The sequence below is a fragment of the Actinosynnema sp. NPDC023794 genome, from assembly GCF_040639675.1.
Taxonomy (GTDB): Bacteria; Actinomycetota; Actinomycetes; order Mycobacteriales; family Pseudonocardiaceae; genus Actinosynnema; species Actinosynnema luteola.
Map to the genome: position 1 here is coordinate 1 of NZ_JBFAFR010000047.1, position 42,590 is coordinate 42,590.

Here is a 42,590-nt window from a genome sequence, read left to right on the forward strand (position 1 = left end):
AGGACCCCAAGCCCTTCATCTGGACCAAGGACGCGGACGAGATCCTCGACCGCCTCGCCTCATATCTTGATCGAATTCCTGGCGCAGGACACTAGGCGCCCAGCTCCATGATCCGGGCCGCCACCTCGGCCGGCGCCTCCAGCGGCAGCATGTGGCCCGCGTCCTCCACCACCACGGACTCGCCGCCGACCGCCGCGGCCAGCGCCTTGGCGTTGGACTCGGGCACCAACCGGTCCTCATCGCCCACGATGGCGATCACCGGGCGTTCGCCCGCGACGGACAGCGCGGCCTCGCGGTCGTACCGGTCGACCGCCGGTCGGAACAACGCGATGGTCTCCGGCCAGTGCGACCACACCATCTCCGCGGTCAGGTCGACGTCCTCCTTGCGGGGCTCGTCGCCGAACAACCACCAGCGCAACCCGGCCGTCTTCGCGGGCTCGATCTTCTCCCGCACCGCCCTCACCAGCGGCCCGAACGCGCGTTCCAGCTCGCGCACCAGCTTGCCGAGCGCCTTGGGCCAGGCCAGCGACGTCTCCGCCAGCCCCGTGGCGGCGGTCGAGACGAACACCACGCCCGCCACCCGCTGCCGGTAGAGGCGGGGACGGCGCTCGGCCATCGCCATCGCGGCCATGCCGCCCATCGAGTGGCCCGCCACGACGACCCGCCCGTCGGGTACCAGCCACTCGATCAACTCGCCCAGGTCGTCGCCGAGCTGCTCGATCGTCGCGGTCTCCTTGTCGGCGGGCGAGGAGGCGCCGTGGCCGCGGTGGTCGTAGGCGATCACCCGCACGGACTCCGGCAGCGCCGCCACCACCCGGTGCCAACTGCGGTGGTCCAGCGCGTAGCCGTGGGCGAGCACCACGGTCAGCTCGGCGTCGGGCGGGCCGCTGCGTGCCACGTTCAGCTCCGTGCCGTCCTCCAGCCGCAACCGTTCGGTCGCCATGGCCGCTGCCCCTTCCGTCGTCGGACGTCGACTTGACCAACGAGTAACAAGGGCGGACGTCACGCGCGCCCGGCCGCTACGACCAGTCGGGCTGCCGGAGCAGCGCCAACCGCCGGTCGAGGAGGGCGGCGAAGTCGTGCGGGCGCCCGACGACCAGTTCGACGTCGTGCACGGCCGCGGTGCGGACCACGACCACCTCGCCACCCGGCGCGTCCCGCGCGTCGGCCACCCAGACGTCGGTGATCTCGCGCAACGGCAGCTCGCCGCCGGAGACGTCCGGGGTGGACGGTCCGGTGAGCACGTGCCAGCGCAGCAGCTCGCCGTCGAAGTTGGCGTGCGCGAGCACGGGGTGCCCGGTGGCGTTGCGGACCTGCCGCGACGCGCTGCGCACGCCCAGCGTCGTGCCGGCGATCGCGCCGCCGGACGCGTCCATCAGCACCGCCTTCGCCTTCGTCACCAGCGCGCCCGCGACCGCCGTCGCCGCGACGGTCGGCAACGCGAGCAGCGCGTTCCCGATGACGAACCCGATCCCGAGCGCCTGCGCCGCGCCCGCGTACAGGACCAGCCCGGCCCACCACCCCGGCCGGTGCACGTAGACCCGGCGGACCAGGAACCACACCGGCGTCACGACGCCGATCACCAGCAGGACCCAGCCCGGCACGACCAGGCCCGACCACGGCGCCACGAGTGCGACGACCAGGCTCACCGCCGGCGGCGCGAGGAAACCGAGCAGCACCAACGCCCGGGCGCGCGACCACCGCCGCTCGAACTCCGCGCGCACCGACTCGTGCACGCCGAACGGCAACCGCACCCCGAACCACCTCCCGACATCAGCGTAACGTCACCGTTTCCGACCCTTTCGGCACGCACGGTGATGATCGCCGGACGGTCACACCGCCGCGGACCGCGGTGCGGCGTTCGGCGCGCCCCGCCGGCCGCGTTCGGCCACGAGACGGATGCTGCCCCACCGGCTGCGCACGCGCGCGGGCCGGTGCGGGGCCGACGCGCCTCGCCGCAACGAGGCCGTCCGGCGCTGGGCCGTCGAACACAGGCCGCCCACCGCTAGGCGGAGCTCGGGGTCCGCCGAGCCGTGGCCGACCGCAGCGCCTCGCGCAGGAGCGTCGCGGCCGACGGGATCTCGGTGTCGCCGATGTTGCCGTACCCGAGGACGAGGGCGCGTCCCGGCGACTCCTCCGTGCGGTAGTCGTCCAGGTCCGCCAGGCGCAGACCGGCGGACGCCGCGGCTTGGACGGTGCGCCGGGTGTCGGTGTCGTCCGGCAGGTGCAGGAGGATGTGCAGCCCCGCGGCGGTGCCGGCGGGACGGCCCTCCGGCACTTCGGCGGCGAGGGTCTTGAGCAGCAGGTCGCGGCGGGAGCGGAAGCGGCGGCGGGCCGCGCGGAGGTGGGCGTCGTACCAGCCCCGGTCGATGAAGGTGGACAGCGCCAGCTGGTCGAGGACCGGTGGCGCGACGGCCACCGGGTTCGCGGTCCGCAGCGCCGGGATCGTGGTGGCGGGCGCGACCAGCCAGCCGAGGCCGAGGGCCGGTGAGAGGGTCTTGCTGACCGTGCCGAGGAGGAAGACCCGGCCGGGTTCCATGCCCTGCATGACGGCGACCGGGTGGTGGTCGTAGCGGAACTCGGCGTCGTAGTCGTCCTCGATGACGTACCCGTCGACCTCACGGGCCCATCGCACGAGGCCCGCCCGGCGCGCCGGTGACAGCACCGCGCCGGTCGGGAACTGGTGCGCCGCGCCGACCACGACCGCCCGTGCCGGTGTGCGGGTCAGGTCGTCCACCCGGAGGCCGTCGTGGTCCACCGGCACGTGGTGCACGCGCAGGCCGGCGCTGGTCGCGGCGGCACGCAGGCGCGGCCAACCCGGGTGTTCGACCGCCACGTCCCTGATCCCCTCGGCGTGCAGCGCGCGGCACGTGCGGACCAAGCCGTCGGTGACGCCGGCGCACACGAACACGGACGCGGCGTCGGCGTCCGCGGCGCGGGAACGCCGCAGGTAGTCCGCGAGCGTGGTGCGCAGCGCCGCGTGCCCGGCCGGGTCGGGGATGTCCAGGTCGTAGTGGACGGCCGAGCCGATGACCGCCCGGACCGCGTCGGCCCACCGACGGCGCGGGAACGCCCTCAGGTCCGGCAGACCGGGCGCCAGGTCGTACCGGATCACCGGCCGGGCCGGTGCGCCCTGAGTGCGGGGGCGCGAGGGCTCCGTCACGGGTGACCACGAGACACGCGTCGCCGAACCCACCCGCGCGGTGAGGTAGCCCTCCGCGACGAGTTGCCCGTACGCCTCCGTCACGACCCAGCGGGAGCAGCCGAGGTCCTCCGCCAGCGCCCGGCTCGGCGGCACGGCGGCGCCCTCCGCCAGCCGGCCGTCCCGGATCGCGGCACGCAGCGCGTGCGCCAAGCGGTCGTGCAGGCGGCCACGTCCACCGACCTCCAGGAGCGTCGCCCACGCGAAATTGGTCTGGGAAACCGTCACGGGATTGGAGAGTAATGCCGAGCCGAATCCACCTACCGTGGTGGTCATGGTTGAGAAGTTGGCTCTTGGGGCCATGTTGTTCGGCACGGCCACCGACGAGCGGCGGTCGTTCGAGATCCTGGACCGCTTCGTGGACGCCGGTGGCGTCTGGATCGACACCGCGAACTGCTACGCGTTCTGGGCGGACCCCAGTGGGTTCGGCGGGCAGAGCGAGGCGTTGCTCGGACGTTGGCTGGCGCGCCGCCCCGGCGTCCGCGACCGCGTCCGGATCAGCACCAAGGTGGGCTGCGAGCCGACCGAGGCGGGCCGGTTCCCGGAGACGGCCGAGGGACTGTCGGCCGGTGTCGTCAAGAACGGGATCGAGGCCAGCCTCCGCCGGCTCGGCACGGACCACGTCGAGCTGTACTGGGCGCACAAGCCCGATCCGGTGACACCGTTGGAGGAGACGGTCGCCGCGTTCGACGAGCTGGTGTCCGCCGGCGCGGTCGGCCGCCTCGGCTGCTCCAACTACCCCGTCTGGCAGGTCGAACGGGCGCGCCGGATCGCCCAGGCCACCGGTCGGGCCGGCTACACCGCCGTGCAGCAGCACCACACGTACCTGCGACCGCGCCCCGGGACGCAGCCAACCGTGGTGCACCGGTTCGGCGCGGTCAGCGACGAGGTGATCCACTACCTCGAACACCACCCGGACATGGCGCTGTGGTCGTACACACCGCTGCTGAGCGGCAGTTACACGCGAACCGACAAGCCGCTGCCCGCCGAGTACGACCACCCCGGCACCACGAACCGCCTCGCCGTCCTCGACGAGGTCGCCGCCGAAACCGGCACGAACCGCAACCAGGTCGTGCTGGCGTGGCTGACCGGCGGCGGCACGGACATCACGCCGATCGTCGGCGTCAGCACGGTCGAGCAGCTCGACGACGCGTTCGCCGGTGTGTCCCTGGAACTGACCGCCGACCAGCGCCAACGCCTCGACGCGGCCGCGTGAGGGCGGGGTTCACCGGAGGGGGTCCGGTGAACCCCGCCGTCGGTCACGCCCCCGGGGGCGGCCCGCGCGAGTCTCCTGCACGGTCAGCGGACGCACGGTCAGCGTGTGGTCGTAGGTGGTGTCCGGGCGGACCTGGCTGCGTTGCCGCACCGGGTTCGGCGTGTCGTGGTCCCGCGGCCGGTGGTAGTCGACGCACTGCTCGTCCACGGTGGACGAGTGGACGCCGATCGGCGTGCCGTCCCTGCGGTCGACGTAGCTCTCCGCCTCGCGGCCGTGCCAGGCGAACCGGCCGTAGCTGTCGGGCAGCGGCGAGCGGGACGCTGACGCGCGGCAGGTACGGCAGGGGTGCGCGTGGCGCCCTGCGGGGTGACGTCGCGCGGCACGCGGGGCGGGTCGTCCGGCCGGCTCGCGGCGGCGATGTCGCGGAAGATCGGGTGGTCGAGGCCGTCGGTCTGCCAGGGGTGCGGCACCGAGACCTCGCGCCGGCCGGACGTGTCGTAGCCGGCCTCGGCGACCATGCCGGGGTTCTCCAGGTAGGACGAGTGCACCCCGGGAAAGCGCTCACCGAACGACGACGCGCGCCTGCACTGCCGGGAAAGCGCTTACACCGTCATGTCGGATCGCCCCGCCCGCCTGGCGCCCATCTGGGTGTTAGCGCTAACGGAAAGCCCCGCCTGAACGCACTGCCGCACAGTCGACTGCACCACGTTTGTTTCTGTCGGAAATCAAGCCTACCGCAACGGTGCGCTCCTCGACACCTGCTGTTAGCGCTCTCAATCACGAGCGCGACTCACTCGTCTACAATGGACATCAGAAGGAACCCGGAGCGACTCCGACGTACTATGATCCACCGATGGTCACCATCGCCGACGTCGCCCGGGCGGCGGGAGTCTCGCCCAGCACCGTGTCGTACGTGCTGTCCGGCAAGCGCTCGATCTCGGAGACCACCCGGCGCCGCGTGCACCACAGCATCCGCGCGCTCGGCTACCGGCCGAACGCGGGCGCGCGGGCGCTGGCCAGCAGCCGCACGAACGTGCTCGCCCTCGTCGTGCCGCTGCGCACCGACCTGAACGTCCCCGTGCTGATGCAGTTCGTCGCGGCCACGGTCACCGAGGCCCGCTCCCACGACCACGACGTGCTGCTGCTGACCGCCGACGAGGGCGCGGAAGGTCTGCACCGGGTGGTGGCCTCCTCGCTCGCCGACGCGATCATCGTGATGGACGTCGAAGCGGCCGAGCCCCGCGTCCCGGTGCTGCGCGAGCTGGGCAGGCCCGCGGTGCTGATCGGCGTGCCGGCCGACCCGCAGGCGCTGACCTGCGTCGACCTCGACTTCACCGCCGCCGCGTCGGAGTGCGTGCACCACCTCGCCGACCTCGGTCACCGCGACATCGCGCTCATCGGCCCCTCCCCCGCCGTCTACCAGCGCGGCACGAGCTACGCCGGCCGGTTCCTGAGCGGGTTCCGGCGGACCGCCGCGAGTCTGGGCGTCGAGGCCGCCACGCTGGCCTGCGTGCCCACCTACGACGGCCTCCGGGAGTGCCTGGACGGCCTGCTGGACGACCACCGCCCGGTCACCGGCCTGGTGGTGCACAACGAGGCCATCCTCGGCCCGCTGCTGTCGGAGCTGGCGCGACGAGGCCTGAGCGTCCCGCGCGACATCTCGGTGCTGGCGGTCTGCCCGCCGGACGTGGCGCAGGCGCAGGCCGTGCCGCTGTCCTCGGTCGACCTCCCGGCCGTCGACCTCGGGCGGCTGGCCGTCGAACTGGCGATGCGCCAGCTCGACGGCCCCGCCGAACCCGAGGTGCGGCTGCTGCCGCCCCGGCTAACGACTCGGGGCAGCACCGGTCCGGTGGTTCCCTAGGGTCACCAGGCTCACCTTCCCGGGGTCACCCTGCGCCGCCGCGGTCGCGATCACGGCGAAGGTGAGCGTGTTGTGGTCGCGCAGCACGCCGTTCGGGAGCACGAACTCCCGTTGTGGGCCGACGTCGTTGAGGCACTGGCCCATGTTCCAGCCGTTGACGAAGATCAGCACCCGGTAACCGCGCGCGGTGGCGTCCTCGAACCGCAGGCCGAGCGAGACGTCGTGCCCGCGCGGCAGGTCCAGCTCGAAGTCGGTGCGGTACCAGGACACGCCGGGCGTCAGCGTTCCCGGTGGCCGCTGCCAGCCGCCGGAACCGGGCAGGTGCCAGCCGGCGCGCTCGCCGTGCAGGCCGCCGGTGTTCATCGGTCCGCGTTCGCCGTCCGTCGGCCGCGAACCCCGGATCTGCCACGAGATCGGCGCGGTCGAGCCCTCGACCACCACCCCGAACAAGCCGCGCGGCTGCTTGTGGCGGACGTCGTCGGCGGTCCAGTCGTCGTTGTGGCCCATGTTCCCGACCAGCACCGTCAACGTCGCCTGCCGCCCGGCGGCCAGCAGCCCCTCGGGCACGGCGAAGTCACCGCGCCCGGGATCGGGGTTCACCGGTTCGGAGTCGGCCTGGACGCCGCCGGCGGCCGAGCCGAGGTAGCGCCCGTCGAGCCACACCTGGTAGATGCCGCGCCTGCCGGTGATGGCGTTGACGGAGATGGTCTTCTCGGCGCCGGTGGCGGTGAACCGGCCGCGGTACCAGACGTGGCCGTTGTGGTGGCCGTACTCGTCGGCGTACAGCACCGGGAGCGTCTTGGGCTTGATCGGGCTCGCCGTGGTGGTCTTGTCCGCCGTCGTCCAGCCGGACTCGCCCTGGCCGGGCGCTTCCGGGCGGTACCGCCAGTCGGTCAGCTCGGGCAGGCTCACCTGCTCCGGGCCGGGCAGCGAGCCGAGCAGGGAACCGCTCGACGTCCGGCGCACGGGCACCGGACGTCCTCCGACGGAGAGGTGACGTGCCGGGGCGAACACCTCGACCTCGCCTCCGCGGTCGGTGTCGGCGCGCAGCGCGAGCCGGCCGCCCTTGATCTCGGCGGAGCGGACCAGCGACGTGCCGCGGACCAGGACGGGCCCGGCCGCGGTGTCCTGCCGCCAGAACTGCGCGGCGGTCTCGTCGGTGCCGAGCATCAGCAGCACCGGCTGCCGCCCGCCGCCGGTGACGAGCACGCGGGCCAGGCCGGTGTGGGTGTAGTCCAGCCGCAGGTCGCCGTCGGCGTAGGAGCTGCGGACCTGGCCGTCGAGCACCTCGACGGTCGGCTCCGAGTCGTAGCGCAGGACGGTGGAGCCTTGTTCGCCGTCACGGCCGTAGAGCACCGCGACGTCGCGACCGGAGACGTCCACGTGGGTGAGGATCTCGGAGCTCGACCACACCAACCGCTGGCCGCCGAGGTCGTACCCGGCGACGAGGATCTTGGCGTCGCGGCCGTTCACCCGCACCGGCACCCGGTAGCGGCCGTCCGGGGTGGACCAGTCCAGGGTCGTGGACACGTCGGCGGCCCCGGCGAGTCCGGCCTGTCGCACCAGCACGAACTGCGTGCCGGTGTCGGGGTTCGCCCTGGCCCGGGCCAGCACGGCCGGGTCGGCGGGCACGGGGGCCGCGGTCTCGTCGGTCTTGGTCAGCGGCGCGACCGTGGTCATGAAGTAGCCCTGCCGCTTGAACTCGTCGTACTTGGCGGTGAGCTGACGCGACTCGGTGATCGCGGAGCCGTAGTCGTAGGAGGTGTAGACGTCGTTCGGCTGCGGCAGCCAACCCCACGACGTGCCGCCGAACGTCATGTAGTAGCCGTACATGGTGGCACCGCTGGAGATGGCGTTGTTCTTGTAGAACACCTTCATGTAACTCGGGCCGGTCAGCTCGCGGCACTTGTCGTACCCGGCGTCGTTCAGGTCGATCGCGCCTGCCTGGTACTCGGCCGCGTACACCGGCGCGTCGTCGCGCAGCCTGCGCGTGACGCCGTCGCCCCACGGGCCCCAGGAGTCGGGCTTGTGGCACTCGAACGACTGCGGGTAGTCGTCGACGCCGGGGATCTGCACCGCGCCCTGGCCGGACGACCAGTTCGCCAGGTTCCCGCCGCAGCAGTTGTTGTGCACGATCGGCACGTCGACGCCGGCGGCGCGGGCCTGCCGCTGGAGGTCCTCCATGTAGGCCGGGTCGACGTTGACCGCGTACTCGTTCTCCACGTTGTAGGCGATCACCGAACCGCCGCGCGACACCTGGTGCCGGGCGATGATCGGATTGATGTGGCCCAGCCACTCCCGGTACGCGGCCGTGTAGCCGGGGTCGCTGGACCGGGCCCGGCCCTCCACCGCCTTCAACCACGCGGGGAAGCCGCCGCCGCTGGTCTCGGCGTTGATGTACGGCCCGGGGCGGGCCACCACGTACAGGCCGAGCTCGTCGGCCATCCGCAGCAACCGGTCCACGTCGCGCACGCCGGTGAAGTCGTAGACGCCCGGCGACGGCGAGTGGTAGCCCCAGTGGAAGTACAGCGACACGCCGGTGAACCCGGCGGCCCGGACCTTCTCCAGCACGTCGCGCCACAGCTCGGGGCTGGGCAGCCGGAAGTAGTGGAACTCGCCCGACCACAGCATGACCCGCTCGCCGTCCACGGTGAGCGAGTACCGGTCGTACGCGACCTCGTGCCGCTTCTCGGCGGGCGCGCTGGCCGCGACCACCGGCGTGGTCACGGCCAGCGAACCCGCTAACAGGAGCAGGACCGCTAACAGCCGCCTCATCGGATCCCCCGCAGGGCCAGGGCGCCGTCCTCGGCGGTGACGAGCACACCGTCGGGGTGCGAGCCCACCGCGCCACCGTCGACGCCGTCGACCGCTTCGGCGCCGACCAGCAGCAGCCGCCAAGTCGACGGCGCGCCCTCGGCCTCGACCCGGATCTCGTCGCCCTGGCGGTGCGTGCGGAACGTCGTGTCGCCGACCACCGTCACGTGATCGCCGTCGGACAGCTGGTAGACCCGCAGCGTGACGCCCTCGGCGTAGTCGTAGTCCGGCCGGTCGTCGACCGCGCCGACCGGCAGGATCGTGTTCGGCCGCACGAGCACCGGCGCGGTGAGGAAGTCGCAGCGGTCGCGGACCCAGCGCGGGCCCCGCACGGTCTCACCGGTCAACAGGTGGGTCCAAGCGCCCTCGGGGACGTAGTACGACACGTCGCCCTCGTCCGAGAACACCGGCGCGACCAGCAAATCGTCGCCGAGCATGTACTGCCGTTCGAGGTGCGCGCAGCCCGGGTCGTCCGGGAACTCCACCACCATCGCCCGCATCATCGGCACGCCTTCGGCGGTGGCCTGCCGCGCCGCGCCGTCCAGGTACGGCATCAGTCGCAGCTTCAGCTTGGTGAAGTGCCGCAGCACGTCGACGGACTCCTCGTCGAACAGCCACGGCACGCGGTAGGACGCGCTGCCGTGCAGCCGGCTGTGCGAGGACAGCAGGCCGAACGCGATCCACCGCTTGAACAGCGCCGCCGACGGCGTGCCCTCGAACCCGCCGATGTCGTGGCTCCAGTAACCGAAACCGGACAGGCCGAGCGACAGCCCGCCGCGCAGGCTCTCCGCCATCGACTCGTACGTGGCCTCGCAGTCGCCGCCCCAGTGCACCGGGAACTGCTGCGAGCCGGCCGTGGCGGACCGGGCGAACACCACCGCCTCACCCTCGCCGCGCCGCTTGCGCAGCACGTCGAACACCGTCTGGTTGTAGAGGTGGGTGTAGTAGTTGTGCATCCGCTCCGGGTCGGAGCCGTCGTGGTAGACCACGTCGGTCGGCACGCGCTCGCCGAAGTCGGTCTTGAAGCAGTCGACCCCCTGTGCCAGCAGGGCGTCCAGCTTCGCCGAGTACCAGGCGCGGGCGGCCGGGTTGGTGAAGTCGACCAACGCCATGCCCGGCTGCCACAGGTCCCACTGCCACACGTCGCCGTTCCGCTTGCGCAGCAGGTAGCCGTTCGCCTTGCCCTCGGCGAACAGCGGCGACCGCTGCGCGATGTACGGGTTGATCCACACCGAGATCCGCAGGCCCTTGGCGCGCAGGCGGTCGAGCATGCCGACCGGGTCGGGGAACGTGCGCGGGTCCCACTCGAAGTCGCACCAGTGGAACTCGCGCATCCAGAAGCAGTCGAAGTGGAACACGCTCAACGGCAGGTCGCGCTCCAGCATGCCGTCGATGAACCCCGACACGGTCTGCTCGTCGTAGTCCGTGGTGAACGACGTCGACAGCCACAGGCCGAACGACCACGCGGGTGGCAACGCGGGCCGCCCGGTGAGCGCGGTGTACTTGCGCAGGATCTCGCGCGGCGTCGGACCGTAGATCAGGAAGTACTCCAGCGACTGGCCCTCGACGCTGAACTGGACCTTCGACACCGCCTCCGAGCCCACCTCGAACGACACGTGCCCGGGGTGGTTGACGAAGATCCCGTAACCGGCGTTCGTGAGGTAGAACGGGACGTTCTTGTACGCCTGCTCGCTGCTCGTGCCGCCGTCGGCGTTCCAGATGTCGACCGTCTGGCCGTTCTTGACCAGCGGGCCGAACCGCTCCCCCAGCCCGTAGACGGTGTCGCCGACGCCCATGACCAGCTGCTCGCGGACGTGGTGCGTGCCGTCCACCGTCATGAAGCCGATGCCCTTGGCGCCGCTGCTGGTCAGCGGACGGCCGTCGGCGGTGAAGTCGACCTGCCACTGCTCGCCCCGGTGCACCCGCACCGACAGCGCGCCGGCGGTCATCACCACCCCGGCGTCGTCGTCCACCACCTTCGCCTCGTGCGTGCCGTCGGAGGCCAGCGCGAACGCCGGCTCCTTGGGCGCCTCACCGGAGAAGTGCGTGATCTGCACGCCGATCACGTCGGCCATCGGCGAGGTGAGGCCCAGCGCGACCACGGGACCCTTGAGCATGTCGCCGCGGTGCCGGATCGGACGGGTCGACGCGTGCACGACGACCTCGCCGTTCCCCACGGCGACGTCGTGAACCTCGACCGGATAGGCGGCCTCGACCCCTGGCCGAAGCAGCCAGTACCCGTCGCTGAACTTCACTTCACTGCTCCTGCCGTGATGCCGCGGGTCAACGCGCGTTGGAAGATGAGGAAGAAGACGATGGCCGGGATGACGCCGAGCAGCGCCGAGGCGCTGGTCATGGTGGCGTCCATCATCCGCTGGCCCTGCAGCACGCCCAACGCGACCGGCACGGTCTGGTTCTCGTTGGAGATCAGCAGCACCAGCGGGAGGAAGAACTCGTTCCAGGTCCAGATGAAGAAGAACACGAACAGCACGCCGAGCGTGGGCCGGCTGATCGGCACCACGATCCGCACCAACGTCTGCCACTTGTTCGCGCCGTCGATGCGGGCGGCCTCCAGCAGCTCGCGCGGGAAGCCGCCGAGCGTCGAGGTGAGCAGGTAGGTGCCGAACGCGGCCTGGATCACCGTGAAGATGATGATCACGGCGAGCTTGGTGTCGTACAGGCCGGTCTCGTTGGCCAGGAAGTACAGCGGGTACGCCAGCGCCTCCTGCGGCAGGGTGTTCGCGATGAGGAACACCACCAGGATCCACAGCCGGCCCTTCACGCGGCCGATGCCCAGCGCGTAGGCGTTGAACACCGACACGACGACCGCGAGCACGGCGACCGATCCGCTGATGACCACGCTGTTGAGCAGCTTCTCGCCGAAGTCGACCCGTTCCCAGAAGGCGATGATGCCGTCCAGCGACACGCCGCTCGGCAGGTCCAGCGGACCGCCGGTGGAGTACTCGGCCGGCGTCTTCACCGCGTTGAGCGCGACGATGGCGAACGGCACCAGCATCACCGCGGCCAGCAGGATCATCGACCACAGCACCGCGTGCCGCCTCATCGCTCACCCCGGTTCTGCACGCGCAGGAACACCGTCGTGAGGACCAGGATCAGCACGGTGAGGACGGTGGCGATGGCCGCGCCGTAGCCGACCTGGGTCTTCTCGAAGAAGTTCTGGAACGAGTAGTAGGACGGCACGTTGGTCGAGCCGCCCGGCCCGCCCCTGGTCAGCACGTAGATCGGGGCGAACACCTTCAACGCGGCGATCGTGCAGGTCAGGAGCACGACGAAGATCTCCGGGCGGATCTGCGGCACGGTGACGTGGAAGAACCGGCCCCACCACGACGCGCCGTCCAGCTCCGCGGCCTCGTGCAACGACGGGTCGACCCGCTGCATCCCGGCCATGAAGATCACCACCGGGTAGCCGACCTGGATCCACAGCATCACGGCCATCACCGACCACAGCGCGAAGTCCGGGTCGCCGAGCCAGTTCTGCGCCAGCGAGTCCAGGCCGACGGCGCGCAGCACCTCGTTCAGCGCGCCGTCCTGCGGCGCCAGGATCCAGCTCCACACGATCCCGGCCACCGCGATCGGCAGCACCTGCGGCAGGTAGACGCACGCCCGCAGGATGCTGGCGTGCTTCGACCCGAAGTGCTTGCCGATGAAGTCGAACAGGGCGGCGGCGATGACGAGTCCCGCCAGGGTCGGCAGGATCGCCATCGCCACCACCAGGCCGACGTTGTGCCGGAACGACGCCCAGAACGTGCCGTCCGACATCAGCCGGGTGTAGTTGTCCAGCCCGATCCACTCGGGCGTGCCCGCGCCGGACCACTCGGTGAAGCTGATGCCGATGTTCATCCCGAACGGCACCAGGATCACCGCGAGCAGCAGCAGTCCGCCGGGGATGAGGAAGAGCAGGTACGACCCGCGGTCGCGGATCGACGTGGGTACCAGGCTCATTTGCCGACGCTCGCCGTGTTCTCCTTGTAGTAGTCCGCCATCTCGGTCAGCACCTCGTGCGGTCCGAGCTGCCCGGTGATCAGCTTCTGCACCGACGAGACCTGGGCGTCGTAGAAGCCGGGCGCGGGCCAGTCCGGGTAGAACGCCAGCCCGTCGTCGGCGGAGATCGCCTTGAAGTCCTCGTTGAGCTGCTGGGTCTTCGGGTCGGTGGCGGGGGTCCCGCTCGGCGCGACGGCGATGCCGCCCGCGTCGCGCAGCTTGTCCTGGATCGCCGGCGACATGGTGATCTCGATGAAGTCGTAGGCGAGCTGCTTGTTCTTCGAGCCCTGGGGCACGACCCACAGGTTGCCGCTCGACCCGGCGGTCATGCCCGGCCACGGCACCGAGGCCCACTCGAAGTCCTTGACCTGCGCCTGCACCCGGCCGTACCACCAGCTGCCGCTGATCATGATCGGGTGCTTGCCCTGCATGAACGACAGGCCCATGTCCTCGGCCTTCACGCCGGCCGAGTCCTTCGAGATGTAGCCCTCGCGCAGCCACTTGGCGAAGGTCTCCGCGCCGAACACCCACGCGTTGTCGTGGAAGTTCACGTCACCGGTGTAGCGCTGGAACCGGTCCACCCACTCGCGGTCGGCCTTGGTCAGCGCCAGCTGGTACAGCACCTGGTGCGCCGGGTACTCCGCGCCGCCGAGCGCGAGCGGCGTGACGCCGGCGGCGGCGAACTTCGCCATCGCGGCGGTCAGCTCGTCCAGGGTCTTCGGCGCGGCCAACCCCTGCTGGTCGAACATGGTCTTGTTGTAGTAGACCATCACGTACTCGGCGTAGTTGGGGATGCCGTACCACTTCCCGGAACCCATCACGCCGCGGTCGTCGTACTTCGCCGTCGTGTCGATGCCCGGCCCGAGCTTCTTGTCCCACCCGCGCTTGGTGACCTCTTCGCTCATGTCGGTCAGCAGGCCCTGCTTGGACAGCAGGCCGGTGGTCGCGTTTCCCTTGTTGTACTCCAGGATGTCCGGCGCGTCCTTGGAGTTGAGCACCATCGAGGCCGTCTTCTGGATCTGCTCGAAGCCCTTCTCCTCGAACTCCACCTTCACGCCCGGGTGCGAGGCCTCGAACTGCTTGATCGCCTCCGCCCACGCCACGCCCATGGCGCTGTCCGGACCCTCGTAGTGCCACAGCTTGAGGGTGTTGGGGTCGGAGGCCCCGTCTGAACCCCCGCAGCCGGCCACGGCCAGCACGGCCGCGACCGCGGCCACCAGAAGACGCTTGGACATCAGGATGTTCCCTCCACGGTGAGGTTGTCGATCCGGGCCTTCCCCGTGAAGACCAGGCACACGTCCTGCCGACCGGTCGCGCCGCGCAAGGGCGACGAGACCGTGGTCCAGGAGTACTTGTCGGCCGTGGTCGGCACGGTGAGCGTGCCCACCAGCCTGCCGGTGGGACCGCCGAGGCGCACCTCGACGGTCGTCGGCGCGTCCGGGTTCGCCACCCGGGCCGTCAGCGACCGGGACGACCGGCCGAGGTCGACGTCCTTGAACGAGATCCACTGGCCGGGCGCGGTCGAGGCGACGGAGGTGCCGCGGTCCTTGGTGGTGTCCACCAGGGTCACGCCCGAGTAGTCGTCGAAGTTCTGCGCCTGCGTGGCCTTGCGCAGGTCACGAGGCGGGATCGTCTCGCCGCGCACGCTGATCGTGCGGGTCAGCGGACCGACCGCCAGCTCGTGCGGCGCGCTCTCGACCACCGGCTTCTCCCGCGTCACGTCCCAGAACGCCAGGTCGGCCGCGCGCACGGTCAGCTCCACCGTCTTCGTCTCACCCGGCCGCAGCTCCACCCGCTCGAACGCGCGCAGCTGCTTGACCGGCTGCTGGACCCGCGACTTCTTCTGGTGGGAGTACAGCTGCACCACCTCGGCGCCGGCACGGCGGCCCGTGTTCGTCACGTCCACGCGGACCTTCACCTCGCCCGAGGCGTTCACGACGGTCCGGTCCAGCTTGAGCCGGGAGTACTTGAACGACGTGTAGCTCAGCCCGTACCCGAACGGGTAGAGCGGCTTGCCCTTGAAGTACTGGTAGGTGTGCCCGGACTTCGAGATGTCGTACCGGAGCTTGTCCGGCAGGTCAGCGTCCGAGCGGTACCACGTCTGGGTCAGCCTGGCGCTCGGGTTGTGGTCGCCGAACAGGACGTCGGCGATCGCGTGCCCGGTCTCCTGGCCCGCGTGCGTGGTCCACAGGACGGCGGGCAGGTCGGCGGTGTCCCAGTCGCCCGCGTACGGGTAGCTGCTCTCCAGCACGACGATCGTGCGCGGGTTCGCCTTGCGGACCGCGTCGATCACCGCGCGCTGACCGGCCGGCAGCACGGTGGTCTTGCGGTCGTCGTCCTCACGGCCGTTGATGAACGGCATGCTCCCGACCACCACCACGGCCGCGTCGGCGCCCTTCGCCGCCGCCACCGCGCTGTCCACGCCGCTGCGCACGACCTCGCGCCCGAACTTCGTCGCCGCCGCCGGCGTCTCGGCGGCCACGGTCAGCCTGCCGTCCGCGTCGACGATGACGTACTTGTTCCGGCCGAACCAGGACTGCGTGACCTCGTTGCCCGCGTACTCCAGCACGACCGAACCGTCGGGCTGGGCCACGAACTCGAACTGCTGCTGGACGAACCAGCCGTTGGGCTGCGCCGCGTTGTTGACCAGGCTGCGCCCGTCACCCAGGGAGACCGTCTTGCCGTTCGCGGCGGCCCGCAACGTGACCGTGCCCTCGCCCCAGTCGAACACGTCGAGCCCGCTCGCGTCGGTCGGCGTCGCCTCGGTGGCGGTGAGCGCGGCGCCGGAGTCCGCAGTGGACGCCGTGACGTACTTGCCGGTCGCCAGGTCCTTCAACCGGATGCGGTCGACGCCTTCGCTCGACGTGACCGCGGCCCGTTCGGCGATCCCCTTCGCCGGCGTGATCCGGTAGGGCATCGTGCCCGAGTACCAGTCCTCGTACAGCGTGTCCGCGAGCTGGCCGACGACCGCGACCTCCTTCGTGTCCGACGTGGACAGCGGCAGGGTGTTCTTGTCGTTGCGCAGCAGCACGACCTGCTCGGCGGCCACCTCACGGGCGAGCTCCCGGTGCTCCGGCGCGTCGATGACGTCCGGCGTGATGCCCGCGTACGGGTTGCGCCCGGCCGGGTCGAACTCGCCGAGCCGGAACCGGATCGACAGCACGTGCCGCGCGGCGTCCTCGACGTCGGCCACCGTGATCAGGCCCCGGTCGATCGCGGTCTTGATCGACGTCGTGGTCGGCGCGGAGTTCTGGTTGTCCTCGGTGAAGTTGTCCAGGCCCGCCCGGATGGCCGCCGCGTTGCCCTCGACCTCGTTCGGGTAGTACCGCTGCGCGCCGGCGACGTTCGACGCGCCGCTCGCGTCGCCGACGATCATCAGGTCCTCGTCGGTCCACGAGCGCACGGTCTCGTCCAGCTCGGGGCCGACGTGCGTGGGGCGGCCGTTGACCAGGTTGTACGACGCCATCACGCCGGTGGCGGCGTCCGCCGAGATCGCGGGCTTGAACGCGGCCTCGTCGTAGTCCTTCAGGATCCGCGGCGGGACGATCGAATCGACGGTGACGCGGTCGTCCTCGACGTTGTAGGCCACGTAGTGCTTCAGCGTCGGCGCCGCCTGCAGGTAGTCCGGGTGGTCGCCCTGGACGCCCTGGCCGAACGCGGTGGAGATCCGGCCGGTCAGGTAGGGGTCCTCCGAGTAGCCCTCCTCGTTGCGACCCCACCTCGGGTCGCGCAACAGGTTGACCACCGGCGCCCACAGGTTGAGACCGTTCAACGCCGGGTCCTTCGCGTGGAAGCCGCGCGCCTCGCGCCCGGTGACCGCGCCGACCCGCTCGACCAGCTCGGGGTTCCAGGTGTTCGCCAGGCCGAGGGCCTGCGGGAAGACCGTCGACTCGCCGAGCCACGCCACGCCGTGCAGCGCTTCCGTGCCGGTCTTGAACGCGCCGATCCCCAGCCTCGGGATCGGCGGTTGGTACTGGTGCAGCAGCGAGACCTTCTCGTCGACCGTCAACCGGCCGAGCAGGTCGTCGATCCGTGCCGCGCGCGGCAGGTCGGGGTCGCGGAACGGGAGTTCCTGGGCGTGTGCCGGCAACGGCGCCGCGAGCAGCAACGCGACCAGCGGCAACAACAGCGAGCGGCGGACTCTCGGCACTGACCGTCCCCTTCGTCTTCGGGGAAGCGCGAGCTCCCCCATCGAAGCGCTTCGACGGGGACCCTAGATGGCCGGCCGTGACGGACGCAACAGACCGCGTGAGGAAACGTCGGCGACATTAATTCACTTGACAGGCGTGCCTTGTCACGCGCACGTCCGAGCCCGCGTTCGCCGGCGCCCCCTTCACCGGGACCGCGCCGCTCGGCTGACGGCCGCGGACCCGCCCGCGGCACGGCGGGCGGGTCCGCGGACGCGGTCAGGCGGTGAGCAACCTCAAGCCGTAGACGGAGAGGATCTCGTTGATCGGCTGGAACCAGGTCCGACCACCGGACGAGCAGTTGCCGTAGCCGCCGGACGTGACGCCCTGCGCCTGGTCGCCGGTGATGAACGAGCCGCCGGAGTCGCCACCCTCGGCGCACACGCTGGTGCCCGCCATCTGGTGCACGTCACCCTGCGCGTAGTGGATGGTCTCGTTGCGGGACTGGATCACGCCGCAGTGCCAGCGGGTCGTGGAGCCCGAACGGCAGACCGACGTGCCGATCGGAGCCTCCCACGAGCCGCGCACCAGGGCGTCGGGCACCGTGCCCCAGCCGAGCACCACGGGCACGTTCCACCAGCCGCCGCCGGTGCGGACCCACGCGTAGTCGTTGCCGGGGAAGGAGGAGCCGGCGAACTGGCCCTGCCAGGACCGATCCCAGCCGTACACCTGCGCGCCCGTGCCGCCGCAGTGGCCGGCCGTGACGTACCCGCCGTGCACCGAGAAGCCGATGGAGCAGCGGACGTTGCCGGTGTAGTACGGGTCGCCGCCGACGGTCCCGGCCGCGAACGGCACGGGCGCGGTGACGCCCTCGGTGTTCACCTCGATGGGGCCGAGCTCGCGCGCCTCGGCCAGGAACCGCTCGACCTCCGCGGTCTGCACGCCGGGCTGGACGTCGACCACCACCGCGCCGCTGCGCGGGTCCGGGTGCCAGCTGGTCACGGCCGACGGCACCGCGCCGGACGCCGACAGCGCGTCCACGCGGTCCTTGACCCGGTCCAGCTCGGCCGCGGTCCGGCCGACCAGCTGTGCCTCGGCGCCGGTCGCCCGGACCCGTTCGGCCGCCGCCGGGTCGGTCACGCCGACCACGAGCACGCCCTTGTCCTGGTCGAACCAGCTGCCGCCGAAGGACGACCCGGCCGCGGTGCGCGCGGAGGGCGCCCGCCGGGCGGCCTTCGCCTCCAGGTCGAGCCTGGTCCGGACCTGCTGCTCGGTCAGCCCGAACGCGGTCCGCATCGCGGACACCAGTCCCGGCGACAGCGGTTCCGGCGCGGCCTGGGCGGTCGGCGCGACCACCAGCCCGCTCACCACCAGCGCGGCGGCCACCCCGATCTTCGTCAACGTTGTCATCCTCACGCAGTCCTCCTTGTCCGCAGGGAGGCGCGCGGCCGGTGCAGGTCGGCCGAGCACCCGAGGCAAGTCAGCGAGAGAGCGCTCTCACAGTCTGCTGGTTCAGACCATGCAACACCCGCCGGCCGCCGTCAATCCCCTGCGGCGGACCGGCCTCGCACCGCGACGGGCGCCTGGCTGGAGGATCAGCTCGGCCAGGTCGGCGGTCGCGGTCTCCGCGGACGACGAGGTCGACGGGCGCCGCCGGACGGCGCCCGTCACCTCACGAGTTGCGCAGGAAGCGGTCCAGGACTCGGACGCCGAACCGCAGGGCGTCGACCGGCACGCGCTCGTCGACGCCGTGGAACAGGCCGGAGAAGTCCAGGTCGGCGGGCAGTTTCAGCGGGGCGAAGCCGAAGTTGCGGATGCCCAGCTCCTGGAACGACTTGGCGTCCGTGCCGCCCGACAGCATGTACGGCAGCACCCTGGCGCCAGGGTCCTCGGCGGTGATCGACGCCGTCATCGCGTCGACCAGCGCGCCGTCGAACGTCGTCTCCACCGGCGGCAGCCCGAGCCACTCGCGCTCCACGTCGGGGCCGAGCAGCTCGGCCAGCTCGCGGTCGAACGCCTCCTCGCGGCCCGGCAGGATGCGGCAGTCCACAGTGGCCTCGGCGAACGAGGGGATCACGTTCGCCTTGTACCCGGCGGACAGCATGGTCGGGTTGGCCGTGTCGCGCAGCGTCGCCCCGATCATCCGCGACAACGCGCCCAGCTTGCCGACCGAGCCCTCGAGGTCGTCCTCCGGGAACTCCAGCCCGGTGATCTCCGACACCCCGGCCAGGAACTCGCGCACGGACGGCGTGAGGATCACCGGGAACCGGTGGTTGCCCAGCTTCGTGACCGCCGCCGCCAGCTTGGCCACCGCGTTGTCGTTGTGGATCATCGAGCCGTGCCCGGCGGTCCCGCGCACGCGCAGCTTGAGCCAGCGGATGCCCTTCTCGGCGGTCTCCACCAGGTAGGCCCGGACGTCGTCCTTGAGCGTGATGGAGAACCCGCCGACTTCGCTGATCGCCTCGGTCACGCCCTCGAACAGCTCCGGCCGGTTGTCCACCAGCCACTTCGCGCCGAACAGGCCACCGGCTTCCTCGTCGGCCACGAACGCGAACACGATGTCGCGCGGCGGCACCACGCCGTCCCGCTTGAACCGCCGCGCGACGGCGAGCGTCATCGCGACCATGTCCTTCATGTCGACCGCGCCGCGGCCCCACACGTACCCGTCCTGGACCGCGCCGGAGAACGGGTGCACCGACCACTCGGAGGCGTCGGCGGGCACCACGTCCAGGTGACCGTGCACGAGCAGCGCGCCTCGGGACGGGTCGGCGCCGGCCAGGCGGGCGATCACGTTGCCGCGGCCCTTGGCCCCCGATTCGACGTAAGTGGTCTCGTAGCCGACCTCGCCCAGCTTCTCCGCGACCCACTCGGCCGCCGCGCGCTCCCCGACGACCGTGTCCGGATCCCCCGTGTTGGTCGTGTCGATTCTGATCAACTCGCTGGTCAGCGACACGACCTCGTCCTGCGCGAGCCGCAGCCCGGCACCGTCATCCAAGTTGCTCACGAGGTCTTCCTACCATCCGCGACGTGCCGCGGTCCGTCAGTGCTCGGACCCGGCGCCCCGCACCACGGCCAGCGGGCAGGGCGCGTGGTGGAGCATCGCGTGGCTGACCGAGCCGAGCAGCGCGCGCCGCACCGCGCCGTGCCCGTGACTGCCCACGACCAGCAGCGCCGCGCCCTCGGCCTCGTCGACCAGCGCCTGGGCGGGCCGCGCCAGCGAGACCACCCGGTCGGCCCGCACCTCGGGGTGGCGGGCGAGCGGGGCCTCGAGCGACCTCGCGATCAGGGTGTCCGCGGACGCCTTGAGCTGCTCGACGTCCAAGCCGAGCCCGAGTCCCTGGCTCCAGGCGCCGCCCGGCGCCATCGCGTCCACCGGCAGCCCGGTGGTGGCGTGCACGCCGACCAGGGATCCCCCGTGCCGCGACACGTGGTCCACCGCGAAGTCGATCGCGCGGTCGCTGGGCTCCGAACCGTCCACACCGACCACCACGCGGCCGTCGCCGGTCCCGTCGCCGGTCCCGTCGCCGGTCCCGTCGCCGGCGTCGCGGACCACCACGAGCGGCCCGGCGAAGTGGTGCGCCAGGTCCGCCGTGACCGAACCCGCGAACACCCTGGCCAGCCCGGTCGCGCCGGACGAGCCGACGACGAGCACCGCCGCCTCCCGACCGGCCTCGGCCAGCACGGCGGCCGGGTGCCCGTCGAACGCGCGGGTGTCCACCTCCACCCCCGGCGCGACGCTCTCGCACTCCGCGGCGAGTTCGGCGAGGTGGTCCCTGGTGTACGCGCGGACCGCCTTCTCGCCGACGAGCTGGGGCATCGGCATGGACACGGGCGTGACCACCACCTCGGGGAACGGCCCGCGGATGACGTTCACGACGACCAGGCGCGTCCCGCGGCTCGCCGCCTCGCGCGCCGCCCAGTGCGCGGCCCGCCGCGACCGCTCCGAGCCGTCGAACCCGACGACCACCGCACCGCGGCCGACTGCGCTCTCCGGGCTCTTCAGGACGTCCGGGCTGGTCATCGCCCACCTCCGGCTCTCGGCGTGATCCCCGTGCCACCGGGGTATCCGAGGAGTCGGAACCGACACGTGATCGGCGGGTTTTCCGCAGGTGTTCGCGCGCCGCGCCGGCGCAGGACCCGCCCGGCCACGAGATCCCTCGGCCCCGCGCACCCCTCAGCGCGTGCCGCCGTGGCGGAGGCGGCGGCACCACCGCAGGGCCTGGCGACGACCGGCGTGGTCACCGGGATCTCGCCGCACCGCGCAGCCGGCCTTCGTCCCACTCAGAGGACCGCGAAGCCCCGCGCCCCCAACAGCAGTGGAACCGCCGAGGCCAGGCTACTGGGGCGCCGGACCTGGGATCAACTGGTGTTGGGGAGTGGCTCGACCGTGCCACTCGCAGTGGAAGTGCTTGCTTGAGCAGTCGTGCGCACGAGGGGTGACCATGACCGCGGGCGGGCGGCGACCATTCGCCGACATCCTCGACGAGCTGTGCCCGCGTCCCGGCGACCGGCCGCGCTACACGAACGTGGAGCTGGCCGATCGCATCCGCCTCGACGGCGGCGAGATCACCCACACCTACATCTCGCAGTTGCGCCGCGGCGACAAGGACAACCCCACGTGCCGCACGATCGAGGGCCTGGCCACCGCGCTCGGCGTGCACCCGGCGTGCTTCGTCGGCGGTCGCACGCGGCTGCACGAGGGTGAACGGCCGGGGTGGCGGCGTGGCGCGGTGGAACACCTGTTCGACGCCGTGCACCCGGCCGACCGCGGCCCGTTCTCGCCGGAGGAGGTCGCGGCCAGGATCTGCGCCGGCCACCACGGCTCGATCTCGGCCAACTACCTCCGCGCGCTGCCGGCAGGCACCAGTGACAACCCCCGGCTCAAGCACGTCCTCGGGCCGGCCGAGGCGTTCGGCGCCGCACCCGCGTACTTCTTCGACGACGACCTGGCCGCGAAGGTGGACGAGCAGTTGGAGACCCGGCTGGCGATGGACAGGCTGGGCGTCAACACCGTCATCCTGCGCACCGCGGAACAACCGCCGCCGCCCGGCGTCCGCGACAGGATCCTCCTCGCGCTCGTGCGCGCGCTGAACCCCGGCGTCGCGGCCGAGGACGCCGTCAGACGAGCCCTCGAACCGGACGGCCCATCGGTGACCGCCGGCGACGAGACCCGCTGACACCGCGAGCACCGCGGTCGACGGACGCTAGGTCGACGGCGGTCGGACGCTGTCCCTCGGCACGAGCGTCGGGGTGGAGGTGCGCCGGATCTCGTCGACCGGTCTCCCCTCGATCTGGTTGATCAGCAGGTCCAGCGCGTCACGGGCGACCGCGGCGAAGTCCGGCCGGATCGTGGTCAGCGGTGGGATGAAGTACGCCGCCTCGGGCACGTCGTCGAAGCCGACCACGCTCACGTCGTGGGGAACCCGCCTGCCGCGCTCGCTCATCGCCCGGAGGATGCCGAGCGCCAGGTGGTCGTTGGCCGCGAAGATCGCCGTGACCTCGGGCATCCGCGCCAACACCTGGCCCGCCCGGTACCCGGAAGCGGCGCTCCAGTCGGCGGACATGATCGGCGGCACCTCGGCCGCCACGGCCTCCAGCGCCGATTGCCAGCCCTCGATCCGGCCGGCGCTGTCGAACCAGTCCGGTGGGCCCGAGACGTGCCACACCGTGCGGTGGCCCGCCCGCAACAGGTGGGACGTGGCGGCGAACGCGCCCGCCGCCTGGTCCACGGTCACCAGCGGGGTCGAGCGCTCGGCATCGCCGTCGACCATCACCAGCGGCACGCCGGCGGACACGGTGTCCACCGCGTCGTGGGCCGACGCGGTCGGCGCGATGACGACGATCCCCGCCACGCGCTGGTCCCGGTGCCGCTCCAGGGCCGTCGTGATCGACTCGCGGTCCAGCACGTTCACCCGGTGCGAGGTCACCACGAACCCGGCTTCCACCGCCACCTGCTCGAACGCCGCCAGCAACGAGACGGGCCCGCACAGGGTCGTGTTCTGAGCCACCACCCCGATCAGCTGCGAGCGGCCCGTCACCAGTGCGCGGGCGGCGCGGTTCGGGCGGTAGCCCAACTCCTCGATCGCCGCCTGGACCCGCAAGCGCGTCTGCTCCTGGACGTACGGGTGCCCGTTGAGCACCCGCGACACCGTTTGGTGCGAAACCCCGGCGAGCCGGGCGACGTCGGCCATGGCGGGTGCACTGGATGTCCTGTTCCCCACTAATGTCCCATCTGCGCGGAACCGGCCACGAGGTCGATCGACGGCGGGTACCGCAGGACCGACCACGGGCAGCCGCTGACCGCCGCGGCACGCCGTGCACGGGTCGGTGGTCGGGACGGGCACGCCGAAGCGACCACGCTCATCGGGATTGTGCCGAGCAGTCGACATCGCGGCCGATCGACGATGATCAGCAAGTCAATGTAGCCATATTTCAGCCGACCGGTCAACGCGCGGGAATGCTAAATATTCGGGTCTGATTTTAGCTCCGACCGCCGCCGAGCTGCGGAGCGCCGACAACCCGTCCGCAACTGTTTCGTGCGCGCCGGTTGCCGGTAACAGTCTTGACACCCATTTGTGTTATCGCTAACACTATCCCGCAGCACGGTGTTGCCACTGCCAGCACACCGAAGCCAGGCAGTCTCGGACATCGATGTTAGCGGTCACATTTCCGTCGCCCTCTCTCGAAGGAACGTCATGCCACTTTCCGAGTGACGTTCGCGGTAAAAGACCACCGGACCGGGCGCCGTTGTCGCCACGCCCCGGCCTCCGTCCCACGTTCTCCACCACAACCGCGTCTGGAGTCGTCCATGCCCGTGACCGTCCACGCTCGTCCACGCACCCGGCGACCGAACCGCGGCGTGCGGATCGTCGCCACGGCGGTCGCGGTGGCCGCCCTGATCGGCGCCGCCCTCGCCTCGGTCGGCCCGCGCGCCCGGGCGGCGGACGAGTGGACGCCCAAGTCGTCGTACACGTCGACGGACAAGGGCGACGGGACCTATTCCGTCCCCTTGGTGAACTCCGACGTGCCGGACGTGAGCGTGGAGCGCGTCCCGGCGGCGGAGAACGACGAGGGTCGCGACCTCTACTACATGATCAGCACGACGATGCACCTGAGCCCGGGCGCGCCGGTCATGAAGTCCTACGACCTCGTCAACTGGGAGATCGTCAACTACGTCTTCGACCGGGCGGACATCGGCGACTCGTTCTCGCTGCGCAACGGCCGGAACTCCTACGGCCAGGGCCAGTGGGCGTCGTCGCTGCGCTACCACCGCGGGAAGTTCTACGTCGCCTTCAACACCAACAACCTCGGCGGCTCCTACATCTACCGCACCGACGACATCGAGGACGGCGCGTGGACGCGGTTGCCGCTGGGGCGCGCGTTCCACGACCCGTCGCTCTACTTCGACGAGCGCGACGGCGGCACGCCCTACATCTTCTACGGGTCGGGTTCGACCAGCGCGGTCAAGCTGGACAGCAGCCTGACCCGGGTGGTGGCGGAGTACCCGAACATCCTGCGTCCGTCGGACTACCCGGGATCACCGTTCCTCGGTGGGCTGTTCGAGGGCGCCCAGGTGCAGTACATCGACGGGAACTACTACATCGTGATCATCACCTGGCCGGCGGGCCAGGGACGCCAGGTGGTCCTCTTCCGCTCGCCGGAGCTGCTCGGGCGTTACGCGACGGCCGACGGCAGCAACCCGTACCAGGCGCGCGGCGCGTTGAACTCGAACGGCTTCGCGCAGGGCAGCCTCGTGCCGATCGCGCGTGACGGCGGCCGGACCGACTGGTACGGCATGTTCTTCCGCGACTCGTTCCCGGTCGGCCGCATCCCGGCGCTCATCCCGGCCACGTGGCAGGACGGCTGGCCCACCTTCGGCGACGCCGGGGTGGTGCCGGTGAACGGGGTGTTCGACAAGCCGATCCGGCTGAGCCCGGCGCAGGAGACCCTGGAACGGCAGAAGAGCCTCGTCGCCTCGGACGACTTCGCCAACGACGCGCCGCACAAGGCGTACATGGACGAGCGGTGGACCATCCCGTCCCCGCCCGTCGTCGACGACTCGCTCATCGGCGTGGAACTGGTGCGCAACCCCGGCTTCGAGTCCGGCGCCGTGTCGCCGTGGGCGGCCCAGTTCGGCGCACAGCTCAGCCTGGAGCCGGCCGACGGGTCCACCGCCCTGAAGGTGGCCAACCGGACCGTGAACGGCTCGGGGCCGAACCAGTCGCTGGACGGCGTGTTGCAGCGCGGCGTGACGTACGCGGTGTCGGCGAAGGTCAAGTACGCCGCCGGCCCGGCGACCGTGCGGTTCAACCTCGTCGCCGACTGGGGCGCGGGTGTGCAGGTGATGGCGTCCGGGGACGTCCCGGCAGGTCGGTGGACGACGGTCTCGGGCCGGTTCACCGTGCCGGGCGCCGCCTCGACCGACAAGGTGAAGTTCGCGGTCGAGACGCCGTGGGCCGACCCGCAGCCGCCCTCGTCCAGCGTCGAGTACCTGCTCGACGACGTCTCGGTCGTGGGGCAGCCGGTGACCACCGAGCACCCGTCCGAGGACGAGATCAGGCCCAACGGCTCCCGGCTCGGCCTGCACTGGGAGTGGAACCACGCCCCGGACAACCGGCACTGGTCCCTCACCGACCGCGAGGGCTGGTTGCGGCTCACCACCGGCAAGGTCGTCACCGGCGACTACGTCTACACCAAGCTGTCGAACCGGGCCGAGCTGACGTGGTTCGAGGAGGCGCGCAACACGCTCTCGCAGCGGACGTTCGGCCCGAGGGGGTCGGCGGAGACCAAGCTCGACTTCTCCGGGATGGAGGACGGCGACGTCGCGGGCCTGGCGATGTACAACCGCGGCTTCTCCTACGTCGCGGTGAAGCGCGTCGACGGGCGGAACACGCTCGGGGTGGTCAACCGGGTCCAGCCCTTCCCGGTCACGTTCGACCAGTCGACGGCGGAGAGCTTCGTGCCCGGCACGGAGGTGCCGCTCGACGACGCCACCGAGGTCCACCTCAAGGGCGACGTGGAGTTCGACGCGCCGACCGGTCAGGGCTGGACGACGTTCTACTACAGCCTGGACGGGCGCGCCTGGCACAAGCTGGGCGGTCGCGTCGGGCCGCAGACGCTGGACGGCAGCCTGGCCCACTTCATGGGCCACCGGTGGGGCCTGTTCGACTACGCGACGAAGCGGGCCGGCGGGAGCGTCGACTTCGACCACTTCCTGCTCAGCGACACCCTGACCGCGCAGGGCAAGCCGCTCGACACCGGCGACCTGGACGCGGCGATCGCGCACGCGTCCACCCTGGACGAGCACCACTACCCCGCGGCGGCGTGGTCGGCCATGCGCGACGCGCTGCGCAAGGCCCGAGCCGCGCGGGCGTCCACGTTCGGGACGCAGAACCAGGTCGACGCGCCGGAGCGGGCGTTGAGCCTGGAGCTGGCCCGGCTCGGGGTGGCACGGTTCCCCGTGGCGGTGGAGGTGTCCGCCCGGACCCGGTGCGCCGGTCCCCACGTCGTGCTCACCGTCGAGTTCACCAACCACGAGGCGGTCCCGGTGGACGTCTCGGTCGAGACGCCGCACGGCACGAAGTCGTTCGACGACGTCCCGCCCGGCAAGACCCGCTCCCACCCGTTCACGACCCGGCAGTCGAGCGTGCCGGCGGGATCGGCATCGGTCACCGCGTCGGCGGCGGTCGACGGGGAGCCGCGTTCGGTCGTGCTCGAAGCACCGCACGACGCGCACGCCTGCAAGTAACCCGCGGTACACAGCACAAGGAGAATCTCGTGGATCGACAACGTCCGCAGCGGTCGGGACGGCGAAGAGCAGTCGTCCTCGCCGCCGTCGGCGCCCTGTTCGCCGCCGGTCTCGCGGCCACCCCGGCGGCGACCGCCGCCGAGCCGAACCTCATCACCAACCCCGGCTTCGAGGACGGCCTCACCGGCTGGACCGTCAACAGCGGCAACGCCACCGACGGCGCCGTGCTGTCCACGACCGCCGACGCCCACTCGGGCTCGGGCGCGGTGCAGGTGACCAACCGGAAGACGACCGGTTCGGGACCGGCGCAGGACCTGGCCGGCAAGGTCGTGGCCGGGAAGACCTACACGGTCACCGCCCGCGTGAAGTACGAGAACCCGGCCAGTCCGGCGACCAAGCAGTTCTTCGTGACCATGCACTACGGCGGCTCGACCTACACCAACCTGGGCACCGGCACGGTGCCGCGCGGGCAGTGGGGCCTGCTGCAGGGCACGTTCACGATCCCCGCGGGCCAAGCCGTCACCACACCCCGCGTCTTCGTCGAGACGCCGTGGGTCGCCGACCCCGGCGCCGCGCCCGCGACCCACCTGATGGACTTCAAGGTGGACGACGTCGTCCTGCGCGAGTTCGTCCCGTCGACCACCATCGAGGTCCTCGGCAAGAACCCCGGCGAGGGCAACCCGCTGATCTCGCACAAGTTCGGCGCGGACGGCAACGCGTTCGTGCACGACGGTCGGGTCTACGTGTACATGACCAACGACACCCAGGTGTACAACCCGGGCCCTGACGGGACCTCGCCGACCAACACCTACGGCGGCATCAACACGATCACCGTCATCTCCTCCGACGACCTGGTCAACTGGACCGACCACGGCGAGATCCCGGTGGCCGGGCCGAGCGGTCTCGCCAAGTACGCCTCGCAGTCCTGGGCGCCCGCCGTCGAGAGCCGCGTCGTCGACGGCAAGGAGCAGTTCTTCCTGTACTTCGCCAACAACGGCGCCGCGACCGGCGTCCTGGTCGGCGACTCTCCGCTGGGCCCCTGGCGCGACGAGCGCGGCAGCCTGCTCATCACCAGCCAGACCCCCGGCGCCTCGGACGGCCGCAACTGGCTGTTCGACCCGGGCGCGTTCGTCGACGACGACGGTCAGGCCTACCTCTACTTCGGTGGCGGCGGCAACGACGGCTCCAACTCCGCCGAGAACACCAACCACCCCAAGTCCACGCGCGTGATCAAGCTCGGCGACGACATGATCAGCACCGAGGGCTCGGCCGAGACCATCGACGCGCCGCTGATGTTCGAAGCCGGTCACGTCTTCAAGCGCGAGGGCAAGTACTACTACTCGTACTCGTCCAACTTCGGGTTCGGCGGCCCGATCGACCCGAACGGCCCGCCGACCGGCGCCATCGCCTACCTCATGGCCGACAGCCCGATGGGCCCGTGGACCCCGGAGACCTACGCGGGCGTCATCTTCAAGAACCCCGGCGTCTACTTCGGCGCCGGTGGCAACAACCACCAGTCGGTCTTCGAGCTCGACGGTCAGCACTACTTCACCTACCACGCGCAGACGCTGAACCGGCGCATCACCGGCGGCGCGACGCAGGGGTTCCGCAGCCCGCACATCGCGAAGCTGGAGTTCAACCCCGACGGCACCGTGAAGGAGGTCCTCGGCACCTTCGACGGCGTCGAGCAGATCCGCCACCTCGACCCCTACCGGGTGATCGAGGCGGAGACCATCGCCTGGCAGCAGGGACTGACCACCAAGCGGCTCACCGCGCCCGCCGACGTGCCGAACCTGGCCCTGCACGACGTCGACAACGGTGACTGGACGTCGCTGTCGTCGGCGGACTTCGGCGCCGGGGCCACCGGTGTGTCGGCGCGCGTCAAGCCGCTCACGGCGGGCACGAGCGTCCAGGTCCGCCTGGACGACCGCACCGGACCGGTCGTCGCCACCATCCCGGTCGACGCGCCGGTCGGCGAGTGGACCGAGGTCGGGACCGAGCTCGACGGCGTCTCGGGCGCGCACGACGTGTACTTCACGTTCGTCGGACCCGACGGCAAGGACCTGGTCGAGGTCGACAGCTGGCGGTTCGCCAAGCCGTCGTTGAAGGTCGCGACCCGTGCGGACACCCGGTGCGCCGGCCCGAACGTCAAGCTCACCGTGCACGTGACCAACAACGAGTCCGTGCCGGTCGACGTCGTGGTCGAAACGCCGCACGGCGCCAAGTCGTTCGACGACGTCGAGCCGGGCAAGACCCGGTTCCACCCGTTCAACTCGCGGCAGTCGAGCGTGGACGCGGGTGCGGCGACGGTCACGGCGACCGCCACCGTGGACGGGCAGGAGGTGTCGGTCGGGCTCACCGCGCCGTACGAGGCGCGCACGTGTCGCTGACCGCGTGACCGCATGAACGAGGCGGCCCGGGGATCCCGGGCCGCCTCGTGTGCCGGCCGGTGGGCGGGTCGCGCCCCGACGGCCGTGGTCAGGCGATCGTGGTCAGGCGATCGTGCAGGTGGCGTTGCCGAGGGTGTAGGCGGCGGGTTTGCCGGTGTTGCCGGTGTGGGTGGCCTGGAAGCCGATGGCCACCGACGCGCCGGGTGCGATGGTGGCGTTGTACGAGACGTTGCGCGCGGACACCTGCCCGGACGTGGGCGAGTAGGTGGCGTTCCAGCCCGAGGTGATCGTCTGGCCCGGTGCGAGGGTGAAGGTCAGGGTCCAGCCGCTCACCGCGGTGGTCCCGGTGTTGGTGATGGTGAGGTCGGCGGTCAGGCCGGTGTTCCAGGCGTTGGTGGTGTTGGTGACGCGGCAGGTGCCGGGTTCCGGCTGACCGGTCGTGGTCGTGGTCGTGGTCGTGGTGGTCGTGGTGGTCGTGGTGGTGGTCGTCGTCGGACCGCTCTGGAACTGGGTGAAGAACCGCCACGTCTCGGCCGGCAGCCACGTCCGGGAGCCGCTGTCGCCGGGGGCGCCGTCCTGCGGGGCGGCGATGTGCCCCTCGTCGAACGCCGCCCACACCACCGGGTAGCCCTCGCGGCACCCCGTGTAGGTCGTGGTCACGTGGGTCAGGCTGCCCTGCGACGGTTCACGCGGGCTCTGCGCGGCGCACCCGTTGTTGCGGACGAAGCGGTCGCGCATCGACCGGCCGCCCGCGATGCCCAGGACGCTGTCCCGCAGGCCGTGCGCCGCGAAGTAGGCGATGGGCTGGGTGCCGCCGCTGCACCCGCTGAGCTGGCCGACGGCGTAGACCGCGACCGCCCGGAACACGTCCGGCCGGGCGCAGGCGACGGCGTAGCTCATGGCCGCGCCGTAGCTGAAGCCCAGGGCGAAGCGCTGCGTGGTGTCGACGCAGAGGCCGGCGTCGAGTTGCCGGTTGATGTCGTCGACGAGCGTGATGTCCTCGCCGCCGGAGTTCGCCCACCCGTTGTTCAGGCCTTGGGGCGCGACGAAGATGGTGCTGTTGTCAGCCAGCCGTTGAAGCCCGTAGTAGGCCCAGACGTCCGTCTGCACGGTCCGGCCGGTGGCGACGTCGGTGGCCGAGCCGTTCAGCCAGTGGAAGCCGAAGACCACCCGGTAGGGGCGGTTCACGTCGTAGTTGTCCGGTACCCGCAGGATGTAGCTGCGGGACTTGCCGCTGCTCTGGATCGTGATCGTTCCGCTGCGGAGGGCCGGCGCCTTCCCGCAGCCCGCGGTCGCCGCCGCGGCGCCGACGGTCGCGGCGGAAGCGCGCTCACCGAGGTCGCCGCTCAGCACCGTGCCGACGGAGGCCACGACGAGCAGCGTCGCCGCCGCGACCGAACCCATGATCGACCTTCGCCTCGTCATCACACGACGCTCCCTGTTGTCGGGTTGGGATCCGCTGTCGCTCATGACGTCGCGCACGGCGTGCCGTTGAGGGTGAAGGAGGTCGGTTTGGCGGTGTTGCCGTTGTGGGTCGCCTGGAAGCCGATGCCGATCGAGGCGTTGGGCGCGATCACGGGGTTGTAGGCCACGTTGCGCGCGGTCACCTGCCCGGACGTGGGCGAGTAGGTGGCGCTCCAGCCGGAGGTGATGGTCTGCCCGCTCGGCAGGGTGAAGACCAACGACCACCCGTTGATCGCGGTGGAGCCGGTGTTGGTGATGGTGATGCTCTCCGTGAGGCCGGTGTTCCAGGCGTTGACCGTGCTGGTGACGCGGCAGTCGCCCGTGACCGGCGTGGTGGTCGTCGTGGTCGTGCTCGTGGTGGTCGTCGTGCTGGTGCTCGTGCTCGTGGTCGTGCTGGTCGGGCCGCCGGGGCGGTCCAGGCCGAAGAACGCGACGGCCTGGGCGGCCATGCCGCCTGCGGGCAGGCTGTGCCCGGCCCCCTGGATGCTGTACGCCTCGACCTGGGTGGTGCCGGAGGTGTCGTTGTAGCGGCGGCGGTTCCAGTTGGTCTGCGGGGTGTCGGTGGACGTCGGCGTCTGGCTCAGGCCGAACACGTTGGTCCACTGCTCGATGGACTCCTGGAGCAGCGAGTACGGCACGAGGGTGTCGTTGGTGCCGTGCCACAGCTGGACGCGCGGCCGGACGCCGGTGTAGCCGGGGTACGCCTGGCGCACCGCGTCGCCCCACTGCTGCGGGGTGCGGTTCGCTCCCCCGCCGCCCGTGCACTTGCTGCTGCCGGGCGGGAAGTCGGCGGCGTTGGCGAAGCAGTTGAAGGGCACACCCATGAACGCGGCGCCGGCCTTGAAGACGTCCGGGTACAGGGCGAGCATCTGGTTGGTCATCATGCCGCCGGACGACGAGCCGGTGGCGTAGACCCGGTTCGGGTCGCCGCCGTAGCGCTGCTGGACGTAGCTCACCATGGACACGATCGACACCGGGTCGCTGCCGCCGCCGCGGCGCTTGGCCGCGTCGGACCAGGTGTCGAAGCACTTGCCGAACCCGGCCTGCTGCTCGGCGCTCGGGTAGATGACGACGAACCCGTGCCGGTCGGCCAGCGAGGCGAACTCGCTGCCCGAGTAGAAGCCGGGGCCCGAGCCGCCGCAGCCGTGCATGGCGACGACGATCCCGGGGTTGGCCGGGCGGGAATCGGGCACGTAGACGTGCATCCGCATCCCGCCGGGGTTGGCGCCGAAGTTGGTGACCTCGGTCAACGACGCGGCGGACGCGGGGGTGGACGCGACGGAGACGAGACCGGCCACGACCAGTGACGTCGCCGCGGCGAGCAGGAGACTCGGTTTGACCTTCATGCGCTTGACTCCTTTGGTTCGCGCACGGCCGGAAAGGGGCTGACAGCGGGCCGGGTGCGACCCGCGGTGCGGCGGAGGGAGATCCACGCGTGGACGTGTCCGGCGGGTGACCAGCCGGTGCGACCGAGCGCACGGACTCGGCTGATCGGACGCCGTCCATCGTGTGACACTTAGAGTGCCGCCCGGACGATAAACTGTCAATCGACTGTCTCGACCGGTCGGCGTGGCCGTGCGGCGGGATCGCACCCGATTAGGGTCGGCGGCGACGACCTGTTCGAGCCACCGCCGGAGCCGCCGTGACCAACCCGTACGACATCGAGGAGATCTTCCCGGACGACGGGGTCCGGCTTCCCCGGCGGCAGTCCGGCAACTCACCGCAGGGCCTCACCGTGACCCTGCTGGCCGACTACACCCTGCGGACCGGCGCCTGGCTGCCGTCGGCCGCGATCGTGGCGCTGCTCGCCGAGGCGGGTGTCAGCCACGCCGGAGCCCGCACCACCATCAGCAGGCTCGCCCGTCGGGGTGTCCTCGAAGGCAGCAAGCAGGGCCGCAACAGCTCCTACCGGCTCACCGCGACCGCCGCGCTCGACCTGGCCGCCGGAGGCCGGTCCATCGTCGCCGCGGCCGCCGCCGCCGAGCCCTGGGACCACCGGTGGACGTTGATCGCCTTCTCGCTGCCGCAGGAGGAGGTGGCGCAACGGCGCGAGCTCCGCAGCCGGCTGCGCTGGTTCGGCTGCGCGCCCCTCTACGACGGCCTCTGGATCTCGCCGCACGACCTCACCGACAAGGCCAGGACGCAGCTGGCCGAGCTCGCCTCGATCACCATGACGGTCTTCCGCGCCCGCCACGTCGAACTCGGCGACACCACGGGCCGCAACCCGCTCGACGCCTGGGACACCACCGCCATCGCCCGCCACTACGACGCCTTCATCCGGCGCTGGCGTCCGCTGCTGCCCGACATCCGCGCCTCCCGGATCACCGGGATCGGAGCGGTCCGCGCCCGCACCGAGGTCATGGACACCTACCGCCGCCTGCCCATCCTCGATCCGCGCCTGCCCCTCGAACTGCTGCCGCCGGGCTGGTTGCGCGAACCCGCCCGGAACCTGTTCACCGCCGTCTACGACGGCCTCGCCGGACCCGCCCAGGGCCACGTGCGGGCCGTCGTGAGCCGGTTCACCACCGACCCGCCCACCGACGTGCAGGCCCACACCGTCGCGGACATGCTCGACGGCCTGCACGGCGCGTGGCAGCCCGTCGCCGAACCGGGCACGGCAGGCCGGTGATCACCGGAACCGCCACACCCCGTCGTCCCGGCCACGTCGCCGGCAACCGGGACGTCCGGGGAGCGGTCAGGGCCGTGCGGCGTCGAGAGGACCGTGGTCGAACCAGTCGAACCAGGCGGTGCCCTCGGTGACGTACATGCCGATCACCCGGCCCGTGAAGCCGGTGGCGACCTCCGTGGACAGGTACCTGCCGTCCAGCTCGGCCAGCGGCTCCGGATCCTCGCCGACGTGGAAGGCGATGTAGTCCGGCGCGGCGACGTGCAGGCCCGACGGCTCGTGCTCACCCTCCGGCCACCGGCGGGCCGAGCGCGTGGTGATCACGAGGGTCAGCGGGCCCGGCGGCACGGGTCGGGTGGCCACGCCCTGGCGCAGGGGTCCGATGCGGGCGATGACCGCGGCCTGCCCGTCGGCCACCTCCAGGTCGTAGTGGTGGCCCTCGTCCACGCGCACCGAGAGGCCGGCGCGACCGGCGGCGGGATCCAGGAGGACGGCGGTCCGGCTCTCGACGTGCTGCTGACGCCGGCCGATGAACGTGCAGCCCGGTCGGTCCAGCGTCGAGCCGGTGGCGTGCAGCGCGAGCCACCCCCGCCGCTCGGTCAGGGACCACGAGCCGTCCGGGCGCGACCGCGGCGAGATCCACCGGGGTTCGAGCCCGGGGGCGTCGAAGTCGTCCCGGCCCGGCGCCGCCTCCGGCGGTTGCGCGCCGGCCGGCGCCTGTTCCCTCAGGTTGACGGGGCCGACACGGGGCCAGCCGTCCTCCCACCGGACCGGGGTGAGGAAGGTTTCCCGGCCCAGGACGTGGAACTTGGGGCTGTACCCGACCGGGCGGGTGGCCAGCAGCACCATCCACCACTCGCCGCTCGGGGTGGTGACGAGGTCGGCGTGGCCCGTGCTCTGGACGGGTTGGCTCGTGCTGCGGTGCGACAGGATCGGGTTGAGCGGCGCCGCCTCCCACGGGCCGCGCGGTGAGCGGGCGCGTGCCATGGCCACGGTGTGGCCGCGCTCGGTGCCGCCCTCGGCGATCATCAGGTACCACCACTCCCCGACGCGGTACAGGTGGGGCGCTTCCGGCCACTGCAACCCGGTCCCGGCCCAGGCGGGGAACGGTCCCTCCAGCACCTTCCCCGCCGCAGGGTCGACGCGGGCGACCTGCACGCCGTTGAACGTGGGCCCGTGGGCGCCGGCGAAGGAGCACCAGCAGTTGCCGTCCGAGTCCCACGCCAGGTCGGGGTCGATGCCGGGCAGGTCGAGCCACACCGGGTCCGACCACGGGCCTTCGGGTCGCTCGGCGGTGACGACGAAGTTGCCGCCGTGCGAGACGTTCGTGGTGATCATCCAGAACCGGCCGTCGTGGTGCCGGATCGTGGGCGCGTAGATGCCGTCGGACGCCATCGCGTCGGCCGGCAGGGGTAGCTGCGACGGGCGGTCCAGGACGTTGCCGATCTGCCGCCAGTTCACCAGGTCGCGGCTGTGGAAGAGCGGCACGCCCGGGAAGTACTCGAAGCTCGAGCACACCAGGTAGTAGTCGTCGCCGACCCGGCACACGCTGGGGTCCGGGTGGAACCCGGGTATCACGGGGTTGTCGTAGAACGACGCCTCGGACTTCGGTGAGGTCATGGTTTTCCTTGTTGTGCTTGGGCTTCAGCGTTGTGCGAGGGCTTCAGCCCTTGAAGGCGCCTTCGAGGATGCCGGCGACCATGCGGCGTCCGACCACGATGAACAGCACGACCAACGGGATCGTGGCGAGGAAGGAGCCGGACATCGCCAGGCCGAGGTCGATGTTGCGGCTGTTCTGGAGCGCCTTGATGGCGATCTGGGCGGTGTAGCGCTCGGGTGACTTGAGCACGATGAACGGCCACAGGAAGTCGTTCCACGCGGTGACGAACCCGAACAGGCCGAGCACGAACGCGGCGGGGCGCACGATCGGGAACGCGATGCGCCAGAACACCTGCCCGGTGCTCGCGCCGTCGATGCGGGCCGCCTGCATCAGCTCGTCGCTGATCGTGGCCGAGATGTGCTGGCGCATCCAGAAGATGCCGAAGGCGCTGGCCAGTCCGGGCACGATCAGCGCCTGGAGGGTGTCGACCCAGCCGAGCTGCGACATGATCATGTACTGCGGGATGACCGAGAGCTGCGTGGGCACCGTCATGGTGAGCACGACGATCACGAACAGGGTGTTGCGACCGGGGAACTGCAGCTTCGCGAAGGCGAACCCGGCCAGCGAGCACAGCACCGCCTGACCGACGCCGATCGCGGTGGCCACCGCGAGGCTGTTGAACAGCGACTGCACGAACGGCACCGTGTCCAGGACCAGGCCCATGAGGTGGAAGAAGTTGCCGCCGGGCACGACCTCGGGCGGCATCTTCGTCGCGGTCGCGGTGTCGGTGGTGGCGACGATGAACATCCAGTACAGCGGGAACAGGCACACGACCGTGGCCGCGGACAACATGAAGTAGGTCCACCAGCGGACCCGGCCGGGGCGCCGGCGGCGCGTCGCGGTGCTCGTCATCGGTCCGCCTTGATCCGGGTGGACAGCACGTAGTTGACCGCGGCGATCACGACGACCATGACGAACAGGGCGACCCCGATCGCCGAGCCGTAGCCGAACTCGAACTGCCCGAAACCCTGTTCGTACAGGAACAACGTCAACGTCTGGCACTGGCGCACCGAGCCGCAGGTCAGGCCGGTGCCGGTCAACAGCGGCTCGGTGAAGATCTGCAAGCCGCCGATGGTGGACGTCACCACGGTGAAGATGATCACCGGTCGCAGCGAGGGGATGGTGATGTGCCGGAACCGCTGCCACGGCCCCGCGCCGTCGATGGCCGCGGCCTCGAACACCGCCCGCGGCACCGATTGCAGCGAAGCGAGGTAGAGCAGCGTGGTGTAGCCGAACCACCGCCAGGTCACCATCGTGGCGATGAGGACGTGGCTGCCCCAAGTGGACTGGGCGAAGTCGATCGGATCGATCCCGACCAACCCGATCAACCAGTTGAGCAGCCCGTAGTCGCGGTCGAACAGCTGCGCGAAGACGACCGCGGTGGCCGCCACCGAGGTGATGTAGGGCACCATCACCGACATCCGGAAGAACAGCGCCATGCGCAGCCGGGCGTGGTTGAGCACGTGGGCCAGCACCAGGGCCAACAACAACTGGGGGACGGTCGACAGCGCCCAGATGCTCACCGTGTTGCCCGCGGCGTTCCAGAACCGCGGGTCGCCGAACATGCGGGTGAAGTTCTCCGTGCCGATGAACACCTGGTCGCCGATGGGGTTCCAGTCGAACAGCGCCACGTAGAAGGTGAAGAGGAGGGGGAACAGCCCGAACACCCCGAAGAGGACGAAGAACGGGGCGATGTAGGCGTAGGCCGACAGGCGCTCCGCGCGCCCCCTGCCTCTCGGGGAGGCAGGGGGCGGCAGTGCGGCCGACGGCGCCGGCGTGAGCGTGGCGGTCACGGTCGTCACTCGCCGATGGCGGTCTTGATGTTGCGCACCGCGTCGTCCCAGGCGGTGGCCGGGTCGCCGCCGCCCTGCTCGACGTTGGTGATGGCGTCGAGGAACTCCTGGCCGATCGCGGCGCTGTCGGGACCGATGTAGAACGGCTTGAGACCCAGCAGCGAGTCGGTGTAGATCTTGCCGGTCGGCGCGTCGGAGAAGAACGGGTCCTTCGCGTCGGTGAGCTTGGCGTCCTGGTAGACCGAGGGCGTGGAGGGCAGCGCGCCGACGCGGTTGAAGTGCTCCAGCTGGCCCGCGGGCGACTGCATCTCCTTGATGTAGTTCCAGGCGGCCTGGGGGTTCTTCGCCCCCTTGGGGATGGCCAGGTAGCTGCCGCCCCAGTTGCCGGAGCCGCCGGGGATCCTGGCGATGTCCCACTTGCCCTTGGTGTCGGGGGCGGTGGTGCGGATGCTGTTGAGCATCCACGACGGCGCGGACACCGCGGCGTACGCGCCCTGGCCCATGCCGGCGCTCCACGCGTCCTCGAACGAGGTCTGCCGGGCGGTGATCCCGGAGGTGGCCGCCTTGATGCCCAGCTCGAACGCCGCCTTCACCTGCGGGTTGGTGCTGTAGACCAGCTTGCGGTCCGCGCTGTAGTACTTCTCCGAGACCTGGTTGACCGCCTGGTAGAACACGCTGGTCGCCGCGTTGTCGGTGAACGCCTTGCCGGTGGCCTCCTTGTAGCGCTTACCGGTCTCGAGGAACGCGTCCCACGTCGGCCACAGCGCGCTCACGGCCTCCCGGTCGGTCGGCAGACCCGCGGCGGCGAACAAGTCGGTCCGGTAGGCCACGGCCATGCCGCCCACGTCGGTGGGGACCCCCAGGACCTCACCGTCCTTGGCGACGCTCTGCTTCCACACCCAGTCCAGGTAGTCGCCCTTGATGTCGTCGGCGCCCAACGTCCGCAGGTCCACGAAGTTCTGCGGCTGGTCCACGAACTGCGGCAGGTTGTCGCCCTGGATGAGCACCAGGTCCGGCACCTTCCCGCCGGCCAGCGCCGTGGTCAGCGACTGGGCGGTCTCGGTCGAGCTGCCCACCTCGGTCAGCTTGATGTCGATGTCCGGGTGCTTCGCCTTGTACGCGTCCACGGTCAACTTCTGGTTGATGGCGGAGAACGACCAGAACTCGAACGACTTGCCGTCCCCTCCCCCACCACCGCCCGTGCCGGGTGTGCAGGCGGTGAGGAGGGCCAGGGCCGCGGCGGCGCGGAGCAGGGGCAAGCGGAGTTTCACAGCGCTTCTCCAAGTTGTGCGAGAACAGGCGGCACCGCCACCGTGCGATGGGGCATCGCAGGTCGGCGATCGCGTGAATCGGGTCGAGTGCCTGCCGCACCGTGCTACCGAAACTTTCGGCCTCAACTCCGATTGTTAGCGCTCACGACAGTAAGCTGTGTCACAAGAGCCGTCAAGAACACCTGCGCCTGCCCGGGAACCCGGAAGGAAGACCTCCCACAGCGGACTCTTCGCGACACACTTTGTGAACGCGAACTATCTAAGAGTTCGGCGAGCCCCGGTGGTCGCGGGAACGGGTCCCTGCCGGCCGCCCGCGACCACCGCGCGCCGACTACGCGGCGAACTGCCACCAGTTGACGTTGAACAGGTAGCCGCTGCCGCCGGTGAACCGGAGGTAGAGGTCGCGGGTGCCGGTCACGCCGCTGACCGGGCACGAGACCGTGGTCCAGTTCTGCCAGCCGCCGCTGCCCGAGACGCCGCAGCGCCCCACCACCGCACCGCTCGGGCTGTCCAGCCGGACCTCGACGGTGCCGCCGGAGGTGCCGGACGCGACCCGCGCGCTGAACGTCCTCGCGCCCGAGCCGAACGCGGCACCCTTCACCTTGATGTAGTCGCCGTTCTCGATCCAGCCCACGTTCATCCCGCCCTCGGACGACGGCTCGGTCTCGATGCCCGAACCCCAGGCGATCGTCTCGGCCTCCTGGCGGACGAACGGGTTGAGCGTGCCCGCCTGCGGCGCCCCGCCCGTGGTCATGTTGATGGTCGGGATCGTGCCGTCGGCGTTGTAGGTGAACCGCTCCACCGCCACCGACCGGGTGAAACCGCCACCGCCCGGCAGCGCGCCGTTGTGGTAGAAGAAGTAGGAGCTGCCCTTGAAGTCGACGATCCCGGCGTGGTTGGTGAAGCTGCTGCCCTGGGTGGGCATGACCGTGCCGCGGTAGGTCCACGGTCCAGTCGGGCTGGGCGCGGTGGAGTAGGCGATGAACTCCGAGCAGCACTTCGCCGCGAACACGTTGTAGTACAGACCGTTGCGCTTGTAGACCCAGGGCCCTTCCTCGTAGAGGGTGGGACGGCTGGCGTCGCCGGCGCGCGAGCCGAAACCGGCCGTGGTGAGCGGGATCTGGGTGGGGCCGCCGGAGAACGACGTCATGTCGGCATTGAGCCTCACGTACCACAGGTTCGGGTTGCCCCAGTACAGGTACGCCTGGCCGTTGTCGTCGATGAACACCGACGGGTCGATCTCACCGTTCTCCACCAGTGGCCGCCCGATCGCGTCGCGGAACGGACCGGTCGGGCTGTCGGCAACGCCCACGCCGATCGCCATCCGACCGGTGGCGCGGTTGACCACGGGCACGTACCAGTAGAACTTGCCGTTGCGGGCGATCGCCTGCCCCGCCCACGCGTCCTTGCTCGCCCAGGAGAAGGTGCCCACGTTCATCGGTGAGCCGTGATCGGTCCAGTTCACCATGTCGTCGGAGGACCAGACCCGCCACTCCTTCATCGTGAACCAGGTCGAACCGTCCTCGTCGTGCCCCGTGTAGAGGTACACGCGTCCGTTGTGGACCAGCGGCGCCGGGTCGGCGGTGTAGACGTGCTGCACGATGGGGTTGTCCGCCTTGGCCATCGCGGGCGCCAGGGCCAGGGCGCACAGGACCGCGGCGAGCAACGCGCCCACCCGCCGCAGCAGCGCCGAGGAGAACGGTGTCGATTTCACAAGAACCTCCGGAAGGGCATCGGAATCCGTCGCGACGTTCGCCACCGTCGGGCTCGGGTCCACTTCTCGTGCTGACCGTTGCGACTCCACAGGACAGCGCACTCACGGCGGCGCGCGGCGCGGCGGGATCGCGCCGGGAACGGAGCGGCCTTGATTGTCTTGCCCATGTAACTACGTCCCGACGACATCGTCAAAGCTAAAACTGTGAGCGCTAACTTTAGCCACCGGGAGTTGCTCCGTTCAGCCCATTGCGCAACGCCGTTCCGGACGTTCGCCACAGCCGCCGCCATCTCGATTCGGGGCTACGTTCCGTCAAGCTAAAATGTTTGCGCTAACTTTAGCAAGGTCGGCCGAATTGGCAGTCGAACGACATTCGACCTGACCATGACGCCCAAGGGGCCCGATATCCGCGCACAACGAGCCCACCACCACCGTGACACCACGGTCTACCTGCACGAAATATTTTCGTAACGTCTTGACCGGGCGTGTGCCATCCTTCACAGTCGGAGAGGCACGACGCGCGCTCATCGCGACGACGACCGCACTTCAATGCCACCTCATTTGCGCGGGGCATGCTCAACCGCGTAGTTGTTAGCGCTAACAAAAGATCGGGCGGGCGTCGGCAAGTGCCCCTGCCACCGCGACGACATGACCCGCGGTGCGCTGATCCGTGAGGACACGTGATGAATCATTCGATACGAGCGGTCATTCGGCCCACGCCCGCGCGTCGGTCGAGAACAACGGCGTTGCTGCTCGTCGCGGGACTCGTCGCCACCATGATGACGGCGGCGTTCGACGGCCTGGCCCTGGCCGGCACGACGCTGGGCGCCTCGGCGGCGGAGAAGGGCCGGTACTTCGGCACCGCCGTCGCGGCGGGCAAGCTCGGCGACGGCGCGTACACGACCATCCTGAACCGCGAGTTCAACCAGGTCACCGCCGAGAACGAGATGAAGATGGACGCGACCGAGCCCAACCAGGGCCAGTTCACGTTCGCCAACGGCGACCGGATCGTCAACCACGCCATCAGCCGCGGCATGAAGGTGCGCGGCCACACCCTGGCCTGGCACTCCCAGCAGCCGGGCTGGATGCAGCGCATGGAGGGTTCGGCACTGCGCCAGGCCCTGCTCAACCACGTCACCCGCGTCGCGACCTACTACCGGGGCAAGATCCACTCCTGGGACGTGGTGAACGAGGCGTTCGCCGACGGCGGCAGCGGCGGGCGACGCGACTCGAACCTCCAGCGCACCGGCAACGACTGGATCGAGGCCTCGTTCCGCGCCGCGCGGGCCGCCGATCCCGGCGCGAAGCTCTGCTACAACGACTACAACACCGACGGCGTCAACGCCAAGAGCACCGGCATCTACAACATGGTGCGCGACTTCAAGGCCCGCGGCGTGCCGATCGACTGCGTCGGCTTCCAGTCCCACCTGACCAACTCGGCGCCGTCGGACTACCAGGCCAACCTCCAGCGCTTCGCCGACCTCGGTGTGGACGTGCAGATCACCGAGCTGGACATCTCCGGCTCCAACCAGGCCAACGCGTTCGGCGCCGTCACCCGCGCGTGCCTCGCCGTCGCCCGCTGCACCGGGATCACCGTCTGGGGCATCCGCGACAGCGACTCGTGGCGGACCGGCCAGAACCCGCTGCTGTTCGACGCCGCGGGCAACAAGAAGCCGGCCTACACCGCCGTGCTCAACGCCCTCAACGCGGGCTCCAACCCCCAGCCCGGGATCGTCGACCCGACCGCGTGGTACGTGCTGGTGAACCGCAACAGCGGCAAGGCGCTCGACGTCTACAACCTCGCCATCAACGACGGCGCCCGCATCACCCAATGGGCCCGCAACGACGGCAACCAGCAGCAGTGGCAGTTCGTCGACTCCGGCGGCGGCTACTACCGGGTGAAGTCACGCCTGTCCGGCAAGGTGCTCGACGTCCACAACTTCTCCACCGCCGACGGCGCCAACATCGTCCAGTGGGCCGACAGCAACGGCGCCAACCAACAGTTCCGCGCGGTCGACTCGAGCGGCTACATCCGGTTGGTCAACCGCAACAGCGGCAAGGCCGTGGAGGTCCAGGGCGCCGCCACCGCCGACGGGGCCAACGTCGTCCAGTACTCCGACTGGGGCGGCGCGAACCAGCAGTGGCAACTCGTCCGCGTCGGTTGATCCGGCACCACTCGTCGCGCACGGTGGGCGATCGCCCGCCGTGCGCGCGTCCGTCATCCCCCACCTCGAAGAAGAGGAGCACGCCCATGGCCGGGTCAGGCCAACCACCGTCCACCACCGTTTCGCGAGCCGGCAGGCGCCGGCGCATCGCCGGCCTCGCCGCCGCCGTCGCCACCGTGCTGATCGGCAGCCTGCTGACGGCGTTCGGCGCGACGACCGCGTCCGCGGCGACCGTGGACACCAACGCGTGGTACGTGCTGGTGAACCGCAACAGCGGCAAGGCGCTCGACGTCTACAACCTCGCCACGAACGACGGCGCCCGCATCACGCAGTGGACCCGCAATGACGGCAACCAGCAGCAGTGGCAGTTCGTCGACTCCGGCGGCGGCTACTACCGGGTGAAGTCACGCCTGTCCGGCAAGGTGCTCGACGTCCACAACTTCTCCACCGCGGACGGCGGCGCCATCGTGCAGTGGGCCGACAACAACAGCTCCAACCAGCAGTTCCGCCTGGCCGACTCCGACGGCGGCCACATCC

29 protein-coding genes and 1 pseudogene are annotated in these 42,590 nt (G+C 70.8%); 8 read left to right on the forward strand and 22 right to left on the reverse strand.

Going from position 1 to position 42,590, the window contains the following annotated elements:
- Nucleotides 1-91: 91 nt before the first annotated feature.
- The 3 genes from AB0H12_RS42350 to pdxR all read right to left on the reverse strand — a co-directional run bounded on the left by AB0H12_RS42350 (nucleotide 92) and on the right by pdxR (nucleotide 3,430).
- On the reverse strand, nucleotides 92-943 hold the full coding sequence (locus AB0H12_RS42350) for an alpha/beta fold hydrolase (protein WP_499631508.1): 852 nt from the start codon (nucleotides 941-943) through the stop codon (nucleotides 92-94).
- A gap of 76 nt (nucleotides 944-1,019) precedes the next feature.
- Nucleotides 1,020-1,754 carry a hypothetical protein gene (locus tag AB0H12_RS42355; RefSeq protein WP_499631509.1) on the reverse strand — a complete coding sequence of 245 codons (735 nt, stop codon included), beginning with the start codon at nucleotides 1,752-1,754 and terminating at the stop codon, nucleotides 1,020-1,022.
- Nucleotides 1,755-2,005: 251 nt separating this feature from the next.
- Entirely contained in the window at nucleotides 2,006-3,430 is a 1,425-nt protein-coding gene (gene pdxR / locus AB0H12_RS42360; RefSeq protein WP_499631512.1) for a MocR-like pyridoxine biosynthesis transcription factor PdxR, read from the reverse strand.
- A gap of 46 nt (nucleotides 3,431-3,476) precedes the next feature.
- Here pdxR and AB0H12_RS42365 point away from each other — a divergent pair, with 46 nt between their 5' ends.
- Nucleotides 3,477-4,418 carry an aldo/keto reductase gene (locus AB0H12_RS42365; protein WP_499631515.1) on the forward strand — a complete coding sequence of 314 codons (942 nt, stop codon included), beginning with the start codon at nucleotides 3,477-3,479 and terminating at the stop codon, nucleotides 4,416-4,418.
- Nucleotides 4,419-4,427: 9 nt separating this feature from the next.
- Here AB0H12_RS42365 and AB0H12_RS42370 read toward each other — a convergent pair whose 3' ends face one another.
- Together AB0H12_RS42370 and AB0H12_RS42375 are read right to left on the reverse strand one after the other, a co-directional pair.
- Nucleotides 4,428-4,625 (reverse strand): hypothetical protein, encoded by a 198-nt coding sequence (locus AB0H12_RS42370; protein WP_499631518.1) that lies wholly within the window; start codon nucleotides 4,623-4,625, stop codon nucleotides 4,428-4,430.
- Nucleotides 4,626-4,640: 15 nt separating this feature from the next.
- Nucleotides 4,641-4,877: pseudogene (locus tag AB0H12_RS42375) on the reverse strand (hypothetical protein); the annotation flags it as partial.
- 394 nt (nucleotides 4,878-5,271) lie between these two features.
- On the opposite strand from AB0H12_RS42375, the gene AB0H12_RS42380 reads away from it, so the two are divergent.
- Nucleotides 5,272-6,279 carry a LacI family DNA-binding transcriptional regulator gene (locus AB0H12_RS42380; RefSeq protein WP_499631521.1) on the forward strand — a complete coding sequence of 336 codons (1,008 nt, stop codon included), beginning with the start codon at nucleotides 5,272-5,274 and terminating at the stop codon, nucleotides 6,277-6,279.
- Here AB0H12_RS42380 and AB0H12_RS42385 read toward each other — a convergent pair.
- The 9 genes from AB0H12_RS42385 to AB0H12_RS42425 all read right to left on the reverse strand — a co-directional run bounded on the left by AB0H12_RS42385 (nucleotide 6,241) and on the right by AB0H12_RS42425 (nucleotide 21,243).
- Entirely contained in the window at nucleotides 6,241-9,054 is a 2,814-nt protein-coding gene (locus AB0H12_RS42385; RefSeq protein WP_499631524.1) for a beta-galactosidase, read from the reverse strand. The genes AB0H12_RS42380 and AB0H12_RS42385 overlap by 39 nt on opposite strands.
- Nucleotides 9,051-11,348 (reverse strand): alpha-xylosidase, encoded by a 2,298-nt coding sequence (gene yicI, locus AB0H12_RS42390; protein ID WP_499631527.1) that lies wholly within the window; start codon nucleotides 11,346-11,348, stop codon nucleotides 9,051-9,053. The genes AB0H12_RS42385 and yicI overlap by 4 nt, the downstream gene beginning before the upstream one ends.
- Nucleotides 11,345-12,157: a carbohydrate ABC transporter permease gene (locus tag AB0H12_RS42395; RefSeq protein ID WP_499631530.1), complete on the reverse strand. Its 813-nt coding sequence runs from the start codon at nucleotides 12,155-12,157 to the stop codon at nucleotides 11,345-11,347. The genes yicI and AB0H12_RS42395 overlap by 4 nt, the downstream gene beginning before the upstream one ends.
- Nucleotides 12,154-13,056, reverse strand: a complete 903-nt coding sequence (locus AB0H12_RS42400; protein ID WP_499631533.1) for a carbohydrate ABC transporter permease — start codon at nucleotides 13,054-13,056, stop codon at nucleotides 12,154-12,156. Before AB0H12_RS42400 ends, AB0H12_RS42395 begins: the two co-directional genes overlap by 4 nt.
- Nucleotides 13,053-14,330, reverse strand: coding sequence for an ABC transporter substrate-binding protein (locus AB0H12_RS42405; RefSeq protein ID WP_499631536.1), 1,278 nt, complete (start codon nucleotides 14,328-14,330; stop codon nucleotides 13,053-13,055). Before AB0H12_RS42405 ends, AB0H12_RS42400 begins: the two co-directional genes overlap by 4 nt.
- Nucleotides 14,330-17,245, reverse strand: coding sequence for a glycoside hydrolase family 3 protein (locus AB0H12_RS42410; protein WP_499631538.1), 2,916 nt, complete (start codon nucleotides 17,243-17,245; stop codon nucleotides 14,330-14,332). Before AB0H12_RS42410 ends, AB0H12_RS42405 begins: the two co-directional genes overlap by 1 nt.
- Nucleotides 17,246-17,501: 256 nt before the next feature.
- Nucleotides 17,502-18,638, reverse strand: coding sequence for a S1 family peptidase (locus tag AB0H12_RS42415; RefSeq protein WP_499631541.1), 1,137 nt, complete (start codon nucleotides 18,636-18,638; stop codon nucleotides 17,502-17,504).
- A 256-nt stretch (nucleotides 18,639-18,894) separates the two neighbouring features.
- On the reverse strand, nucleotides 18,895-20,217 hold the full coding sequence (locus AB0H12_RS42420; protein ID WP_499631586.1) for a M20/M25/M40 family metallo-hydrolase: 1,323 nt from the start codon (nucleotides 20,215-20,217) through the stop codon (nucleotides 18,895-18,897).
- 45 nt (nucleotides 20,218-20,262) lie between these two features.
- Nucleotides 20,263-21,243, reverse strand: coding sequence for a universal stress protein (locus AB0H12_RS42425; RefSeq protein ID WP_499631545.1), 981 nt, complete (start codon nucleotides 21,241-21,243; stop codon nucleotides 20,263-20,265).
- 421 nt (nucleotides 21,244-21,664) lie between these two features.
- Here AB0H12_RS42425 and AB0H12_RS42430 point away from each other — a divergent pair, with 421 nt between their 5' ends.
- The gene (locus tag AB0H12_RS42430; protein ID WP_499631548.1) at nucleotides 21,665-22,399 is read left to right on the forward strand and encodes a hypothetical protein; all 735 of its coding nucleotides are present in this window, start codon (nucleotides 21,665-21,667) and stop codon (nucleotides 22,397-22,399) included.
- A 27-nt stretch (nucleotides 22,400-22,426) separates the two neighbouring features.
- Here the strand turns inward: AB0H12_RS42430 and AB0H12_RS42435 are convergent, their stop codons facing one another.
- The gene (locus AB0H12_RS42435) at nucleotides 22,427-23,413 is read right to left on the reverse strand and encodes a LacI family DNA-binding transcriptional regulator (protein WP_499631551.1); all 987 of its coding nucleotides are present in this window, start codon (nucleotides 23,411-23,413) and stop codon (nucleotides 22,427-22,429) included.
- A gap of 617 nt (nucleotides 23,414-24,030) precedes the next feature.
- On the opposite strand from AB0H12_RS42435, the gene AB0H12_RS42440 reads away from it, so the two are divergent.
- Together AB0H12_RS42440 and AB0H12_RS42445 are read left to right on the forward strand one after the other, a co-directional pair.
- A complete protein-coding gene (locus AB0H12_RS42440) occupies nucleotides 24,031-26,970 on the forward strand; it encodes a beta-xylosidase family glycoside hydrolase (RefSeq protein WP_499631554.1) in 2,940 nt (979 codons plus the stop codon).
- 29 nt (nucleotides 26,971-26,999) lie between these two features.
- Nucleotides 27,000-29,360, forward strand: coding sequence for a family 43 glycosylhydrolase (locus AB0H12_RS42445; protein WP_499631557.1), 2,361 nt, complete (start codon nucleotides 27,000-27,002; stop codon nucleotides 29,358-29,360).
- 102 nt (nucleotides 29,361-29,462) lie between these two features.
- On the opposite strand, the gene AB0H12_RS42450 is transcribed toward AB0H12_RS42445, so the two are convergent.
- Nucleotides 29,463-30,785 carry a CE1 family esterase gene (locus AB0H12_RS42450; RefSeq protein WP_499631560.1) on the reverse strand — a complete coding sequence of 441 codons (1,323 nt, stop codon included), beginning with the start codon at nucleotides 30,783-30,785 and terminating at the stop codon, nucleotides 29,463-29,465.
- Between the two features lie 41 nt (nucleotides 30,786-30,826).
- Nucleotides 30,827-32,170, reverse strand: a complete 1,344-nt coding sequence (locus AB0H12_RS42455) for an extracellular catalytic domain type 1 short-chain-length polyhydroxyalkanoate depolymerase (RefSeq protein ID WP_499631563.1) — start codon at nucleotides 32,168-32,170, stop codon at nucleotides 30,827-30,829.
- A gap of 296 nt (nucleotides 32,171-32,466) precedes the next feature.
- On the opposite strand from AB0H12_RS42455, the gene AB0H12_RS42460 reads away from it, so the two are divergent.
- A complete protein-coding gene (locus tag AB0H12_RS42460; protein WP_499631566.1) occupies nucleotides 32,467-33,453 on the forward strand; it encodes a PaaX family transcriptional regulator in 987 nt (328 codons plus the stop codon).
- A 66-nt stretch (nucleotides 33,454-33,519) separates the two neighbouring features.
- On the opposite strand, the gene AB0H12_RS42465 is transcribed toward AB0H12_RS42460, so the two are convergent.
- From AB0H12_RS42465 to AB0H12_RS42485, 5 genes are all read right to left on the reverse strand, one after another.
- On the reverse strand, nucleotides 33,520-35,070 hold the full coding sequence (locus AB0H12_RS42465) for a glycoside hydrolase family 43 protein (protein WP_499631569.1): 1,551 nt from the start codon (nucleotides 35,068-35,070) through the stop codon (nucleotides 33,520-33,522).
- Nucleotides 35,071-35,113: 43 nt separating this feature from the next.
- The gene (locus AB0H12_RS42470; RefSeq protein ID WP_499631571.1) at nucleotides 35,114-35,962 is read right to left on the reverse strand and encodes a carbohydrate ABC transporter permease; all 849 of its coding nucleotides are present in this window, start codon (nucleotides 35,960-35,962) and stop codon (nucleotides 35,114-35,116) included.
- On the reverse strand, nucleotides 35,959-36,912 hold the full coding sequence (locus tag AB0H12_RS42475) for a carbohydrate ABC transporter permease (RefSeq protein WP_499631574.1): 954 nt from the start codon (nucleotides 36,910-36,912) through the stop codon (nucleotides 35,959-35,961). Before AB0H12_RS42475 ends, AB0H12_RS42470 begins: the two co-directional genes overlap by 4 nt.
- Nucleotides 36,909-38,174: an ABC transporter substrate-binding protein gene (locus tag AB0H12_RS42480; protein WP_499631577.1), complete on the reverse strand. Its 1,266-nt coding sequence runs from the start codon at nucleotides 38,172-38,174 to the stop codon at nucleotides 36,909-36,911. The genes AB0H12_RS42475 and AB0H12_RS42480 overlap by 4 nt, the downstream gene beginning before the upstream one ends.
- A 331-nt stretch (nucleotides 38,175-38,505) precedes the next feature.
- Complete coding sequence (locus tag AB0H12_RS42485) at nucleotides 38,506-39,888, reverse strand: glycoside hydrolase family 43 protein (protein WP_499631580.1); 1,383 nt, start codon at nucleotides 39,886-39,888, stop codon at nucleotides 38,506-38,508.
- Nucleotides 39,889-40,664: 776 nt separating this feature from the next.
- Here AB0H12_RS42485 and AB0H12_RS42490 point away from each other — a divergent pair.
- Entirely contained in the window at nucleotides 40,665-42,053 is a 1,389-nt protein-coding gene (locus tag AB0H12_RS42490; protein WP_499631589.1) for a glycoside hydrolase family 10 protein, read from the forward strand.
- 86 nt (nucleotides 42,054-42,139) lie between these two features.
- Nucleotides 42,140-42,590 (forward strand): RICIN domain-containing protein (locus tag AB0H12_RS42495; RefSeq protein ID WP_499631583.1); only part of this gene is annotated, 451 nt, incomplete at its 3' end.

What these genes read in the sequence shown, in the direction of transcription:
- AB0H12_RS42465 (WP_499631569.1), bottom strand. Translation starts at nt 35,070, where the DNA reads ATGACCTCACCGAAGTCCGAGGCGTCGTTCTACGACAACCCCGTGATA.
- AB0H12_RS42450 (WP_499631560.1), bottom strand. Translation starts at nt 30,785, where the DNA reads ATGACGAGGCGAAGGTCGATCATGGGTTCGGTCGCGGCGGCGACGCTG.
- AB0H12_RS42455 (WP_499631563.1), bottom strand. Translation starts at nt 32,170, where the DNA reads ATGAAGGTCAAACCGAGTCTCCTGCTCGCCGCGGCGACGTCACTGGTC.
- AB0H12_RS42425 (WP_499631545.1), bottom strand. Translation starts at nt 21,243, where the DNA reads ATGACCAGCCCGGACGTCCTGAAGAGCCCGGAGAGCGCAGTCGGCCGC.
- AB0H12_RS42430 (WP_499631548.1), top strand. Translation starts at nt 21,665, where the DNA reads ATGACCGCGGGCGGGCGGCGACCATTCGCCGACATCCTCGACGAGCTG.
- AB0H12_RS42385 (WP_499631524.1), bottom strand. Translation starts at nt 9,054, where the DNA reads ATGAGGCGGCTGTTAGCGGTCCTGCTCCTGTTAGCGGGTTCGCTGGCC.
- AB0H12_RS42440 (WP_499631554.1), top strand. Translation starts at nt 24,031, where the DNA reads ATGCCCGTGACCGTCCACGCTCGTCCACGCACCCGGCGACCGAACCGC.
- AB0H12_RS42435 (WP_499631551.1), bottom strand. Translation starts at nt 23,413, where the DNA reads ATGGCCGACGTCGCCCGGCTCGCCGGGGTTTCGCACCAAACGGTGTCG.
- AB0H12_RS42395 (WP_499631530.1), bottom strand. Translation starts at nt 12,157, where the DNA reads ATGAGGCGGCACGCGGTGCTGTGGTCGATGATCCTGCTGGCCGCGGTG.
- AB0H12_RS42400 (WP_499631533.1), bottom strand. Translation starts at nt 13,056, where the DNA reads ATGAGCCTGGTACCCACGTCGATCCGCGACCGCGGGTCGTACCTGCTC.
- AB0H12_RS42490 (WP_499631589.1), top strand. Translation starts at nt 40,665, where the DNA reads ATGATGACGGCGGCGTTCGACGGCCTGGCCCTGGCCGGCACGACGCTG.
- AB0H12_RS42350 (WP_499631508.1), bottom strand. Translation starts at nt 943, where the DNA reads ATGGCGACCGAACGGTTGCGGCTGGAGGACGGCACGGAGCTGAACGTG.
- AB0H12_RS42380 (WP_499631521.1), top strand. Translation starts at nt 5,272, where the DNA reads ATGGTCACCATCGCCGACGTCGCCCGGGCGGCGGGAGTCTCGCCCAGC.
- AB0H12_RS42470 (WP_499631571.1), bottom strand. Translation starts at nt 35,962, where the DNA reads ATGACGAGCACCGCGACGCGCCGCCGGCGCCCCGGCCGGGTCCGCTGG.
- AB0H12_RS42405 (WP_499631536.1), bottom strand. Translation starts at nt 14,330, where the DNA reads ATGTCCAAGCGTCTTCTGGTGGCCGCGGTCGCGGCCGTGCTGGCCGTG.
- AB0H12_RS42365 (WP_499631515.1), top strand. Translation starts at nt 3,477, where the DNA reads ATGGTTGAGAAGTTGGCTCTTGGGGCCATGTTGTTCGGCACGGCCACC.